The organism is Planomonospora antibiotica, from assembly GCF_014647955.1.
GTDB lineage: Bacteria > Actinomycetota > Actinomycetes > Streptosporangiales > Streptosporangiaceae > Planomonospora > Planomonospora parontospora.
The window spans coordinates 171,541-225,793 of sequence record NZ_BMQE01000008.1; the positions used below are offsets into that span (position 1 = coordinate 171,541).

A 54,253-nucleotide genomic window follows, 5' to 3' on the forward strand; every position below is an offset into this window, starting at 1 on the left:
ATCTACCCGACGGCCCTCGACGAGCTGGGGCTCCAGGCCGCGCTCGCGGGGGTCGCCGAACGGTCGGCCGTGCCGGTGACCGTGCACTACGGACTGGGCGGCAGGCCCGCCTCCGAGGTGGAGACGGCCCTGTACTTCGTGGCCAGGGAGGCGATCACCAACGCGGTCAAGCACGCGGGGGCGCATGACATCCTGGTCGTCCTGACCGAGGACGAGCGGACGGTGAGCGTGGTGATCTCGGACGACGGCTGCGGTGGCGCCGACCCTTCGGGGGGAGGGCTCTCCGGGCTGGCCCGGCGCGTCCGGGCCCTCGACGGCGACCTCGTCGTCGACAGCCCGGCGGGAGGCCCCACCGAGGTCACCGCGAGGCTGCCCAAGGCGGTGCCGTGCGACTGATCCTGGCGGACGACTCGGTGCTGCTCCGCGAGGGCCTGAGCCGGCTGCTCGGCGACGCCGGTCACGAGGTCGTCGCCGCGGTCGGCGACGCGCGGGCGCTGCTCGACGCCGTCGAGCGGCACCGGCCCGACGTGGCCGTCGTCGACGTGCGGATGCCGCCGACCCATACCGACGAGGGGCTGCGGGCGGCGCTGGAGATCCGCGAGCGGCGGCCGGAGGTCGGCCTGCTCGTGCTGTCGCAGTACGTGGAGAGGACCTACGCGGCCGCGCTCCTGGCCGGGTCCGCCACGGGTCTGGGCTACCTGCTCAAGGACCGGGTCTCGGAGGTGGCCGACTTCCTCGACGCGCTCGAGCGCGTGCACGCGGGCGGCGCCGTCTTCGACCCCGAGGTGGTCCGCCGGCTCCTCGCCCGGACCGCCCGCGCCGACCCCCTGAGCAGGTTGAGCGGGCGCGAGGCGGAGGTCCTGGAGCACCTGGCGCAGGGCTTCGTCAACGCGGCGATCGCCGCCCGCCTGCACGTCTCGCTGAGCACCGTCGAGAAGCACGTCAACGCCATCGTGGACAAACTCGACCTGCCGCGGGACCCCGACTACAACCGGAGGGTGCTGGCGGTCCTGCGCTATCTCGGCGGCTGACCGGCGGCCCGTCGCGCGGCCGCCCGACCGGTCAGAGACCGGTCAGAGGCGGGGACGGGCGCCGAGGTGGGCGATGGCCTTGGCGGCCAGGCGGTTGCCCGCGGCGAGGGCCTCGGCCGGGGGCTTGCCCTCGAGCCAGGCCGGCAGGAAGCCCGCGGTGAACGCGTCACCGGCGCCGGTGCCGTCGACCACGCGCTCCACGGACTCGGCGGAGGCCCGGACGGGTTCGCTGCGGCTGTTGGAGTACCACAGCGAGCCCTCGTCGTTGAGCTTGATCACGACCTGGGGGAACCAGGCGGTGAGCACCTTGGCGGCGGCGGCCGGATCGTCGCGGCCGGTCAGGACCTTGGCCTGGTCGGCGTTGGCGAACAGCAGCTTGGCGTTCTGGGTCCACTCCAGGAACGGCTCGGCGCCGGTGCGCTCCAGCGGGGCCGAGGAGGCGCAGTCGACCGAGACGGTCATCCCGGCGCGGCCGGCCATCTCCAGGGCCGCCAGCCCGGCCTCGCGGGAGCCCTCGTTGATCAGGGTGTAGCCCGACAGGTGGAGGTGGCCGCCCTGGGCGAACAGGTCGCGGGGGAGGTCCTCGGGGGACAGGGCCGCGTTGGCGCCCGGGTCGGAGAGCATGGTGCGCTCGCCCTTGTGGGTGACGAGCACCACGCAGGTGCCGGTGGGGCGCTCGGGGTCCATGACGAGGCGGGCGTCGACGCCGTACCCCATGAGCTCCATGTCGCGGTTGCGGCCGGTGATGTCGGCGCCGCGGCGGCCGATGAAGGCCACCTCCGCGCCCTCCACCGCCAGCCAGGAGGCGATGTTGGCCCCCGACCCGCCGCCGTGCATCGTGACCACGGCCGGTGTGTCGCTGGCCCGGGCCAGCGGATAGCGAGCCCGCGCGACCGCGTCGGTCATGAGATCGCCCACCACGACCACCCGCGTCATGATGTCCACCGCCTTGTGACTTCGATGCCGAACGTGCTTAGGGGACCGCGAAAAACCTAACAGTTCCCGGCCTGGATGGGAGGGCCGGATCGGACACGGGACCGCAGTCGATGCACAAGCGTTGCGCTAACCCACCCGGCTGGTCCGACATGTGGGATTCGCGTCTACCCTCGGGACTGTGGAGGCTCAATATCCCGCCCACTGGGAGGCGGACGTCGTCCTGTCCGACGGGGGCACCGCGCACGTGCGCCCGATCCGGCCCGCCGACGCCGACCGGCTCAGGACCTTCTACTCCCGGCTGTCCGAGGAGTCGATCTACTTCCGCTTCTTCGGCCCCCGCCCCCGCCTGTCGGACCGGGAGGTGACCCGCTTCACCAACGTCGACTACGTGGACCGGGTCGCGCTGATCGCGACGATCGGCACCGAGATGGTGGCCGTGATCCGCTACGACCGGATCGACGCGGAGGAGGCGGAGGTGGCCTTCCTCGTCGAGGACGCCCACCAGGGCCGCGGCGTCGCCTCGGTCCTGCTGGAGCACCTGGCCGAGACCGCGCGCGAGAACGGCATCGCCCGGTTCGTCGCCGACGTGCTGCCCGCCAACCAGAAGATGATGGGCGTGCTCAAGCAGGCCGGCTACACCGCGCAGAGCCGCTTCGCCGACGGCGTGGTGCGGATGACCCTCGACCTCACCCCGACCGAGACCTCCCAGGCGGTGACCGCCTCCCGCGAGCACCGGGCCGAGGCCCGCTCCATCGAGCGGCTGCTGACCCCGGGCTCGGTGGCGGTGGTCGGCGCGGGCCGGGAACCCGGCGGCGTCGGCCAGACCGTGCTGCGCAACCTGCTCGGCGCGGACTTCACCGGTCCGGTCTACCCGGTCCACCGCGAGGCGCGGGCCGTCGCGGGGGTCCGGGCCTACCCGAGCGTGACGGCCATCGACGGCGAGGTGGACCTCGCGGTGCTGGCCGTACCGGCCGACGGGGTGATCGACGTCGTCAAGGAGTGCGCGGAGAAGGGCGTGCGCGGGCTGATCGTGGTCTCCTCCGGCTTCGGCGAGACCGGCCCGGAGGGGCGGGCCCGGCAGGACGAGCTGGTCCGCATCGCCCGCGCGTACGGCCTGCGCGTCGTCGGCCCCAACTGCCTCGGCATCGCCAACACCGACCCCGCCGTCCGGCTGAACGCGACCCTCGCCGCGACCGTCCCCGGCCGGGGCCGGGTCGGCTTCTTCAGCCAGTCGGGCGCGCTGGGCACGGCGCTGCTGCAGCGGGTCGCCCAGCGCGGCATGGGCATCTCCTCGTTCGTCTCCGCGGGCAACCGCGCCGACGTGTCCGGCAACGACCTGCTGCAGTACTGGGAGGAGGACGCCGCCACCGACGTGATCCTGCTCTACCTGGAGTCGCTGGGGAACCCGCGCAAGTTCGCCCGGCTGGCCCGGCGCATCTCCCGGCGCAAGCCGATCGTGGTGGTCAAGAGCGGCGGCACCACCCAGGGCGTGCCCACCGGCCACGCCGCCCAGGTGCTCGGCCTGCCCGACACCGCGCTCAGCGCGCTGTTCGAGCAGGCGGGCGTGATCCGGGTGGACGACCTGATCCAGCAGTTCGACGTGGCCCAGCTCCTGGCCCACCAGCCGCTGCCCGCCGGGCCGCGGGTCGGCCTGGTCGGCAACTCCGACGCGCTGGCGCTGCTGGCCGTGGACGCGTGCGCGCGCGCGGGACTGGAGCCCCGGCCGCCGGTGAACCTCGGCGCGCGTGCCGGGGCCGCCGAGTTCGGCGCGGCCCTGGCCGCCCTGCTCCCGGAGGTGGACGCCGCGGTCGCGATCTACATGCCGCCGATCCCGGGCCGGGCCGCGGAGGTCGCCGCGGAGCTGCTGCGCGTCGCGCGCGAGGGCGGCAAGCCGGTGCTGGCCACCTTCGAGGGGCAGCTCGGCATGCCCGCGGAGCTGCGGGTCGGCGCGGAGGTGCCCGAGCGGGGCTCCATCCCGTCCTACGCGGCGCCCGAGGAGGCGGTCCGGGCCCTGGCCCACGTCGTGCGGTACGCGCGCTGGCGGGAGCGTCCCGCCGGCGTGCCGGTGGAGGAGCCCGGCGTCGACGCCGCCGCCGCGCGGGGGCTCGTCGAGCGGCTGCTGGCGGCCCCCGCGGACGCCCCGCCCGCGGGGGCCGCGGAGAGCCGGGCGGTCCCGGCGGCGGCCGCCGGGGAGGGCGCCGAGCGGGTCCTCTCCGAGGCGGAGGTCGCGGAGCTGCTGGCTCACTACGGGCTGACGGTCTGGCGCGCCGAGGTGGTCGCCTCGCCGGAGGCGGCCGTGGACGCGGCCGAGCGGCTGGGCTGGCCGGTGGTGCTCAAGGCCGCCGACCCGGAGGCGGCCAAGCGGGCGGGGACGGTCCGGCTCGGCCTGGCCGGCCCGGACGGGGTGCGCGACGCCTTCGCCGACCTGCTCCGCCAGCTCGGTCCCGACGCGGTGCTCGCCGTGCAGCGCATGGTCCCGCAGCCCGCGGTGCCGACCGTGGTGAACGTCGTGGAGGACCCCGGGTTCGGCGCCGTCGTCTCCTTCGGGCTGGGCGAGGTGACGGCCCGGCTGCTGCGGGACGAGGCCTACCGGCTGGCCCCGCTGACGCGCGAGGACGCGGCCGAGCTGGTCGAGTCGCCGCGCGCGGCGCCGCTGCTCTTCGGCGAGTACGGTTACCCGCCGGTGGCGGTCGAGGCGCTGGAGGAGCTGCTGGTCCGGGTCGGCAGGCTGGCCGACGACCTCCCCGAGGTGGCCGGGCTCGACCTCGACCCGGTGCTGGTGGGGGAGTCGGAGGTCGTCGTGCTGGGGGCCCGCGCCGTACTGCGCCATCCCGGCGGGCCCCGTCCCGACGGGGGGCCGCGGCGGCTCAGCTGAGGGTCACCCGAGGGGTGCCGCGGCGCTCGGGGTGAAACAGACGCCCGGGACAGGGCAGGATGGACCCATGAGGGAAACCCGACTCTCGACCGCGGGCCTGCGCGAGGCCATCGACCGCAGTGGCTACTACCCCGACCTGGTGGCCGACGCCGTCGAATCCGCCCTGGGCAAGGAGCAGGTGGACGCCTACGTGGTGCACCACGAAGCCACCTTCGACCCCGCCATGGAGGTGCGCCGGCACGTCACCGTCCTGGTGCTCTCCCCCACCCGCCTGCTGGTCTGCCACACCGACGAGCACCCGGCGGTGGAAGGAGTCTCGGCGTCCCACGCCTCCACGACCACCGAGGCCGTGCTCCTGCGCCGGATCCAGTCCGTGGCCGTCACCCGCGTGGTCCCCGATCCCGCCTCCTACGTCCCGGGCGTGCCTCCCACCGAGGTCACGCTCACCATCGGCTGGGGGGCGATCTCCCACATCGACCTGGAGCCGGCCGCCTGCGGCGACGAGAACTGCGAGGCCGACCACGGCTACACCGGCGCGGTCACGGCCGACGACCTCTCCCTGCGGGTGAGCGAGGCCGCCGACGGCCCCGAGGCCGTCTCCCACGTGCTCGCCTTCGCCAAGGCGCTGTCGGAGGCCACCGCCCGCGCCGCCGCCTCGTGAGCCCCCTCGTCCCGGCGTACGGCGAGGCGTCGCTGGCCGACCTGTCCTCCTCGCTCCTGGCCGTGCTGGGGATGGACGGCGCCAACCCGCTGGGGCTCGCCCCCGCCGACCGGGTGCTGCTCTTCCTCGTCGACGGCCTGGGCGCGGAGCTGCTGCGGGCCCATCCCGAGGCGGCGCCCTTCCTGTCGTCGCGGGCGGGCCGGACGCTGACCGCGGGCTTCCCCGCCACCACGGCGACCAGCCTGGGCACGCTCGGCACCGGCCTGCCGCCGGGCGAGCACGGCATGCTGGGCTACCAGCTGGCCGTCCCCGGAGCGGGCTACCTGTTCAACTGCCTGCGCTGGACCGCGTTCGGGCCGCTGATCGCGCCCGAGGAGTGGCAGCCCACCACGACCGTCTTCGAGCGCGCCGCCGCGGCCGGGATCAGCGTCAGCTACGTCGCCCCGGCCCAGTTCGAGGGCACCGGCTTCAACCAGGCCGTCTACCGGGGCGTCCGCTTCGTGGGCGCCGACGCGGTCGACGACCGGGTCGAGGGGGTCCGCCGGGCCCTGGCCGAGCCCCGCGCGCACGTCACCGTCTACTACGGCGACCTCGACGCCGCCGGCCACATGCGCGGCTGGGGCTCCCCCGAGTGGCTCGACCAGCTGGCCCGGGTCGACCGGATGGCCGAGCGCCTGGCCGAGACCCTCCCGCCCGGGTCGGCGATGTACGTCACCGCCGACCACGGCATGGTCAACGCCACCGACCGGATCGACGCCGACGCCGTCCCCGCCCTGCGCGAGGGCGTCGCCCTGCTGGGCGGCGAGGCCAGGGCCCGCCACGTCTACGCCGCGCCGGGGGCCGCCGGAGCCGTGCTGGAGTCCTGGCGGGGCGTCCTGGGGGAGGCGGCCTGGGTGGCCTCCCGGGAGGAGGCGGTCGAGTCCGGCTGGTTCGGTCCCCGCGTCCGCCCGGAGTGGCTGCCCAGGATCGGCGACGTGGTCGCCGTGCCGCGGGCCGGGACCGTCGTCGTCGCCTCGGTCGCCGAGCCCCTGGAGTCGTCGTTCACCGGCTACCACGGCTCCCTGACCCCCGCCGAACAGTACGTCCCGCTCCTGGAGGTGAGCACCCGGTGAGCCCGCTGATCACTCCCGGAGACCTGGCCGCGCTGCCTGCGGCGTCCGTCCTCGACGTGCGCTGGGCGCTCGGCGGCCCGCCCGGGATCGAGTCCTACCGGCAGGGGCACGTCCCCGGCGCGGTCTTCTGCGACCTGGAGGCCGACCTGGCCGCGCCCCCGGGCCCGGAGGGACGCCACCCCCTGCCGGAGGCCGGCCGCTTCCAGGACGCGATGCGCCGCCTCGGCGTCTCCGGCTCCCGGCCCGTCGTGGTCTACGACGACGCCGGCTCCACGGCCGCCGCCCGGGCCTGGTGGACGCTGCGCTACTTCGGCCATCCCGACGTCCGGGTCCTCGACGGGGGCCTGCGCGCCTGGACCTCCGAGGGGCGTCCCGTCTCGGCCGAGGCGCCGGAGCCGCCGCCCGGTGACTTCACCGCCCGTCCGGGGGGCATGCCCGTGCTCGACGCCGACGCGGCCGCGGAGCTGGCCGCCGACGGGATCCTGCTGGACGCCCGCGCCGCCGAGCGCTACCGGGGGGAGGTCGAGCCGGTCGACCCGGTCGCCGGACACGTGCCCGGGGCGGTCAGCGCCCCCACGACGGAGAACCTCGACCCGTCCGGGCGTTTCCACCTGCCGCACTTCCTGCGGGAGAGGTTCAACACCCTCGGCGCGGTGCCCGGCCTGGCGGTGGGGACCTACTGCGGTTCCGGCGTGACGGCCGCCCACCAGGTCCTGGCGCTGGAGGTCGCGGGCATCCCGGCCTCCCTCTACGTCGGGTCCTGGTCCAACTGGGTGGCCGACCCCTCCCGGCCGGTCGCCACCGGCTGATCCCCGTACCCGAAGCAGGCGAACCCGGCCGTCCCCGTCCGCCCGGCCGCCGCGGCCAGCGCCGCCGCGGGCGGGCGCCCGGCGGCCAGCAGGCCGTGGAAGACCGTCATCAGCGCCAGGGTCTCGTCGTCGCGCACCGGGACCAGACCCGCCACCACGCACCGCGTGCCCGACGACAGGAACGCCCCCGCCAGGCCCAGCGGCGTCCCGTCGGCGGGGGCGTGCGCCATCCCCGCGTCGCACGCCGACAGCACCACCAGCTCCGGCGGCGTGCGGATCCGGAGCAGGTCGTAGGCCATGAGCCGGCCGTCGTCGAGATCGATGCCGGACAGCAGCGGGCTGCGCGCGCTGAACGTCCCATGGGCCGCCAGGTGCGCCACGCCTGCCCGTTCCAGCGCCGCCAGGACCGCGTGCCGGGCCGCGGGGACCAGCTCGGTCCCCGGACGGCGGGCGGCCACCATGCGGACCTCCGCCTCGGCGCAGCGCAGCCCGGGGCCGGCCACCGCCGCGGTCCCTCCGCCCGTGCCTCCCTCCGGGGGTACGGCGCGCCACGCGGCCAGCCAGGCGGAGACGCTCGGCGCGACGGTCACCGGCCGGTCCGCGTTCGACGGGAGCACCGGCCAGGGCAGGATGTGCAGCGGCCCGGCGGGCACGATCACCAGCGGCCGGTCGCCCAGGCGGGGGAGCAGCGGGCCGAGGAGCAGCCGCTCCACCGCCGCAGCCTCCGCGGTCAGGCCTGGCGCGTCCCCGTCGAGCAGGTGCCTGCGGCGCAGGCCGTACCGGAGCCGGACGGTGGCCTCGGCGGCGGCCGCGAGGGAGCCCAGGCGGCGCAGCAGGACCCTGTCGGGGGTGACCGCGACGACGGCCAGCTCGTCGCCGTGGCGGACGAACTCGACCAGCGCGGCCCCGCCCAGCGCCGCGCGCAGCTCCTCCGGACCGGGTACGGCGCCGCGACCCGCTTCCACGGCCCTCCGAACGCCCCGGGGCATATCCGCGGGTGACGGATCCCCGCACTCCACGCTCTCCGCGCCCGCCGGGTCCCGGCAGTCTGCGATCCCCGTGCGCACCGGGCCCCGGCCCTCGGAGGCGCCTGCGGTGCCTGCGAAGCCCTCGAGGCCCACGGCGCCGCCGGTGGCCGCCCGCCACCGCTCCGCCCAGGCCAGCACGGTCCGGGCCCGGCCGGTCCGGAGGGCGAGGGCCAGGCCCAGCGCCGCCAGCGGCTCACTCCGGCGGGCGGCGCGGACGCGCTCCAGGGGGTCCGGCGACCGGACCGCGTCCGCGCCGGCGGCCGCCAGCCCCGCCCGGGCCGCGGCGAGCGCTCCCCGCCGGTCGCCCGCCGCGGCTCGGCGCAGCGCGGTCGCGTGGTGGGCGGCGGGGCCGGGACCGGCAGAGGCCAGGAGGGCGAGCAGCCCCTCGGCGGTGCGTTCGTCGCCCAGCCGGAGCGCGAGTTCGGCGGTGACGAGCCGCAACGGCGCCGACGGGTGGCCCGCGCCGTCGAGCCCGGCCGCGCACGCCAGCATCTCGGCGACCAGCCGGTCTCCCGCGACGGGGTCGGCGGCCTCACCGAGTCCCAGCCGCGCGCGGAGCGCGATCTCGGTGGCGAGCGGGACCAGGAGCGCGCGCTCCTGGCGGATCAGCCCGGCCCGGGCCGCCTCGGCGCTCCGCAGGGCGCGCCGCGGATCACCGGTGGCCAGCTCGACCCGGGCGAGCATCAGGCGCGCCTCCGCGAGGGCCGTCTCCGCGCCCGCCGCCTCCAGTTCCGGCACCGCCTGGTCCAGCAGCACCCGCGCCTCACCGGGCAGCTGGGCCGAGACCAGGGCCTCGGCCAGGTCGCAGCGGACGGTGGCCAGCCGTTCCGGATAGTCGGACAGGATCCGCTCCGCCCGCCGGTAGGCGGTGAACGCCGCGGGCAGGTCACCGCGCCGGGCGGCGAGGAACGGCAGGTTGCCCTCCGCCAGCGCGAGCACGTGGTGCAGCCCGGCGGCCCCGGCCAGCCCGGCGCTCCGCGTCAGATCGGCTTCGGCCGCCGCGAACTCCCCGAGGTACACGCGGGCGAGCCCCCGGTTCAGCGTCGCCCCGGCCAGGAAGGCGGGGTCCTCGCCGAGCACGCCCTCGGCGCGGTCGCAGTGGCGGACCGCCTCGTCGTAGCGGCCCAGCCGGACCAGGGCCGAGGCCCGGTTCACGCCGAGCCTGCCCGCCTCGACCGGGGTGAGGTACGGCTCGGCGTCCGCCGCGATCGTCAGGGCCTCGGCCGGGTGGCCGAGTTCGGTCCTGACGTGGACGAGGGAGAGCCGGGCCTGCGCGGCGCGGTGGGGCAGACCGGCGGAGAGCGCGATCCGTTCGGCGCGGCGCAGGTGCTCCTCGGCCAGGTGCAGGTCGCCCAGCTCGCGCGCGGCCAGCGCCAGCGCGCGGTGTGCGACCGCGGCGGCCTCCTCGCGGGCCCCGGCGTCCAGGACGGTGCGGGCCAGCGCGCGGGCCCGGCCGGGATCGCTGCCGGAGAGGCGGACCGCCTGCTCGGCCGCGGCCACGGCATCGGTGACGGTGTCCGTGACGATGACCGCCGCGGCATCGGTGGCGGTGTCCGTGGCGGGGTCGGCATCGGTGGCGGGGACGGTTTCGGCGGCGGCGTCCGAGGTGACGGCCTGGTCCGGGACCGGGCTCTCCCGGACGGCGGTTTCCGACATGGCGGGCAGGCCGATGGGAGCGGCGGTCATTCAGGCCGGATCCGGGTCCAGCTGGTGGCGACGGGCGGATGACCCGGGCGGTGGCACACCACGCTGAACCAGCCGGGAGGCAGGCCGACGACGGCGAACTGCCCCGTGGGGGAGAGCTCGCGCGACTCGGTCAGGCAGGGGGTGCGGACCTCCGCCCGCGCGCCCGCCCCCGGGGGAGGGCAGACCCGCCCGGCCAGGTCGACCAGGCCCCCCGAGGAGTCGACGTCCAGATCGACGGTGAGCCCGTCCGCGCCGAAGCGGAGCAGGCGGGCCCGTCCGGCGGAGCGGATGCCGGAGGGCGCCGGCACGGCCAGCGGCCGGGCCGTGGCGGCGCCGGGGAGCCGCAGGCGGAAGGCCGCCCGGGCGGTGGCCGTGACCTCGTCGGGCACGGGGTCGTGCCCCGAGGCCAGGCGGAGGGCGGCGATCAGGGACTCGTCGTCGGAGGAGGAGCCGGAGGAGGAGGGAGAGCGCGTCATGACGCCGCCTCCTGCGGGACGAGCAGGGAGCGGAGCCGGTCGAGGCAGCGGCGCCGGGTCGGGCCGTAGCTGCCGGTGGGCATGCCCAGGCGTCCGGCCAGCTGGTGGACGCCCGCGTCGGGGGCCGCGGCCATGAGGCGGAACAGCGACCGGCAGGGCTCGTCCATGCTCTCGACGGCCCGCCACAGCCGGCGGCCCTCGTCGGCGGTCAGCACGGCCAGCACCGGATCCGCGGAGTGCCCGGCGCCGACCGGATCGATGGGCTCGACCGGTTCCGCGGTCAGCTGCTCGCCCCGGGTCCGCCTCAGCAGGAGGGCGGCCTCGCGCCTGGCCGTGGTGCACAGCCACGAGGAGATCCGCTCCGGATCGCGGATGCCGGGCAGGCTCTCGACCAGCCGCAGCCACGTCCCCTGCACGACGTCGGACGCGTCCGCCGCACTCAGGCCGTGGGCGCGGACCACGGACCAGACCAGGGGGCCGAAGTGCTTGACCACCACGTCCCAGGCGTCCTGGTCACCCGCCAGCACGGCCTCGATCGTGTGCTGGTCGACCACCGGCGCCTCCGTCCCCGCCGGGCACCCGGAGTGCCCGCCTGATCACTTCGGGTGGAGACTTTACCTCGGGAGGGGGACGGCGGTCCCCAGATCGGAGATCTTCCGGGTGCTCCGCGGGTCGAGGACGCGCGCCACGGCCTCCTTCGGCGCCACGTCCCGGGCGGCCGCGGCGACGGCCCCGGCCACCACGGCGGCGGCGAAGGAGGTGCCGCTCCAGCGCGCGTAGCCGCGGAAGGCCCCGTACTCCAGGAAGGCGCTGGTCAGCCACTCGCCCCGGGCGCAGGCGTCCACCCACGGGCCGTAGGCCGAGAAGGGCGCCCGGTCCTCCTCCGCGGCGTCCAGGGCGCCCACGGCGACCACCTCCGGCAGCGCGGCGGGCCAGAACGGGCGGTCCGAGGCGGTGTTGCCGGCGCAGGCGACCACCGCCGTGCCGGCCAGCCCGCCCAGGGCCGCCTCCACCAGAGGGGAGGGCCGGTCGTCGAAGGTGTGGCAGCCGAAGGAGAGGTTGAGCACCTGCGGCGGGTCGTCGCGGAGCCGGGCCAGCGCCCGCAGCAGCCCCGCCTCGTCGCCGACGCCGCGCCCGTCCAGCACCTGGAGGGGGCGGAGCCGGGCTCCGGGGGCCGATCGCAGGACCAGTCCGGCGACGAAGGTGCCGTGCCCCGCCTGGGCGTCCAGCACGCCGTCGCCGTCCGCGTCGGGAGCCTCGCCGAGTTCGCGCCGCCGCTCCAGGAACCAGGGGCTCTTCTCCCACCACGGGTGCGCGGTCAGGCAGGTGTCGAGCACCGCCACGGTCACGGGGGCCTCGTCCGGGGGTGAGGGAGGGAGGGGCGCGGACGCCGGGGCGGCCGGGAAGGGGCGGGACGCCGGTCCGCCGAAGAAGAGGGGCTGGCCCATCAGGATGTGGTTGGGGGAGGCCCGGTGGCCCCGGTCCCGGACCGCGGCCGTCAGGTCGCAGACGTCCACGCCGGGCGAGAGCCGTATCCGGAAGACCCCGTCGGCCTCCGCCGCCGCGGCGGTCCACCGGGAGACGGCCTCCATCCCGGCCGCGTCGGTGAGCAGCTGACCCGCCCTGATCAGGGCGGGCGAGCCCGGGACGGGTTCGACCCGCACGATGTCGGCGTCCATCTGGTCCTCCGGTGTCGGCCACCGCGTCGGTGGAAATCCTCTTCTCCGACCATGCCCTACGCGGATCGCGGGGGAGTGGAAGCGGGGATTTCTTTCCGCCGGCCCCGTCTTCCGAGGCGCTCCCGGACGGGAACACCAGATCGACTTCGGCGGTGGTCACGGTAATGCATTCGCAAAGCCGGGTAAAGAAACGGGACGGACTCCTCGGATCGAAACGGTACGGCCCGCCCGCCGCGGTACGAGAGACACTCGCGTCGCACCATCTCGGCATGACCCCCCTCTGGTGCGACGTCGCGACCGACGGTAGTCTCTCCTACAGTCACTTGTGATCATCCGCGCACGAGGCCGTTGGGGAAGGCGCACCTCGTACGAAACGGGAGGTCCGGTGTCTGCTCGTGGCGTGCTTTACGTCCACTCGGCTCAGCCCGCGCTGTGCCCTCATATCGAATGGGCGGTCGCGGGTGTCCTTGGCGTGCCCGTAGACCTGACGTGGACGCCGCAGCCCGCCGCGCCGGGCCATGTGCGCGCACAGGCCGAGTGGGAGGGGCGGGTGGGGACGGCCGCGGCCATCACCTCCTCGCTGATGGGCTGGCAGAGGATCCGCTTCGAGGTCACCGAGGACGCCTCCCCGGGCTCCGACGGGTCCCGCCACGCCTACACTCCGACGCTCGGCGCCTTCACGGCGGTGATCGGGGCCACGGGCGACATCCTCGTGCCCGAGGACCGGCTGCGCTCCGCCATGCTGCTGGCCCGCCAGGGCCGGGTGGTCCTGGAGGAGGAGCTGGACCGGCTGCTCGGCAAGCAGTGGGACGAGGAGCTCGAATCGTTCCGCTACGCCGGAGAGGGCGCCCCGGTCCGCTGGCTGCACGCCGCCGTCTGAGGCCGGAGCCGCCGGACGTCCTCCTGCTCCCGCGCCTCACCCGCACCTCATCGGTCCCTGGAGCGCTCCGGAGGCGTTCCGCCGTGCCGGGGTGACCGTCCGCCGGGCCGGTGCCGCCCGGTGGGGAACGCCGACGGCCCCGCACGGATCGCTCCGTGCGGGGCCGTCGGCCGTCAGCGGTGTTACAGGGGGATGTTGCCGTGGGCGCCGCGGGCGGGAGTGGCCTGGGCGATGATCCTGGCGATGGCGCCGCGGGTCTCCTCGGGCTTGATCACCTCGTCCACCACGCCGAGCTCGATGGCCCGGTCCAGGCCGCCCGCGAGGACCTCGTGCTCCTCGGCGAGCCGCGCCTCCAGGGCCGAGCGCTCCTCCTCCGGAGCCGCCGCGATCTCGCGGCGCTTGAGGATGCGCACCGCGGCCAGCGCGCCCATCACCGCCACCTGGGTGGTCGGCCAGGCGAACACCTTGGTCGCGCCCAGGGAACGGGAGTTCATCGCGATGTAGGCGCCGCCGTAGGCCTTGCGGGTCACCAGGGTGACCCTCGGCACGGAGGCCTCGGCGAAGGCGTGCAGCAGCTTGGCGCCGCGGCGCACCACGCCGTCGTGCTCCTGGCCGACCCCGGGGAGGTAGCCGGGGACGTCGACCAGCACGATCAGCGGCACTCCGAAGGCGTCGCACATGCGCACGAAGCGGGCGGCCTTCTCGGCGGAGGCGGAGTCCAGGCAGCCGCCCAGCCGCATGGGATTGTTGGCGATCACCCCGACGGTCCGGCCCCCGAGGCGGCCCAGCGTGGTGACGATGTTCGGCGCCCACTTGGGGTGCAGCTCCACCCCGGGCTCGTCCAGCAGCCCCTTGACGAGGGGCTTGACGTCGTAGGCGCGGCGGGCGTTCTCGGGCAGCAGGCCGGAGAAGTCGACCTCCTCGACCTCGGTGCGGACCCGGCCCTGGTGCCCCAGGAGCACGGCCAGCCGGCGGGCCTGCAGGTAGGCGTCGGTCTCGCTCTTGGCGACCACGTGCACGACGCCGCTGCGCTTGCTGTGCGGCTCCGGGCCGCCGAGCGCGGCCATGTCGATCTGCTCACCGGTGACGCTGCGCACCACGTCGGGCCCGGTGACGAAGATGCGGCCCTCCTGGGCCAGGATCACGATGTCGGTCAACGCCGGGCCGTACGCCGCGCCGCCGGCGGCGGGGCCGACGACCACGGAGAGCTGCGGGACCACGCCGGAGGCGCGGGTCATCGCGGCGAACACGCGGCCGACGGCGTGCAGGGACTCGACGCCCTCGGCCAGGCGGGCGCCACCGGAGTGCCACACGCCGACGACCGGGACCCGCTCGCGGACCGCGACGTCGTAGGCGTGCACGATGTGCTCGCAGCCCTCGCTGCCCATGGCGCCGCCCTGGACGCGGGCGTCGCTGCAGAACACGACGACGGGCACGCCCTCCATGCGGCCCATCGCGGCGAGCACGCCGCTGCGGTCCACCGGCGTGATCAGCCGGATCGACCCCTCGTCGAGGAGGGCGGCCAGGCGCACCTGGGGATCGCGGGGATCGGCGGCCTCCTCGGCGGCCTTGGCGCTCTCGGGGACCCCGGTGCCTTCGGCGGATCTGTTCTCGAGCACAGTCATGGCGGGCTCCTGTCAGAGGCTGGTGAAGGCGACGGCGACGTCGTGTCCGCCGAACCCGAAGGAGTTGTTGATCGCGGCGATCTGACCGTCCGGCAGCTTGCGCGGGGCGCCGAGCACGAGGTCCACCTCGATGCCGTCGTCGAGGTCGTCCACGTTGATGGTGCCGGGGGCGATCCGCTCGTGCAGCGCGAGGACGGTGAAGACCGACTCGATGCCGCCGGCACCGCCGAGCAGGTGGCCGGTCATCGACTTGGTGCCGGTCACCAGCGGGTGGCCGCCGATGACCTCCTTGATCGCGACGGTCTCCACCACGTCCCCCGCGGGGGTGGAGGTGGCGTGCGCGTTGACGTGCTTGATGTCCTGGCCGGTGAGGCCGGAGTTCTCCAGGGCCCGGCGCATGGCCAGCATGACCCCTGCTCCGGTCGGCTCCGGCTGCGCGATGTGGTGGGCGTCGGCCGAGTAACCGACGCCCGCGGCGACGGCGTAGACCTTGGCGCCGCGGGCCCGGGCGTGCTCCTCGGACTCCAGCACGACGATGCCCGCGCCCTCGCCGAGCACGAACCCGTCCCGGCTCCTGTCCCAGGGGCGGGAGGCGCCCTGCGGGTCGTCGTTCCGGGTGGACATGGCGCGCATCGCGGCGAACGATCCGATGTTCAGCGGGTGGATGGCCGCCTCGGTGCCACCGGCCACGACCACGTCGGCCCGGCCCGAGCGGATCATCTCGATGGCGTAGCCGATCGACTCGGCGCCGGTGGCGCAGGCGCTGACGGTGGCGTGCACGCCGGCCCGGGCCCCGACCTCGATGCCGATCCAGCCCGCGGGGCCGTTCGGCATCAGCATCGGGACGGTGAACGGCGAGAGCCGCTGCCAGCCCTTCTCCTTGAAGGTGTCGTAGGCGGCGAGGATCGTGGTGATGCCGCCGATCCCGCTGCCCACGACGACGCCGAGCCGCTCGGCGTCGACCTTCTCGATCGCGGCGTCGGCCCAGGCCTCGCGGGCCGCGACGAGCGCGAGCTGCTCGGCCCGGTCCAGCCGCCGTGCCTCCGGCCGGGGCAGCACCTCGGTCGGGTCCACGGCGGCGAAGGCGGCGAACTTCACCGGGACGGAGTCGGCCCAGTCCTCGGTGATGGTGCGTACCCCGGACCGACCGGCGAGGAGCGCCGACCAGGTCGAGGCGACATCTCCACCGAGGGGCGTCGTCGCGCCGAGCCCGGTGACGACGACACGTACCTGGTCTTTACTCACGTTCTGCGCTCCTTGTTCGTGCGGTCCGAAGCTCCGGTCGGGGACGGCCCGCCGTCAGCCCTGGATGAAGTTGATGACGTCCTTGACGGTCTTGAGGTGCTTGAGCTGGTCGTCGGGGATCTCGACGCCGAACTCGTCCTGGGCGGCGACGGCGATCTCGACCATGGACAGCGAGTCGATGTCGAGGTCGTCCACGAAGTTCTTCTCCGGGGTGACCTCGGCGGCCGGGATGCCGGTGATCTCGTTGATGATCTTGCCGATACCAGCGAGGATCTCCTGCTCGGTCATGGCCATGTCGCGTGTTCTCCTTGGGGTCGGTGTTCTTCTCGGTCCGCGCGGCGGGGCCGCGCAGGTCTCAGGGGATCTTCTCAGGGGATCTCGACGACCTGACCGGCGTAGGTCAGGCCGGCGCCGAAGCCGAGCAGCAGGGCGAGTCCGCCCGAGGGCACCTCGCCGCGCTCGATCATCCGGGACAGGGCCATCGGGATCGAGGCGGCGGAGGTGTTGCCCGCCAGCACGATGTCCTTGGCGACGACGGCGTTGTCGGCGCCGATCCTGCGGGCGATGGCCTCGATGATGCGCACGTTCGCCTGGTGGGGCACGAAGGCCGCGAGCTCGGCGGGGTCCACCCCGGCACGCTCGCACGCCTGCCTGGCCACCGGGTGGAGCGCGGTGGTGGCCCAGCGGAACACGGTCTGGCCTTCCTGCTGCAGGAAGGAGTGGCGGTCCTTGACCATGATCGCTTCGGCCTTGTCGCCGGCGCTGCCCCAGACCACCGGGCCGATGCCGGGGGTGTCGGACGGGCCGACGACCGCGGCGCCCGCGCCGTCAGCGAAGATCACCGCGGTGCTCCGGTCGGTCCAGTCGATCCAGGGGGAGAACCTCTCGGTGCCGATGACCAGCACGTTGGTGGCCGAACCCGCGCGGATCGCGTCGTTGGCGACCGCCAGGGCGTAGCAGAAACCCGAGCAGGCGGTGTTCACGTCGAGCGCGCCGGGGGCGTCGATGCCGAGCCGGGTGGCGACCCGGCCCGCGGCGTTGGGGATCTGCGTCTCCATGGTGCACGTGGCGACGATCACCAGGTCGACGTCGGAGGCGGGCAGCCCGCTCGCGGCGAGGGCCTTGCCTCCGGCCTGCACGGCCAGGTCGATCTCGGACTCGGTCTCGGCGATCCGGCGCTCCTGGATGCCGACCCTGCTCCGGATCCACTCGTCGCTGGTCTCCATCGTCTTCGACAGGTCGTCGTTGGTGACCACCTTGGACGGCTGGTAGTGGCCGAAGGCCAGGATCTTCGCGCCGGGGGCGCCCTGCGAGACCTTCATCCGTCGATCAGCTCCTCGTTCGCCGTACGGGCCGTTCGCGCCACCGCACCGGTTCCATCGGGTACGCACCGGTTCACTGCAGGACCGCCCGGGCGGCGTCCAGGTCGTCGGGGCTCTTCAGCGCCACGGCCGTCACACCCCGGAGAGCGCGCTTGGCCAGGCCCGTGAGCGTGCCGCCGGGGAGCAGCTCGATCATCGCGGTGACGCCCCGGTCGGCCATCGTGGCCATGCAGGCGTCCCAGCGCACGGGGTTGGCGACCTGGTTGATCAGCCGCTCCAGGAACTCGCCGCCGCCGGCGACCACGGCGCCGTCGGCGTTGGACAGCAGGGCGACGGACGGGTCGCGGGGCGTGATCGAGGCGACGACCTCGCGCAGGTGGTCGACGGCCGGGGCCATGTGGGAGGTGTGGAACGCCCCCGCGACCGAGAGCGGGATCAGCCGGGCCCGCGCGGGCGGTTCGGCCTTGAACTCCTCCAGCCGCTCCAGGGCGCCGCCGGCCACGATCTGGCCGGCGCCGTTGATGTTGGCCGGGGTGAGCCCGTGCTTGTCGATCGCGGCGAGCACGTCGTCCTCGACGCCGCCGAGCACCGCGACCATGCCGGTCTCGGTCACCCCGGCGGCCTTGGCCATGGCCTGGCCGCGCTCGCGCACCAGGGTCAGAGCCTGCTCGGGGGTGAGGACCCCGGCCAGGACGGCGGCGGTCAGCTCGCCGACGCTGTGGCCCGCGACGAGGCCGGGCCTGAGCGCGCCCTCCGCCCCCGCGGACGGGTCGAGCGGGACGCCGAGGGCCTCGGCGGCGGCCAGGCCGGCGGCCACGAGCAGCGGCTGGGCCACGGCGGTGTCACGGATCGCGTCCGCGTCGGCGGTGGTCCCGCAGGCGATCAGATCGAGGCCGACGACCTCGGACCAGGCGGACAGCCGGTCTGCCAGGCCGGGTATCTCAAGCCATGGGGTCAGGAAGCCTGGGGTCTGGGCGCCTTGGCCCGGAGCGACGATGACGAGCACGAAATCCAGCCTGCCCTGTAGAAGTTAGCCACATGGATAGAGATCCGAACGAACTTGGTCCACAGTTTTTTGTAGGAAACCTACGGCAGAGGTTTCGCCCGGGTTAAGTAAGGGGCGATTAGATCGCAGACGTTTCGGACAGCCGCCCGAGGATGAGGCCCACCTGCAGGGTGAACGCCGAGCGGCCCTCCGTCGGTTGGTATCCGGTCAACTCCGTGATCTTGCGCAGCCGGTAGCGGACCGTGTTCGGATGTACGAAGAGTAACCGAGCCGTCGCTTCGAGCGATGTACCTTGCTCCAGATACGTGGCGAGCGTGTCGAGCAGCGGGGTGCCGACCAGCGGCAGGTAGACGTTCTGGATCAGCTGGCCCCTGGCGGCCTCGTCGCCGTCGATGGCCCGTTCGGCGAGCAGGTCCTCGGAGTGGACCGGCCGGGGGGCGTCCGGCCATCCGGCGGCGGCGCGCAGGCCCGCGATCGCCGCCCGCGCCGAGCTGGCCGCGGTGTGCAGGTCGTTCACCTCGGGCCCGATCACGATCGGGCCGGGGCCGAAGCGCGGCACCACGTGCCTGGCCGCCGCGTTGACGCTGTCGGCGCCGCCCACGATCACGATCAGCTGGTCGCCCTGGACCCCGGCCAGCATGTCCATGCCGGCCCGGCGGCCCCGGTCGCGCAGGCCGTCGATCACCGCCTGGGGGTCGTCGTCGGGCGCCCGCCCGGCGAGCACGACCACCGGGGAGGAGGTCCAGCCCAGCGCGGCGGCCCACGAGTGCAGGCCGTCGTCCACCTCGCCGCGGACCAGCGCGTCCACGATCAGCGCCTCCAGGCGGGCGTCCCACGCTCCGCGGGCCTCCGCCTCGCGGGCGTAGACGTGGGCGGCGGCGAAGGCGACGTCGCGCGTGTAGCGGAGCATCGCCTGCTCCAGCTGGTCCTCCCCGCCCGGCGCGGCCAGCTCCCCGGTCCGGGCCTCGACCACCTCGACCACGATCCGGACGATGTCCACGGTCTGCTGCAGCGAGATCGACCGCTTCAGCTCCCGGGGCGCGGTGCCGAAGAACTCGATGCTGGGCGTCGGGCGCCCTTCGCCGGCGTGCTGGAACCACTCCACGAAGGCGGCGATCCCGGCCTGCGCGACCAGCCCGACCCAGGACCTGTCCTCGGCGGACAGGACGCGGAACCACGGCAGCCGGTCTTCCATCCTGGCCATGGCAGCCGTGCCCAGGGTGCCCATGGCCCGTTCCAGCCTGCGCGTGGTGTCCTCGCGGATCTGATCGTTCACGCAATAAGAGTGCCAGGCCGACCGGGATGCGGGAGCCGCGCGGCCGTCGTCGCGGGGCGGAGCGGCCCGCCGTACGGCCCCCGTACGGCGCATGCGGTGCGGTGCGGCGGGAGCCTAGATGACGGCCACGGCGGTGATCAGGCCGATGGCGACGTGCGTGACGGCCAGCAGGCGGGTGCCGGGCTGGAGGTCGGGCTCGGCGACCAGTTCGCGGACGGAGATGCCGGCGACCTTGTCGAAGGCGATCATCCCCACGGTCTGCACGGCGATGCCCACCAGCCCGAAGACGGCGGTGGCCAGCAGGCCCTCCTGCAGGGCGCCCCCGGAGGACCAGATCGAGGCCGCGACGATCAGGCCCACGGCGGCCAGCCCGGAGGTGGTGAGCAGGGTCGCGTTGGGGTTGCGGTCGGTCTTGATCAACTGGCTCAGCTTGCCGGGGATGGCCAGGTCGATCACGTAGAAGCCGATGATCAGCAGGATCACGCCGAGCACCGCGTAGCAGGCGATGGCGAGCGAGCCCCGGCCGAGGAGCTCGGCGAGGGAGACGGTCTCGGCGTCGATCGGCGTGGGGAGCGGGACCGGCTGCGGGCTGGGGCTCATGTGGTTCTCTCCGTGCTGTGGGGTTCGGTGTGCTTGGAAGATCGGAGGGCGCGGCCTGCGCGGCCTACGGTCCGATGCGGTGCGGGACGAAGGACGAGGTGTTGTCGGTGATCAGCCCGGAGGTCTCCCGGATCCCCAGGCCCGCGGCCTCGTCGTGGATCACCCAGGCGCCGAGGACCGGCCGCTGGCCGCCGAAGACCGGCAGGGGTTCGAACGCCTGGTGGACGTAGCCCTCGGCGCCGTAGCCGCCGCCGGTCCGCACGGTCCCGCCCGGGCCGGTGACGGTCATGCTCGCGCCCTCCCGGCCCAGCAGCGGCTTGGCGATGTGCGCGGGCAGGTCGCGGGGGCCGTCGAGGTAGGCGGGCAGCAGGTTCGGGTGGCCGGGGTACAGCTCCCAGAGGACCGCGAGCAGCGCCTTGTTCGACAGCAGCATCTTCCACAGCGGTTCGATCCAGGTCATCGAGACCTGCTGGCGTACGGCGTCGGCCCCGAACGGGTCGGCGACCGCCCACTCCCACGGGTAGAGCTTGCAGAGGGTCCGGATCACCCGGCCCTCCACGTCGACGAAGCGGAGGTTGAGCGGGTCCCAGCCGATGTCCTCCATGGCCACCGAGACGGTCGCGAGCCCCGCCTGGGCGGCGGTCTCCTGGAGGTAGGCGAGGGTCATCGCCTCCTCGCCGGTCTCGTCCATGGCGGTCCAGGCGAAGTGCGCGGGCCCGGTGGGCAGCTCGGCCGCGAGCTGCCGCCACCGGTCGATCAGCCGCTCGTGGATGGAGTTCCACTGGTCGCCGCCGAGCTGGACGTCCTGCAGCCAGAACCACTGCACGACGGAGCTCTCCAGCAGGCTGGTCGGCGTGTCGGCGTTGTACTCCAGCAGCTTCGCCGGGCCCGTGCCGTCGTAGCGCAGGTCGAAGCGGCCGTACAGGTGCGGGTCGCGCCGCTCCCAGGAGCGGGCGATCTCCGGCGCGACCCACTCGGGGATCGCGAAGTCGCGGTAGCGGCCGGTGGTGACGACGTGCTCCACCGCGTGCAGGCACATCCGGTGCAGCTCGTCGACCTGCTCCTCCAGGGCCAGGACCTCGTCCATGGAGAAGACGTAGTGCACGCTCTCGTCCCAGTAGGGGCGGCCGAGGCCGCCGGGGTGGGCCGAGCGGTGGTAGGCCAGGCCGTGGCCCTCGATGGTCTTCTCCCAGCCGTCGCGGGGAGGCGAGCTCTCGCGTCTCATGGCCGGGGGATCAGCCGCCGCCGGAGCTGCGGCCGCCGAAGCCGCCGCGCTGGATCACGGTGCCCTTGCCACGGCTGACGATGCTGACGTCGGAGGGTTTGACGGTGGTGCCCCTGGCCACCCGGGCGCCGGTCCGGACGCCGCCGTAGTACCAGCCGTAGGCGCCGTGGGAGCCGTGGTAGCGGACGGTGCCGTCGTCGTCGCAGTAGTCCTCGTCCACGACCTCGTAGGAGCCGTCGGGCAGCCGGTTGTCGAGGTTGACGCAGTCGGCCCCGACCTCCTCGTAGTCGTCCTGGGCCGCGCACGCGCCGACGATGAGCAGTGAGACGACCGTGATTCCGGAGATCACGACGGCCTTGGACGCCTTGCCGCCCGGCTCCAGCCGAACGGGTTTGCGCGGGGGTTTCCGGGCCATCGGGTGTTTCTGCGCCATCGAGCTCCAATGCGAAGTGTCGAGACAGGGTATCCGCGGTCTTTTGACTGTTCAACCGGTTGAACGGGCCCAAAGGTTCCCTTTTCGCGGGGAGTGTCGGTGGCGGCGCGTACCGTCGGAGTGTGAACCGTACCGATCGGCTCTACGCCCTGGTCGAGGAACTGCGCGCGGCCTCGCCCCGGCCCCGCTCCGCGCGGGAGCTCGCGGCCGGGTTCGAGGTGAGCGTGCGCACGGTCGAGCGCGACATCTCCGCGCTCCAGCAGTCCGGGGTGCCGATCTACGCGGAGCCCGGCAGGCGCGGCGGTTACGTGCTGGACAAGAGCATGTCGCTGCCGCCGCTCAACTTCACCCCCGCCGAGGCGGTCGCGGTGGCCGTGGCGCTCAGCGAGGCCTCCGGCAGCCCCTTCGCCACGCACGCCCGCAGCGCCCTGCGCAAACTGGTGGCCGCGATGCCCGCACCGGAGGGGGAGCGGGCCAGGCGGCTGGCCGCCCGGGTCCACCTGCTCGTCGAGCCGGAGCCGTACCCCCGGGTGTCCCGGGTGATCGAGCAGGCGCTGCTGCACCGGCGCGTGCTGGTGATCGAGTACACCGACTTCAAGGGCGAGGCGACCCGGCGCGAGGTGGAGCCCGCCGTCTTCGTGGGCGGGCGCGGCGGCCACTGGTATCTCGTGGGGTGGTGCCGGCTCCGCCGCGACGCGCGGATCTTCCGGCTCGACCGGATCAACCGGGCGGAGGAGACCGACGAGCCCTCGCCCGAGCACCCGCCGGAGCGGTTCGCGCCGCAGGTGCCCGGACTGGTCTTCGGAAATCTGGAACTCGATTGAAAACACCGACATAGGGTTGTCGCCGAGCCGGTTCATCGTAGAGGTGTTCGAGAAGACAACTCCGAGGAGAACACCTGATGATCAACACCGTTGCCTGGTTCGAGATCGCCACCGACGACCCGCAGGGCGCGGAGAAGTTCTACGGCGAGCTGTTCGGCTGGTCCTTCACCGCCGGAGAGGATCTGGCGAAGGGCGGCATGGACTACCGGCGCATCGGCTACCCCGGTGGCGACGGGCCCAAGGGCGGCCTGTACGCCAACGGCGGGGCGTTCCCGAACCACGCGGTCTTCTCCGTGCTCGTCGCCGACACCGAGGCGACCTGCGCGCGGGTGGAGGGCCTGGGCGGGGAGGTCGTCTTCAAGGCGGTCGGCAACGAGCACGGCCCCGACTTCGCCTACGTCCGCGACGTCTCGGGCAACCTGTTCGGCGTCTTCACCCCGCCGGGCGCGGCGGCCGGGGCGTGACCGCCGGGGCGGCCGGTGCTCCGGGCCGCCCCGGATCCGTTCCGCGGGCGTACGCCGGACCGCCCGTCGACCATGGAGTCGCAGGCCGTCTTCCGGGTCCGTTCCGCGGGTGGCGGCGGGCCCTCACCGGTCGGCGCGGGAGGGGCCGGGCCGGTCTCCGAGGGCGAGGAGCACCTCGCGCAGGAGGCCGGACAGTGTCCGTGCGGCGGGTCCGGGCACGTCCGCGAAGAGGTCCCGGTGGGCCCTGCCGGTCGCCGCGACGAGCTCCTCGGTCAGCCGGACGCCCTCGGGGGTCAGGCGGACCCAGGAGCTGCGCCCGTCGGCGGGGTCGGGCTCGCGCTCGGCGAGCCCGGCGGCGGTGAGCCGCTGCAGGATGTTGCTGGTGCCGCCGGTGGTGAGCGAGGACAGGGAGGCGAGCCGGCCGGGCTTGAGGCGGTACGGGGCGCCGGCCCGCCGCAGCGTCGCCAGGACGTCGAAGTCGGCGTAGGTCAGGCCGTATCCGCCGAGCACGGCCTGGGTGGCCTCCTCGATGCGCTGCTTCAGCCGGGCGACCCGCTTGACGATCTCCAGCTCGACGGTCGCGGCCCCCGGCAGCTCGGCCTGCCAGGCCGCGACCAGCTCGTCGACCCGGTCCATCTCTCCCCTTGCCATGGGGTTGAGGGTATCCCTCCCACCTGATAGCTTTCAGAAAAGCTTTTGTGATTGCTATCGAAAAAGGAGTATGCCGTGCGCCTGCTCATCACCGGCGGAATCGTGATCGACACCGAACCGGAGCCGCGAACCCTGCCCGGGGCCGACGTGCTCGTCGAGGACGGGGTGATCGCCGCCGTCGGCCCGGGGCTCGGCGCCTCCGCCGCGCCGCCCGCCGACCGGACGATCGACGCCACCGGGATGCTCGTACTCCCCGGATTCGTCGACACCCACCGCCACCTCTGGCAGAGCGCCCTGCGCTCCGCCGCGGCCGACGCGACGCTCGGCGACTACCTCGCGCTCGTACTCGGCCGCCTCGCCCCCGCCTACCGGCCCGAGGACGTCCACGCCGCCGGCCTGTGGGGCGCGCTGGAGGCGCTCGACGCCGGGGTCACCACCGTCTTCGACTGGTCGCACATCCAGTCCACCCCGGAGCACACCGACGCCGCGATCCAGGCCCTGCGGGACTCCGGCATCCGGGCGGTCTTCGGATACGCCCACCCCGCCCCCGGCGTGCGCCGGGAGGACGAGGTACGGCGCGCCGCCGCGCTGCTCGGGACGTCCGGCCAGGTCACCCCGGCCCTCGCGGCCATGGGGCCGGTCTACGGGCCGCCGGACGAGGCACGGGCCGACTGGCGGCTCGCCCGCGAACTCGGGCTCCGGGTCAGCCTGCACGCGACCGGGGCCGGCGCGGCCGAACGGCTGCACGACGCCGGGCTGCTCGGCCCGGACACCGTGTTCGTGCACGGCAACGGGTTCACCGACGAAGCAGTGAAGCTGGTCGCCGACAGCGGGGCCGCCGCCTCCGTGACACCGGCGGTGGAGATGCAGATGGGGCACGGCCATCCGGAGACCGGCAGATTCCGGCGGGCCGGGATCCCCACAGGGCTCGGCGTCGACACGGTGGTGGACGCTCCGGGGGACATGTTCGCCGTCATGCGCGCCGCGTTCGCGGCCGAGCGGGTGCGCGGGGGCGCCTTGACCGCCGCGGAGGTGCTCCGGATGGCCACGATCGAGGGGGCGGCCGTGCTGGGCCTGGAGGACCGGGTCGGCTCGCTGCGCCCCGGCAAGCAGGCCGACCTGGTGCTGCTGCGCACCGGCACGCCCCGCCTGGCCCCGGTCCACGACCCGGTCGGCGCGGTGGTCACCGCCGCCGGGCCGGGCGACGTGGACACCGTGCTGGTCGCCGGACGGGTCGTGAAGCGGGCGGGCCGGCTGCTCCACGCGGATCTGCCCGCCGTGCTCGACCGGGTGTCCCGCTCGGCGGCCCGGCTCGCGGCGGCGGCCGGGACCGGCGCCTGACGTCCTGCCGGGCGCGGTCCGGCGTCCGGCAGGACGTCACGACGGCCGGATCCGGTCCGCGGCGACGACCACGACGACGCCCAGGACCGCCAGGATCAGGTTCGCGTAGATCTCGTATCCGGCGAAGAAGTCCACCCGCTCGACGACCACGCGGTTGAAGAAGTTGAGGAACGGGCTCATGAACGGCTGGACGGCCACCTGGTCGATGGTTCCGCTGACGCCCTGGAGGACCAGGAGGACCCCCAGCGTCTGGATGGGACTGCGCATGAGCCGACGGTAGGCGGGCGCGGAGGCCGCAGGGATCGGCCGACGGGATCGACCTCCCCGACCGAGGTAGCGTCTTCGGCGCGCACCCCACCGACGAAAGTCGGGCCCGGCGGTACCGCTGTGATCTCGATCCGGCCGCCGCCCCGGCCCCGGCCGCCGCCCGGCGGGTGGAGGCGTTCTGCACGGCCCGGGTGCTCGCCGCCGACCTCGACGGGGAGACCCCGTACATCGCGAGCGAGCTGATCGACGGCCCGTCGCTCCGCCGGATCGTCGAACGCGAGGGGCCGCTGGCGGGGGAGGCGCTGGAGAGGCTGGCGATCGGCACGGCCACCGCGCTGGCCGCCATCCACCGCTCCGGGATCGCCCACCGCGACTTCAAGCCCGACAACGTGCTGCTCGCCCCGGACGGCCCCCGGGTCGTCGACTTCGGCATCGCGAAGATCATCGACGAGAGCGGGACGATCACCACCCGGGCGGTCGGCACCCCCGCCTACATGGCGCCCGAGCAGATCGCCGGGGAGCGGGTCGGCTGCCCCGCCGACGTGTTCGCCTGGGGATCGACGATGCTCTTCACCGCCACCGGCAGGGCGCCCTTCGGCGGCGAGACGATCGTGGCGACGCTCAACCGCGTCATCAACCACGAGCCCGACCTGAGCGGGCTCCCCGAGGGCCTGAGGGCGGTCGTCGCGTCCTGCCTGCGCAAGGACCAGGACCGCAGGCCCACCGCGGACGAGGTGCTCAGGCACCTGCTGGGCCATCCGGCCGAGGACGGTGCGGGGATCTCCGACGAGGTGCTCGCCGAGGGCGTCCAGGCCGCCACGGCCGACCTGACCCGTGACGGGACCGGGGACCCGGCCCGGCGGTTCCTCCGGCGCCGGGCCGTCGTCCTGGGCGGGGCGGTCGCGGTCGTGGGCCTGGCCGCCGCGTTCGCCCTCGTCCGGCCCGATCCCCCGTCCGGAGCCGCGGCCACGCCCGCGCCCGTCTCGCCGGCCGCCACCTCCCCGGCGCCCGCGCCCTCCACCGGCTCGCCGCTGCTCGACCGGATCGCGGCGGAACGGAGGATCACCATCGGCTACCGCACGGGCCTGCCCGGAGTGGCTCTGGGCAGCCCTCCCGCCGGCTTCGAGATCGAGGTGGCCCGGCGCATCGCGGCCGAGCTGAAGGTGCCCGCCGGCCGGGTCGTGTTCAAGGACGTGGGAGTGCGCCGCGAGGCCGCGGTCGAGAGCGGCGAGGTGGACCTGGTCGTCGCCAACCTGTCGATCGACGCCAGGACCCGGCGCAGGGTGGCCTTCGCCGGGCCGTACTACCTGGCCCGGCGGGACGTGCTGGTGCGCGCGGGCTCGGGGATCTCCTCCCTGGAGGACCTGCGCGGCCGGCGGGTCTGCGTCCCGCACGGCTCGACCACCGCCGCGCTGATCCTCGACCGGGGCGTCGATTTCGAACCCGTCGAGGCGGCGGACATGGCGGACTGCGCCGCCAAGGTGGCCGACGGCACCGCCGACGCGCTGCCCGGCGACGACCTGGTGGTCGCCGGGTTCGGCGCCCGGCTGAACGGGCGGTTCAAGATCGCCGGTCTGAGGCTCACCCGCGAGCCGTACGGCGTGGCGCTCCGGCAGGGGGATCGCAGGGCCTGCGAGGCGATCAACAGGGCCGTCGCGGCGATGTACGCCGACGGGACCGTGGCGGAGCTCCTGGACCGCCACTTCGGCGCGGTGGACTTCCGGTTCGCGACCGAGCGGCCCCGCCCCGAGCGCTGCCGGTAGCCGCCGAGGACGTCCGGGGCAGCCGCCCGGGGCCGGGGAGCCAGGGGCCGGGCGCTCCAGGGCCGGGTCGTCCGGGCGGCCCGGCCCCGGACGCCCCGGCGGGCGCCGGCCGGAGGCGGGGCGGGACGCGGCGGCCCCGGCGGGACGCGGCAGCCCTGGCGGGGCTACACGGGGCAGGTGGTGCCCTCCGCGGGGACCTTCCCCTCCAGCAGGTAGGCGTCGGTGACCTTCTTCACGCAGGCGTCGCCCGACAGGTAGGCGCCGTGGCCCTCGCCCTTGTAGGTGACCAGCACGCCCGTCTTCAGCTGCGCGGTCAGCTTCGGCCCCCATTCGTACGGCGTGGCGGGGTCACCGGTGCCGGCGATCACCACGATGGGGGCGGAACCGGAGGCGTCGACCTTCGAGGCGGCGTCGTCGCCGGGGACCGGCCAGGACGAGCAGATGGTCCCCATGCCGGCGCTGCCGAACAGCGGGGAGATCTTCAGCGCCTGCTTCTCGGTCTCCAGCAGCTCCGCCTCGTCGGGCCGCTCGGCGGTGTCCACGCAGCTGATGGCGGGGAAGCTGCTCATGACCGTGCTGTAGGAGCCGTCGGAGCCGCGGCCGGTGTAGCTGTCGGCCAGGAAGAGCAGCCCCCGGCCGTCGCCCTTGACCGCCAGGGCCAGGACCTGGTCGAGGAGCGGCCAGGTCTGCTCGGAGTAGAGGGCGGCGGCGATGCCGGTGCCCGCCAGCCCCTGGGTGAGCTCCCGGTCGCCGACCTTGAGCGGCTCGTCGTTCAGCCGGTCCATCAGCGCCTCGATGTTCCGGTCCGCGGTGTCGGCGTCCGGGCCGATCTTGCACTGGCGGTCCTTGACGCAGTCCTTCAGGAAGGCCTCGTAGGCCTTCTGGAAACCGGCCGTCTGGACCAGGGTGCGCTCCTTCATCGAGACGCTGGGGTCCAGCGGGGCGTCCAGCACGAAGCGGCCCACCTTCTCGGGGTAGCGGGTCGCGTAGACCGCGCCGAGCTGCGTGCCGTAGGACATGCCGAGGTAGTTGAGCCGCTGGTCGCCCAGCGCCGCGCGGATGCGGTCCATGTCCTGGGCGGCGCTGACGGTGCCGACGTGCGCCAGGACCTCTCCTGAGGACTTGCCGCAGGCGGCGGTGAACTCCTCGACGATCCGCTCGATCTCCGCGCGCTCGGCCGCGTCCTCGGGCACGCTGTCGACGGAGGTGAACTCGTCCATTTCCGCGGTGCCGCCGCACCGGACGCCGGAACTGCGCTCCACCCCGCGCGGATCGAAACTGACCAGGTCGTAGCGGGCACCGAGGGAGCCGAGGGCCTTGGCGGCCTGGGCCAGGGTGTCGACGCCCGAGGCGCCGGGACCGCCGAAGTTGAACAGCAGGGAGCCGATGCGCTCCCCGGGACCGGTGGCCTTGACGCGGATGAGGGCCAGGTCGATCGTCCCGGCGGCGGGGTCGGCGTAGTCGAGCGGCACGGCCAGCTTCCCGCACTGCTGGTCCGGGGCCGGGGTGGCGACGCCCTGGCCGTCGGCGCGCTTGATGTCGGTGCAGGGCCCCCAGGAGACCGGGCCCGACGGCGCCGCGGAGCCGCTCGGGGCGGCCGTCCCGCCTTCGCCGCCGCCCTCTCCGCCGCTGCAGGCGGCCAGTGCCGCGGCCAGCGCCGCGGTCGCGGCCACCGCCCGGATTGCTCGCATGACGTGCTCCCCCTCCGCGTCACCCCGGACAGGGCACCCGTCCCCGTTCCGGGTGGGGCCTCCACCTGGGAGGTCCCACCCGGAAGGATCTCACAGACCCATCGACTGGGTGTCGTTGCTCTCGGCGCCCCCGGCCTCGGTGACGCCGTTCTTCAGGTGGTAGCGGGAGATGGCCTCGCGCAGCACCTCCGCGTCGAGCTCGCCCCGCCGGGCGAGCTGGGTGAGCACGGCCAGGGTGATCGAGGCCGCGTCCACGTGGAAGTGGCGGCGCAGCGCCGAGCGGGTGTCCGACAGGCCGAAGCCGTCGGTCCCGAGCGAGCTCCAGTCTCCCGGCACCCACTGGGCGATCTGGTCCTGCACCGCCCGCATGTAGTCGCTGACGCCCACGAACGGCCCCTGGGCCTTCGACAGCGCCCGGGTGACGTACGGCACGCGCTGCTCGGCGTCCGGGTTGAGCAGGTTGTGCTCCTCGGCGGCCAGCGCCTCACGGCGCAGCTCCGACCAGGAGGTGGCCGACCAGACCTCGGCCGCCACGCCCCACTCCTCGGCCAGCATCCGCTGGGCCTCCATCGCCCACGGCCCGGCCACGCCGGAGACCAGGATGTTGGCCTTCGGGCCCTGGACCGCCGGCGCCGGAGCGAACCGGTAGAGGCCCTTGAGCAGGCCGTCGACGTCCAGGTCGGCGGGCTCGGCCGGCTGCAGGTAGGGCTCGTTGTAGACGGTCAGGTAGTAGAAGACGTTCTCCGGCGTCTCGCCGTACATCCTCCGCAGGCCGTCCCTGACGATGTGCCCGATCTCGAACGCCCACGCCGGGTCGTAGGCGACCGCCGCGGGGTTCGTCGAGGCGATCAGGGGCGTGTGGCCGTCCTCGTGCTGCAGGCCCTCGCCGTTCAGCGTGGTGCGGCCGGCGGTGGCGCCGAGCAGGAAGCCCCGGCCCATCTGGTCGGCCAGCTGCCACATCTGGTCGCCGGTGCGCTGCCAGCCGAACATCGAGTAGAAGATGTAGATCGGGATCATGTGCTCGCCGTGCGTGGCGTACGACGTGCCGGCCGCGATCGTCGAGGCCATCGAACCGGCCTCGCTGATGCCCTCGTGCAGGATCTGACCCTCGGTCGACTCCTTGTAGGACAGCAGCAGCTCCCGGTCCACGGCCTCGTAGGTCTGGCCGTGCGGCGAGTAGATCTTCGCGGTCGGGAAGATCGCGTCGAGGCCGAAGGTGCGGGCCTCGTCCGGGATGACCGGCACGAAGCGGTGGCCGATCTCCTTGTCGCGCATGAGGTCCTTGAGCAGGCGGACGAACGCCATGGTGGTGGCGACGTTCTGCTTGCCGGAGCCCTTCTTGAGCTGCGCGTAGGCCGCCTCGCCGGGGAGCTTGATCGGCTTGGCGCGGAGCGTGCGCCGGGGCAGGAAGCCGCCCAGCGCCGCGCGGCGCTCCTTCATGTAGGCGATCTCGGGGTCGTTCTCGCCCGGGTGGAAGTAGGGCGGCAGGTCGGCGTCGAGCGCCGAGTCCGGGATCGGCAGGTAGAGCCGGTCGCGGAACTCCTTCAGCTCGGCCTTGGACATCTTCTTCATCTGGTGCGTCGCGTTGCGCGCCTCGAAGTCCTTGCCGAGGGTCCAGCCCTTGATGGTCTGGGCGAGGATGACCGTCGGCTGGCCGACGTGCTCGCGGGCCGCCTTGAAGGCCGCGTAGACCTTGCGGTAGTCGTGGCCGCCGCGCGAGAGCTTGCGGATCTCGTCGTCGGACAGGTGCTCGACCATCTTGCGCAGGCGCGGGTCGCCGCCGAAGAAGTTCTCGCGGATGTACTCGCCCGACTCGACGGAGTAGGTCTGGAACTGGCCGTCGGGCGTGGTGTTCATCTGGTTGACGAGCACGCCGTCGACGTCGGCCGCCAGCAGCGGGTCCCAGTCGCGGCCCCACACGACCTTGATGACGTTCCAGCCGGCGCCGCGGAAGTAGGTCTCCAGCTCCTGGATGATCTTTCCGTTGCCGCGGACCGGGCCGTCGAGGCGCTGCAGGTTGCAGTTGATGACGAAGGTGAGGTTGTCGAGCTCCTCGCGGGCGGCCACGCCGATCGCGCCGAGCGACTCGGGCTCGTCCATCTCGCCGTCGCCGAGGAAGCACCACACGTGGCTGCGGCTGGTGTCCTTGACCTTGCGGTTGAGCAGGTAGCGGTTGAACCGCGCCTGGTAGATCGCGCCGATCGGGCCCAGGCCCATGGAGACCGTGGGGAACTCCCAGAAGTCCGGCATGAGGCGCGGGTGCGGGTAGGAGGGCAGGCCCTTGAAGCCGTGCGACAGCTCCTGCCGGAAGGCGTCGAGCTGCGCCTCGTTGAGGCGGCCCTCCAGGAACGCCCGGGCGTAGATGCCCGGGGCCGCGTGGCCCTGGAAGAAGACCTGGTCGCCCGACTCGCCGTGGTCCTTGCCGCGGAAGAAGTGGTTGAAGCCCACCTCGTAGAGCGACGCGGCCGAGGCGTAGGTGGCGATGTGGCCGCCGACGTTGGTGCGGGCGTTGGCCCGGGTCACCATGACCGCGGCGTTCCACCGGATGTAGGCGCGGATCCGCCGCTCGACGTGCTCGTCGCCGGGGAACCAGGGCTCGCGCTCCGGCGGGATCGTGTTGATGTAGTCGGTGCTGCGCAGGCCGGGGACGCCGACCTGGTGCTCTCGCGCCCGCTCCAACAGGCGGAGCATCAAGTAGCGGGCGCGCGTGCGGCCCTCCGTCTTGACGACGTTGTCGAGCGACTCGAGCCACTCCTGGGTCTCGCTGGGATCGACATCAGGGAGCTGACTGGGTAGGCCGTCGCTGATGATCGAGAAACGCTGGCGTCCGGAAGCCACTGGGTCTCGCCTTCCGAGGATGGACTTTTGTCTGGTGTCGGTCACCATCCATCCTGGTCTCTTGCTCCGGAAAGTGCATCTCTACTGACCGGTAACCAGGATGTCCCCGCTGGCAGGGGCAAGGATGTGGCCTAGACCACCGATCGTAGGACGAATGGATGTGAAAGGTAACACCGGGGTCGCTCTTTTCCGGAGGACCGCAGGGTACGACCCTGAAGAGGTGGCATTCCACCGGCTTCGGAAGGATCGGAAGGAGGAGCGCGATGCGCGCGACAGTGGGTGATCAGATCCTGGTCCACGGCGACACGGTCGGCCACCACGACCGGCGGGGCGAGGTCCTCGAGGTGCGCGGGAGCGAGGGGGAACCCCCCTACCTGGTGCGGTTCGAGGACGGTCACACGGGCCTGGTGGTCCCCGGCCCGGACGCGATTGTCGTCCCCGCCCAGAGCGGATCATAGGATTCCGCGTGTGAGATCCCAGATGATCGAGGTGGTGACCGGCTCGCGCGAGCGGGTGCACGACATCACCGCCGAGTGCGAGGACTTCGTCCGGTCGTGCGGGGACGGCGGCCTGGACGGCCTGCTGCACGTCTTCGTGCCCCACGCGACCGCGGGGGTCGCCCTGATCGAGCTGGGGTCGGGCAGCGACGACGATCTGCTCGCCGCGCTCGCGGACCTGCTCCCGGCCGACGACCGGTGGCGGCATGCGCACGGATCCGCGGGGCATGGGAGGTCGCATGTCATGCCGGCCCTCATCCCCCCGTACGCCACCGTCCCGGTCCTGGCCGGGAGACTCGCGCTGGGCACGTGGCAGTCCGTCGCCGTGGTGGACCTCAACGTGGACAACCGCGAGCGGCAGGTCCGGTTGTCATTTCTGTCGGACTGATTCATCGGACTAATTCACGTGTAGCCCAGTCGTTGCCGTGGCGACCGTTGACGACTGAGGGTCACAGCGTGTGGACTGTGCCGAAGCACTGTGAGCACCGCCGCGCAAGAGGCGGGGCCATCGAAGCAGGAGGGACGAACGTGAGCGCGACCGCGGGTCAGGCGCAGGGCGAACGCAGCCTGGCCGAACGGCTCGGCCTCAAGCCGGGTCAAGTGGTGCAGGAAGTCGGATGGGACGAGGACGTCGACGACGATCTGCGCGACTCCGTCGAGGAGCTGACCGGCAACGAACTGGTCGATGAGGACTACGAGGACGTTGTCGACGTCGTGCTGCTGTGGTGGCGGGACGGGGACGGTGACCTGTTCGACGCCCTGAGCGGGGTGGTGACCAACCTGACCGACGGCGGCCAGATCTGGCTGCTCACTCCCAAGGCCGGTCGGGAGGGCCACGTGGAGCCCAGCGACATCGGGGAGGACGCCACGACCGCCGGTCTCTCGCAGACCAGCAGCATCAGCGCCGCCCCCGACTGGTCGGGGACGCGACTGGCCACACCCAAGGCGCGCCGGTAAGGGGTCCGGTAAGGGTCCCCCTGCCGTACGGCTCGCGTGAGCCGTACGGCAGGATGATGGTGTGCCCATCCGCCGTCGGGGTGAAGGGATCCAGCGGACATGCCAGTGCACACGGCGGTCGAGGTGGGTTCGCCGGCTCCGGACTTCGAGCTGAGGGACCAGCACGGCGCCCCGGTCAGGCTCTCGGACCACCGCGGCCGCAGGGTCCTGTTGATCTTCTACCCCTTCGCGTTCAGCGGTGTCTGCCGCGGTGAGCTCTCCGCGGTCCGGGACGAGTTCGTCCCCGCCGTTCCCGAGGACGTCCGGGTCCTCGCCGTCTCGGCCGACTCGGTGTTCACCCTCCGCTCCTGGGCCGACCAGGAGGGCTACGGGTTTCCACTGCTCTCCGACTTCTGGCCGCACGGGCAGGTCGCCCGGGCGTACGGTGTGTTCGACGAGGAGAAGGGCGCGGCGCTGCGGGGGACCTTCGCCATCGACGGCGAGGGCGTGGTCCGCTGGCGCGTGGTGAACCCGCTCCCGGAGGCACGTGACATCGCCGAGTACCTCAAGGTGCTCGCCGAACTTTCCTAAGCGGTTATCCGGCGGAGTCCTTCGCGGCTCCACCGACCTCGACCACTCGGAGGCGATCATGCCCTGCTTCTCGTGCGGGGCCCGGCAGACCGACCCGGTCCGCGGCGCCAGCCCCTGGAAGCGCGGGGTGCGCCGGCAGGTCCAAGTGCTCATCTGCCCGGACTGCCAGCGCGTGCACGACCTGGACCTCGACACCTGCTCCTCGTGCGGGTCCATAGCGCTCATCTGCCGCCTCGGGGAGGTGGAGTGCCGCTCCTGTGGCGCCGTACGGCTCGCCGAGCGGCCCCAGGCGGACCCCGAGCGGCCCGACGGCCTGGCCGACGAGGTCGCGGCGGCGCTGGACCGCGTGCTCGGACGGTTCTCCCCGGCCTGACCCGCCTGCCCCGGGTCAGGGTGACCTGCCCTGGGTTAGGGTGAGTCGCCGCAAAAAGGACAGGCGACGTGTCCTGCCCCGCAGGGGGGAGGGGGCGCGTCCGCTCCGGTGATCGGGAAAGGCCGGGATGAGCGAGTACGTGGTGGCCGTCGACGTCGGCGGCACCTCGATGAAGGGCGGGCTCGTCACCCGCACCGGCACGGTCGCCGCGACCGACCGCCGTCCCACCGGGGCCGAGCTGGGCCCGGGCAACGTGATCGCCGTCGTCCGCTCCTTCACCGGCGACCTCGCGGCCCGCGGAGCGGAACTGTTCGGGACGGCGCCCGCGGCGGTCGGCATCGCCGTACCCGGGCTCGTCGACGACGCGACGGCCACCGCGCTCTACGCCGCCAACCTCGGCTGGCGCGACGTTCCCGCCGCCGACCTCGTCCCCCTGGACGTCCCGGTCCGGCTCGGCCACGACGTGCGCACCGGCGGCCTGGCCGAGAGCGTGCTCGGCGCCGGCCGGGAGCTCTCCGACTTCCTGTTCCTGCCCATCGGCACCGGCATCGCGGGCGCGATGGTCATCGGCGGCGGGCCGTACGGCGGGACCTCCGGCTGGGCCGGCGAGATCGGCCACGTCCCGGTCTTCCCGGAGGGAGAGCGGTGCGCCTGCGGCCAGATCGGCTGCCTGGAGACCTACGCCTCGGCCTCGGCCGTCTCCCGCCGCTACTCGGCCCGCGCGGCGTCCCCCGCCACGGCCGAGGAGGTCGCCGCGCTGACCGCCGCCGGAGACCCGCTGGCGGCGAAGGTCTGGGACGACGCGGTCGAGGCGCTCTCACTCGCGCTGGCCACCTACACGCTCCTGCTGGACCCCTCCGCGATCGTCCTGGGCGGCGGCCTGGCCGAGGCGGGCCCCCTCCTGTCCGACCCGCTGGCCGTACGGCTCGGCAAACGGCTCACCTTCCGCACGGCCCCGCCGCTGCGGAAGGCCGCCCTGGGCGTCGCGGCGGGCATGCTCGGCGCGGCCCTGCTCGGCTGGCGCGCGGCCGGGGTACCGGAGGCGGGGGCGTCGTGGTCGTCCGATGTGCCGAGAACCCTCGCCGTGCCGTAAGGTTGTATCCCGTCTGTGCGACGGGATCCCCCGGGCGCTTAGCTCAGCGGTAGAGCGCTCGCCTTACAAGCGAGATGTCACTGGTTCGAACCCAGTAGTGCCCACCAGCGAAAACGCCCCGTTCCTGATCTTCGGAACGGGGCGTGAGTGACCAACTGAGTGACTAACTCCTGAAGATGTCGTCCATGGCCTCCGCGCCTTGCATGAGCACCGGCCGGATCTGCTTGCGGTAGACGGTCTCGGTGACCACCGTGTTGCGGTGGCCGACCAGGCGCGAGATGTCCTCGATCGGGACGCCGGAGGCCGACAGCAGTGAGACGAAGCTGTGCCGCATCTCGCGGGGAGTCCAGTCGGTGCCACGGAGCCCCGCCCTCTCGATGATCTTCCGCATGTCGCGGCGCACGTTGCCCGCGCTCATCGCGGTCCCGGTGGAGGTGCAGAAGACCAGGCCCGCCTCCGCCTGCCTGCCGCCCGCCTTCTCCTGCTCCTCCCGGAGCGCCCGCAGCGCGTCGACGCACCGCCGGGGGAGTTTGAGGGAACGGCGTGACTTGACGGTCTTGGTGTCTCCTTTCTTCCGTACGGACCGCCAGACGTAGATGGCGAACTGCTCGTGCTCCCAGCCCGCTTCGGTGACCGGCAGCCACGTCTCGCGTTCCTCGTCGAAGGCGACGACGTGGGACCACAGGAGGGCGCGCAACTCCTCCGTGCGGGCCCCGATGAGCAGGGAGAGCACGACGTAGGCCCGCATGCGCGCGCCGGCCCGCTCCGCCTCGGTGACGATCGCGGTCGCCTGGGCGAGGGTGAGCGCCTTGGAGGTGCGGCCCTCGCGGCCCTCCGGTATCTCGCAGAGGTCCACGACGTTCCGCTTCACCTTGTCGCGGCGCATCGCGCTCTTGACCGACCGGTTGAGGATGCCGTGGATCAGCTTGAGCGAGCGCGTGCTGAGATCCGTGGTCTTCCCCGCCAGCCACCGGTCGACGTCCTCCACCGACAGGTCACGCAGCTTGCGCGCGCCCAGAGCCGGGATCACATGGGTATCGGCGAACGTGGTGTACATCTTCACCGTGGTCTCGGACCGGCCGCCCAGACCGTGCTGGAGCCAGTACGTCACCGCGTCGGCGACGGTGTAGTTGGCCGGGGCGATGGCGAGGCCGTCGTCGTAGTCGCGGATGATCTCCTTGAGCTTGTCCTTGGCTTCGGTCTTGGTCCGGCCGCTGGCCTTCTTGACGATGCGCTTTCCGGCCGGGGAGTAGCCGACCGTCACCGTGGCGATCCAGCGTTGCCGCTGCTCGTCCCAGTGCAGGCCGCCGTCTCCCCGGCTGCGTCGTGCGGTCATGATGCCTTCGCCTCCTGTTCGAGTAGGTCGATGTAGTCGGAGATGGCCGAAGCCGGGATCAGCCGGGTGCGGCCCTGGGTGACCGAGCGCAGGCGGCCCGATCGGATCTGCTCGTAGATCACGCTGCGGCTCATGCTGAGCAGGTACATGGCCTCGCAGACGCGATAGAGCCTTCGTTCGCCGGGCGGTCCGGCTGGGGTCATCCGTCCTCCCGTTCCGCCGCGATGGCGCGGGCCAGGAAGACGCGTTGCCGGATGTGCTCGGCCAGGACCGCCTCGCCGGGGGTGTAGCCGGTGCCGGCGAACCGCCAGTGGCCGAGGGTGAGCGTGGTCGCGTCATCCAGGGCGGGAAGGCCGTGCCGCTCGCGTGCTTCGGCGGCCCGGTAGCGGGCGCGGAGGTCGCGCAGGTCACCGAAGGTGGTGGAGTAGCGCTGGCTCTTGCTGGAGAAGTGACCCCGGAACCCGAGCATGTGCGCCCACGGCCGCAGCCGCAGCGCCGTGAACTCCGGACGGGCGCCCAGCTCCCAGCAGGTGCGGATCATCCGGCGGGCGTGCTCGGTGACCGGCAGCGCGTCCAGGTGCAGGCCCGGCTTCAGCCCGGTGCCGCGGCAGCGTCCGCATGAGGCCGCCAGGCCCAGCCGCCCGCGCCCCTTGCAGGCCGGGCACGACAGCCGGTGGTAGACGGTGCCGGAGGCTTCGGCGCCCTTGGTGGCGTACTTGGCGATGTAGGACGCCACCGCCCGTTCGCTCAGCCCGGCCGCGTCCGGGTCGAGCAGGATCGGCCGGATGTCGAGCTGATCACCCCAGACCAGGTCCCACCGACCCAGCCCGCTGTGCGGGGAGGTCACCCGGACGCGCCGCACCGCCGGGGCGATCGCACGGGTGAGCAGGTCGTGATCGGCCCAGTCCGGAGGCGGCTCGGCTCCACCGCCGGGGCCGTCGAGACGGACCACGGCGTGGAAGTGCACCAGGCCCCGCCGGTGGTACTCGGCGACCTCGGCGAACGAGACCCGTACCCGCCGGCCGAACTCCCGGCGGCTCAGCCCCGCCTCGGCGGCCAGGGTGCGCCGGACCTCCAGGGTGAAGCGGTGCCACAGCGCCCCGGCATGGGCCTGCCACAGCACTGCACCCGTGTAGTCGTAGCACTCGGCGCACAGCGGTTGGCCGAGCCGGTCGTCTCCTTCCTCGTGACGGGCATGGCAGCCGACCGGGTCGCCGTGCGGGCAGAGCTTGTCCCGTGCACGGGGACGGCAGGCCCGTACGGTGCCACCACGCTCCCGGCGGGTGTGCACCGGCCCGAACGACGGCGCGGTCAGCGTGACGAACGCCCGCGGATGGGTGCTGACGGTGTCGGGGACGCCCTTGCCGCCGGACAGGCCCGCCCGGATCAGCTGGAAGGCGTCGGCCTGGTAGACCCGTGAGCAGGCCGGACAGACCGAGGCCCGCCGGTTGCCGCAGGCCACCAGCAGGTGCCCGGACGGCTCGTCGGCGGTGGTGTAGCTGTGCAGGACCTCCCCGGTCGTCGTGTCCACCACGGTCGATTCGCCGGCCAGGTGGATCGGGTGGGCGCAGCCGCCGGTCGAGGCGACCATGGAGCGCCAGCGGTCGTAGGCGGGATCGTTGATCACCCGGACGAGGTCGATCATCCATTCCGGCTGGTCGGTGGGGTGGCGGGGTGGCGGGGTGGGTGGTCTGGGGTGTTCATGACGGCCTCCTTCGTCTCGCTCCCGACAGGTACCTCAACACGTGCTACCTCTTGTAAAGAGCAAACGTGCAAGGAGGGGGTGTCGGTATGGCCGACGGGGACAAGGGCGCCGCCCGCTGGCGGATCATCGCCGATCTGCTGCGTTCCGACGTGCTGCAAGACCACCATCAGCCGGGACAAGCCCTGCCAGGAGAGGCGTTCCTGGCCACCGAGTACGCCACCTCCCGGCCCACCATTCGAAAGGCCATCGCCCAGCTCGTCGGCGAAGGGCTGCTCACCGTCGCCCACGGCCGGGGCACCTTCGTCCGCCCCGCCCCGGACCGCCGTACGATCCTCACCGGATGGGCTGAGCATGACGACCTGCTCAGCCCGGCATACGACCCCACTAGGCAGGGATGGGAGCACGTCACCGTCCCCAGCGAAGCCGAGCGCGCAGACAACGGGGTCGTTCCGAACTCGGCCCTGTTCATGACCGTCGAAGGCAGCAAAGCCGACGTCCTGGCCGTCCGTCGGGGCCGCATGATCGTCTACCGCTACGCCTACTGGCAGCACGCCAAGACCCGCGCCCGCATCCACCTGTGCTCGTACCTGCTGGCCGACCAGGTCGCCACCATCACCGGTGAAGGCGCAGACCGCGACATCGAACCGCACGTCGAGCCCGATGACTACTACGCCTACCTGGAGCGCGAACACGGACCCCTGCGCTGGAGCACATCCATGCACGCTCAGATGCCCTACGGCGAGACCTGGGAAGACCTCGGCATGGAACCGATCGGCACCCCGTTGCTCGTCGTCCGCCGGGTCATGCTCAGCAGCAACGGCCGTCCGCTGGAGTTCACCGAGATCGAAGCTCCCGCCGACCGCTTCGAAGTCGCCTCCGCCGCCGACGACCGAGGTGAGCCGGGAGGGACAGCCGCGCTTCGCGTGTAGTGGGCTCAGAGTTTCTTTACTGGTTCAAGGCGGCAGCGCTCCGCGCCGCCGCGGGCGGCCCTGCGCTTGCCCGCCAGCCGGGCATGCGGCCCTGGCGGCCGGTCCCGGCTGGCGGCAGCTCCGGCCGCCCCACCGAACCGAACGCATCCATCACCCGCGGTCCGCCTGTCATTTGGCACTTCATCGCCGGCCTTGCTCACACCATGGATCTTGATAGTTTTCTGCACCGTATCTTCACACGTTCCGCGTCTGATTGTGGTTGGTTCGGCGGTAATGGTGCTTTATGGTGTTGCCATCGAAGATATTCCGAGTGTCTGCTTTTCTGTGCGGCGGCCTTTCTGGCCCCCTCTGCAATAAATTCTACCGATTCAATGGTGAATTTTAGATTGAAGAATGGGATTTTTGGAATGTATTCGCATGGCAGGGGGAGCAGCTTTGTTTTGGCTGCACTCCTCACCTTTGTGGGGATCCTTTCTCTCGGCGGGTGTGCAATATCGTTATTATGTGATTCTGAGGCAAAAAAGTATTTTGCTGCGACAAGCAAGGCAATTGAAATGTCGTTAGAGAAAAAATGGATAAAGGGATATAATGAGCTTTCCGGATGTGACTCGTATGACGATCCTTCGGTTTCGATATGGCTAGTCGATGATCTTAGGTCATTGGATGATGTGTCTAGAAAGATGCAGCAAGATGGATGGGAGGTGATTTCTGGCGGCCTTGAACTAGAGAAAACGGAAGACGGAATAGTGTTGATTGCCAGAATCGTAGACTCCCCACTGGAGGGGAAAGTCATAGAACTTCTTCCAGGGGAATAAAAGAGTCGAATTTGGTCGTCGCGATCGAGATCAAAACGGCTTGCTGGAGAATCTGCCGCCCCGCTTCCGGTGCTCGGGCCTGGCGGCCCTGCGCTCCGGGTCGGGTTGCCATCGGATGACCTGGCTGGCCGAGGAGGCACCCGGAGCGGAGGAGGGCGATGCGGGTAGAGGCGTGGCGGCGCCGTCCCTCCAGATCCACGCCGCCACGCCCGCCTACGAGGCGCGGTCCCGGTTCGTCGGGATGCGCTGCCAGGGCCGCTGTTCCAGCCGGGTCTCCTCCTCCAAGCGACGCGCCAGTTCGGCCGGACTCGTCCCGCAGCGGATCTCGGACAGGCCATGCTCCTGTGCGTACACCGACAGGACGGTCCGCCGCACGGCGTACCAGCCGTCGGCCACAGCGGGGGAGATGATCCACGTCTGTCCGTAGCGCCGCCTCAGTTCCTCCGGCGTCACCGCTGCTCCGGCCACAGGGCCGCGATCAGGCTCACCACCAGGTACGGATCGTCGTTGCGGAAGGGCTGAGGACCGGACGCGGTACGCAGCCACACCAGGTAACCGGAGCAGGAATCCACGGTCACGGTGGCGTCGCACCCGCCCTGGGGACCGAGTACGGCCAGCTCCGGCGGGAAGCGGTCCACCCAGTAGCGCCGCATCGGCCGGTCGGGCCAGGAGTGGCCGGCCGCGCGGTCGGCGAACAGGCCGAGGCTGATCGTGTGCTGGCAGCGGGCGCGGATGCCCCGCTCTGTCAACAGCCGCTGGACCACGGCCAGTGCCCTGTCCTGGCGCTCCGCCGTGGTCTCGTCCACGGCGGGCGGGGCGGCTCTACAGTTGTCCATGGGTCGCACCTCCGATGTGCGATCAAGGGACCCGTACGGCGTGTCCGCGCCTGCGGGTCCCGCTGTTGTGCGGCCCTCCGATCACATCGCCAATACACGTGTCCATACAGATGGCGATGGGGGAGACTGGGGGAGACGGCAGATCTTCCATGTCTCCCCCAAGGCGCGGTGATGGACGAGATTCCGGGTTGGGCGCTACGTCTGCGCGCCGAGCGACGCGAGCGGCTGTGGTCGCAGCGGCAGATGGCACGGGCACTGGTCGAGGCGGCCGACGAACGCACCCGCGCGCACCTGGCGACCCGTGAGTCTCTGACCCGCATGATCAAGGACTGGGAGAAGGGCCGGCACCAGCCCAAGGACCCGTACCGTCTGCTGTACTGCCGGGTGTTCGACCTCAGCGAGGCTGAACTGTTCGACCTGGCGGGTACGGCCCCGCGCAAGTCTCCGGCGCAGGTGCTCGCCGCGATCATGCCCGAAGGCGACCTGCTGTCCCGGCTTCCCGCGCAGACGGGGCGACGGGTCGGCATGGGCACCGTGCACGACCTGTCGGCGCGCGTCCACGGTCTGCGGCTCGCCGATGACGTCATCGCCGGAAGCGACCTGATCCGCCCCGCCTTCCGCGAGCTGGACGCGGCGGTCCGGCTCTACCGGTGCGGTACCCACACCGAGGAGGCAGGCCGGGCACTGCTGGCCAACATCGGCGAACTAGCCCAGATCGTCGGGTGGATCGCCAGTGACGCCGGGCAGCACGAGCAGGCCGCCCAGACCTACCGGTTGGGCATCAGCGCCGCACGCGAAGCCGGGGACGGTCCGCTGGAGGCCAACCTCATCGGCTCGCTGGCATACCAGACCGTCAACGTCGGTGATGTCCAAGAAGGCGTGGCGCTGGCACGCGCGGCTCTGGAAGCGGCCGGGCCGGATGCCTCACCGCGGCTGCGCGCGCTGACCTGGGACCGCATCGCCTGGGCACACGCCCGCGCCGGAGAGGCCCAGCCAGCCATGAGAGCGCTGGGTGAGGCGAGCGCGGCCCTGGACAGCACCGCCGGAGTCGATGAACCGTCCTACCTGTACTGGGTCAGCGCCGACGAACTCCAGATCATGGAGGCCCGCGCCTACACCGAGCTGCGCCGCCCGCTGCGGGCCGTACCGCTGCTCAGTGAGGTGCTGACGCGCTACGACGCCACGCATGCCCGGGAACTGGCGCTGTACCTGTCCTGGCTGGCGGTGGCCCTGGCCGACGCCAACGAGCCGGAGGAGGCGGCGCACACGGCCTCCCGGATGCTGGACCTGTCCGTTGATCTGACCAGCGACCGCACCACCCAGCGCGCCCGCGTGGTCCTGGCCCGGCTCAAGTCGTACGCAGACGTTCCCCAAGTGCGCGAGCTGCTGACCCGCTACCCCATGAGCGCCTAACCTCCAAGGTTGGAATGTCTTAGGTGAACCGACGTTGGTTGGAGTTTCATGGGTGTGAAGGAACGGACTGTAAGGAGGTGGACCAGTGCGCCGGGTCTTCTGCTGATCGGTTCCCAGGTCACCATCAGCTTGCTGCTCCTGTACGCAGGATCCTTCCCTGGGCTCAGCCCGCTTTGGGTACTGCCCGCTTTCCTGGCGTTCTTCATGATCGGCGCGATCTGGTTCGTTCGCTTCGTCGTCGTGCTTTCCCGCCAGGAGAGTCGGCCGGACCTCAGACGGAATCTGCTGCGCTGGGCGGCACCGCCGATCGTTGGCGTCCTGATGTTCGCATCGACTGGGGTAGTGAAGCAGTCCAGGTTCGCACTGTCCGAGGAGAGCTTCGAGAAGGTCGCGCACTCGGCGATGAAGGGGAGTCCTGATTGGAAGACGGGGGCAATGACGCTGGGATTGTTCGATGTCTCCTGGGCTACGCGCCACGAGAACGCCGTGCGTTTCGCTCTGGCCGGTGGAGGAGACGGCATCCACCAGCACGGGCTCATCTGGAGTCCGCAAGGTGAGCCGCCGCTACCGGAGGAAGCGGAGTACGCGCCCGATGTCGAGCACTTCCATGGCCCTTGGTATCTGTGGAGGGAGAACTTCTGAGCCCGTGAGTGACCAACTGGGTGACAACGGCCGTGGACGGAGCCGGACACCGATGGACGAGAATGGATCGTCCCCGCAGGTCAGGACCAGTGTCTACCCTGGTTGAGAGTCAGTCCGGATTGCCTTACAAGCGAGATGTCACTGGTTCGAACCCAGTAGTGCCCACAAAAGAGCCCTGGACCTGTAGAAACAGGTCCAGGGCCTTGCTGTTTGATCAGCGGATGTTGGTCCGCTCACAAACAGGTCGCCTCAGGCGACCTTGACGGAGTGTGGACCGACGCTGATCGTCACATCGACGTGTCCGCCCAGCGCGGCTGCGTAAGCACGGAGAGTCTCCAGCTCCATGGCGTCGGGATCACCGTTTTCGATCTGGGACACCCGAGACTGCGAGATGCCGAGCGCGGCGGCGACGTCGGCCTGGGTTTTGCCGAGAGACTTGCGCAGTTCCTTCAAGTGGTAACCGGCCACGTAGGCGTCCAGCTTGGCTTCGGCGGCGGCCTGTCGCTCCGGGGCAGCCAACTCGGGATGGAGCCGGTGGGCCTCGGCCTTGACCTCCTGCCAGCGACGCGCAGGGCTCATCGCCTGTCCTCCTTGGTCTTCTGGGCCTTCTTCTCCGCGCGGTACTCCGCGTAGCGGGACTTGGCCAGCGGGACCGCCTCGTCATACCAGCGTGACCACTTGCCGGCCTTGTCCCCGGCCACGAGGAAGATCGCCTCTCTGCCGGGATCGAGGATGAAGACAATTCTAATCTCTGACCGCCCCCGGGAGCCCGGACGGAGCTCCTTCAGGTTGTTCAGGTCATCATCCTCCAGCGTGTCCACCAGGGGGCGGCCGAGGGCAGGACCGGCCTCGGCGAGTCGATCGATGGCTCTCTCGATGAGGGTCGCGGAGTCAGGATCACTCTCGCAGAGTTTGAGGAACCAAGACTCCACGGGTTCCAGTAGAACGATCTCCCACGCCATCTTCGAAATATAACCCTTGACTCATGTCTCTGTCTGAAGGATCGACCAGGTCGAAGGGGCTTGGTTCGACCGGTGGCGAGAGCATGGAAGTGATCAGGTGTGTTCTCGTCCACGCCGAACCGGCGGAGGACCTCCTTCGCGGCCACGGCCGCACCGGCCGGGCGGACGCCGGTCAGGACGACCGGCCACCGCACACCGGCTGGAGAGCGAACTTACTGTTATTACAGTCATCACTGCAATAACAGTAAGGTCGTACCGTGATCGATCCGTCGGACGCCGAGCTGGACTTCGTGGACGAAGTCGCAGCCTTCTTCGCCCGCGAGGGCATGCCCCTGATCGCCGGCCGTGTCATCGGCTGGCTGCTCATCAGCGATCCGCCGGAGCAGAGCGCCGCGCAACTCGCGGACGTGCTGCGGGTCAGCCGGAGTTCCATCAGCAGCGCGACCCGGCTGCTCACTCCCAGCGGCCTGGTGGGGGGAGTACGCCGCCGGGGCGAGCGGCAGGAGTACTTCCGCATCGCGGTCGACGGGTGGAGCCGGATGCTGGCCAACCGCTACGCCAAGACGGCCGCGTTCCGCGAGCTCACCGAGACAGGGCTGAGAGCCCTCGCGGACAGCCCGCCCCAGCGGCGCGAACGGCTGCACAATGTCAACGAGCTCTACCGCTTCCTCGAGGCGGAGCTGCCGGCGCTGTGGCAGCGGTGGGAAACGCGCGCGGGCGCGCCGGAGGGGGAAGACGACCGTGCCGGATGATCTGCGCAGCACCTACCTCACCTGCGCGGAGGGCAGGCTGCACGTCTACACCGCGGGCGGGCGGGGATCCGCCGTTCTGCTGCTGAGCGGCGCCGGCGTCGACAACGCCCTGCTCAGCTGGCGCCACCTCATCCCGGCGCTGGCCGCGCACCACCGCGTCTTCGCGCTCGACTGGCCGAAGCAGGGCAGAAGCCTCCCCTGGACCGGGCGGGTCACGCATGACCGCATGCTCCGCTGCGTCACCGAGGTGCTCGACCACTTCGCGCTCGACTCGGCAGCCCTGGTCGGTCTCTCCCAGGGCGGGGCCCTGGCGCTGGCCTACGCCATCGACCACCCCGTTCGTGTCGAGCGTCTGGTGGCGCTCGCACCGGCCGGGATCCTCTCCTTCCCGCCCGTCGTGCACCAGCTTCTCTGGCTCACCGCCAAGCTGCCGCTGCTCAACAGGACCTTGCCGGGCCTGATGCTCAGGAGCCGCGCGGGGATCGCCCGCTTCGCGGAGCAGGCGCTCTTCGCCGGCCCCGTCCACGACTTCGACGACATCGTCGACGAGATCCACGCAGAGGTCCGGGCCGCGGGAGCCGGCTCGTCCGACTGGCAGAACGCCTCCATCGGGCCGTTCCGCATGCGAGTCGACCTGCGGCCCCGTCTCCATCTGATCACCTGTCCGGCCCTCTTCATCCAGGGCGACAAGGACATCGGTGTCAAGCTCCGGCACACCAGGGCCGCCGCCGCCCTGGTCCCGGGCGCCCGGCTCGAAATCCTCGAGGGCAACGGGCACTGGTCCAACCGCCAGTCCCCCGACCGGGTCAACGCCCTCGTCGCGGAGTTCCTCGGCCCGCCTCGCTGAACCGGCCTCCTGCGCGGGGGCGTCCCGGCCTCCCGGCCGGTCCCCGTACGGCGATCGATGTCAATCGAAGGATGAATGTGGATCAGGCCCGGGGCCCGTAGCATGCGCTGGTGCGTGGTCGTGGCGCTGGGGCGCTCGGACGGCTGTCGGCCGTCGATCCGCTCGTGCTCGACGGTGCGCTGGCGCTGGTGATGTCCGTCGGGAGCGTGCTGTGGGCGGCCTACGAGCCCGGACGCGCCATGAGGCCGGCGGACGGGCTGTCGGTCGCGCTGACGGTCGTGGTGAACCTGCCCCTGGCGCTGCGCAGGCGGATGCCCTTCACCGTGCTGGTGGTGTCCGTGGCGGGGGCCGTGAGCTACCACGCGCTCGGCTACCACTACGGGCTCAACAGCATGGCGCCGCTGCTGGCCCTCTACACCGTGGCCGCGCGCCGCCCCGTGGCCGTCACCGCCGCCGGCACCGTGCTGGTCGTCGCGGAGTGGATCCATGCCGTCGGACTGCATCCCGGGATCCAGTGGTGGTCGGCCGTCGGGCAGTCCGTCCTGGTGGCCGCTGTCACGGTGTGCATCGGCGCCAGCGTGCGGCTGCTGGGCGAGCGCACCGGTCAGCTGACCGAACTGGCCGCGCGGCTCCGCGAGGAGCAGGCCGCCGCCGCGTTGCGGGCCGTCACCCAGGAGCGGGTGCGCATCGCGCGGGAGCTGCACGACGTGGTGGCGCACCACATGTCGGTGATCTCGGTGCAGGCGGGCATGGGCAGGTACGTCGCCCTGGGCGACCCGGTGGCCGCGCACGAGACGCTGGGGGTCATCGCCGACGCCAGCCACGAGGCGCTGGGAGAGATGCGGCGGCTGCTGTCGATCCTGCGGGTGGAGGCGCACGACGAGGACGAGGACCTCTACGCGATCACTCCGGGGCTGGGAGGGCTCGCGCCGCTGCTCGAGCGGGTGCGCGTGGCCGGACCCGCGGTCGAGGTCCGTGTCGCGGGGGAGGAGCGGCCGCTGCCGTCCGGGCTGGACCTGTGCGCCTACCGGATCGTGCAGGAGTCGCTGACCAACGTGCTCAAGCACGCCGGGGCGGCGCGGGTGGAGGTGCTGCTGGAGTACGGCGCGGCCGAGCTGACCGTCAGCGTCACCGACGACGGGACCGCGTCCCCCGGTGGACCCGGCTCCGGGGGCGCCGGGCACGGGTTGATCGGCATGACCGAACGTGTCAGGCTCTATCAGGGAAAGATCACCGCAGGGCCCCGGCCGGAGGGCGGGTTCGCAGTGGTGGCCGTACTCCCGTTGCCCACGCCCGCCCCGGGCGGGTGACCTCCGGACGACACACTTACCTGCGAGGCGCGCGAATGGTCACCGTACTGGTGGTCGACGACCAGGTGCTGATCCGCGCGGGGCTGGCCGCGCTCATCCGCGCCGCCCCGGGCCTGGAGGTCGTCGGGGAGGCCGCCACCGGTGAGGAGGCCGTGGACCTCGCGGCGGAGCTCCGGCCCGACGTCGTGCTGATGGACATCCGGATGCCCGGGATCAGCGGCATCACCGCGACCGAGCGCATCCTCGCGGCGGGCGGTCCCCAGGCGCCGAAGGTGCTGATCCTGACCACCTTCGACATCGACGAGTACGTCTACAACGCGCTGCGCCTGGGGGCGAGCGGCTTCCTCCTCAAGGACACCCCGCCCGAACGCCTGATCGCCGCCGTCCAGACGGTCGCCGGCGGAGACGTCCTGCTCGCCCCGAACGCCGTCAGGCGGCTGGTGGAGGCGTTCAGTGACACGCCGGCCGCGCGTCCGCGCGCGGAGCCCGGTGCGCGTCCGGAGGCGCTCGCCCCGCTCACGGCGCGCGAGGTCGAGGTGCTCCGGCTCGTCGGGCAGGCCATGTCCAACCGGCAGATCGCCGAGGTGCTGTCGCTGAGCGAGGCCACGGTCAAGACGCATCTGAACCGGCTGATGAGCAAGCTCCACCTGACCAGCCGCGCGCAGGTGGTCGTCCTGGCCTACGACTGCGGCCTGATCGAGCCCGCCGGCCGGGAGTCTCCGCGGCCGTGACGGGATCCGCCGAACGCCGTGCCGGACGCGCGTACGGCGGGCGGTCTTCGCCCGGAGGTCCGCCCCCGCGATCTTCCCTGAGTGTCCGGACCCTGCGGGCGCCTCCCGCGGCGGGGAGAGGACGCCGCTCCTATCGGGAACGGAGACCGCCTGCCGCCAGGGAGAGCAGTTCGTCGACCGGCCACTGGTCGTAGGCGTGCTCGCCGTACTTGCACGCGACCACCCGGCCGTCGGGGGCGATCAGGAAGTCGGCGGGCAGCCCGAGCCGTCCTCCGTGCGGCCGGGCGGCCGGTGCGCGGTCCCGCCCGCGGGCGATCCGCCCCAGGCCGCGCAGGACGGCCAGGACGACCGTCCCCCACACCCGGGGGTCGAGCAGCGCGCGGGGCGCCGACTCCACGCCGAACTCGGCGTACAGCTTCTTGTCCGGGTCGGCGACGACGGCGAACGGCAGGCCGGCGGCGTGCTCGGCCAGTTCCCCGGCGGGGGAGTGGAAGACCGCCACCTCGCGGACGCCGGCCGCTTCGATCTCGGCGTGGCGGGTGACGAAGGAGCGCAGGTGCAGATTGCAGAGCGGGCAGCCGGCGAAGCGCCGGAACTGCAGGTGGACCAGGCGCTCCGGGTCCGGGACGGCGGCCGCGTGGCCGTTGACGGCGGGCAGTTCGCGGATGGGGACGGTGGAGCCTGGCTGGAGGCGCATGGGAGCTCCCTCTTAGGTGTACGGCATACGCCTACGATTGTAAGCGTATGCCGTACACTTTCGTTCGCCATGCCACGCCCTCGCTCCCTCAACCGGGACCAGATCGCAGCCGCCGCCCTCGCCGTCATCGACCGCGACGGGCTCGCGGCGCTGTCGATGCGCGCGGTCGCGGCGGAGCTCGGCATGAGCACGATGGCGCTCTACCGCTATGTCGACGACCGCGGGGAGCTGGAGGGACTCGTGGTCGAGCTGGTGCTCGACGGCGTCGACGTCTCCCCGCCCGCCGAAGGGGCGTGGCGTGAGCGGGTCGCCGCCCTGGTCGGCAGGATGCGTGACCGCGTGGGCGCGCACCCGCAGGCCGTGCCGCTGACGATGACCCACCGCCACCGTTCGGCGGGGATATTGCGCTGGTCGGAGGCGGTGCTCGCGGTCCTCGCCGAGGCGGGTCTCGAGGGGCCCGAACGGGTCATCGCCCTGCGGGGCCTGCTGAGCTACGTCATCGGCGCGATCCAGCTGGAGCATCTGGGCCCGCTGTCGGGCGAGGGCACGGCCGCCATGGCCGGGCTGCCCCCGGCTGCGTTCCCCCATCTGGCCGAGACCGCGGGCTGCGCGCGGCTCGTCGGTGCCGAGGAGGAGTTCCACGGCGGCCTGGCCATGATGCTGCGCGGCATGGGCGGGGACCGGCCGGGCCGGGCTTGCGGGTGTGAGGGGACGGCGCCGGGAAGGCACCCCGGGCCGGGCCGGGCGGAGGGGCCTGCCGGCTGCGCGGAGGGGCCTGCCGGCGGCTGACCGGAGGCGCCGCCCCGAGGGGTCCGTCCGGTGCCCGGCCGCAGGGGGCCGGTCCGCTCAGGAGCCGGGGAGGGCGCGGTTGACCGCGGCGGTGTAGGCGTGGAACGCCCCGGTGCGGTTGTCCGGATCGCCGATCCAGGCGCGGTCCAGCCGTCCCCCGGTGAAGAACCGCTTCCGCTGACCGAGGCTGATCTCCAGCTGCACCCCCTTGCCCCGCCGGTTCCGGTTGGTGATGTTGTCCGGGCTCCTGCCCCGCAGGCCCGCGGGAACCGACCTGGCGACGGTGAAGCCCGCGGCGCGCAGTTCTGCGGCGATCCTCCTGATCAGCTCCGTGTCACGGCCGCCGATGTAGGTCGTCGCCCTGGCTCCGGCCGCGCCGTGCCAGGCGACGGTGTAGTCGACCCGGGCCACCAGCCTGCGCGCCTTCGGCTCGTCGAACCTGTCGGCGGTGATGTGCAGGTCGCGGTTGCCGGAGGGCTTGACGGCCGTGAACGAGTAGTAGGCGTGCCGGCCGGCGCGGGCGGAGTGGTTCGCCAGCTGGGTCGTCGGCGGCTCGATGGCGCCTCCGTGGACGGCGATGTGGGCCACCCGCGCTCCGCGGGGGAAACGCTGCTCGCGCCGATAGTCCCTGCCCTCGGTCTCGTGGGCGGCGAGCTGGGCGTAGCCGGTGTACTTGTCCGCGGGGCGGGTCTGCGCGGGTCCGGCGGGAGCGCTGTGCGCGTACGCGAGAGCACCGTGCGCGTACACGGGAGCGGCGGTCGGAGCCGGTGCCAGACTGCTCACGAGCAGGACGGCGCCGATCCGGGTACCCGTTCGCGGCATCGGTGCCTCCTGCGGTCGCCTCCGGTGGAACGGCGTGCGGACAGGTCGTCGCGCGCCTTCCCGTGCAGGTTAAGCGGTGGCCGCCGACGAGAGCGGATTGCGGCCCGGCGTGTCGGTCCGGCCGGTCCGACACGCCGGGCCCAGCCCTTCCGCCCTTCCGTTCCTCCGGCCCGGGCGGCCGCGCGGGCCGAGGGGAGGGGTCCGGCGGAACGGGAAATGTCGGAGCGCTCTGGTAGGTCTGGGCCATGGGTGTGAGCGTTGACGAGTTCCTGGAGATGCTGGACCGGCTGCCGGAGGTGAAGCAGACCCCCGGCGGTGACTGGATCGCGCTGAAGGTGCGGGGCAAGGGGTTCGGCTACCTGTGGGAGCGGACCGAGACCGTCGGTCTGAAGGCGACGATCGAGGAGCAGATCGCGCTGGTGGCGGAGCGGCCGGAGGTCTTCGAGCCCCAGTTCACCGCGGGCCGGTTCGGCTGGGTGGTGGTGCGCCTGGCGGGGATCGACGCGGACGAGCTGTTCGAGCTGGTCACCGAGGCGTGGTGCCTGACGGCGCCCAGGCAGCTGGTCGCCGCCCACGAGGCGGGACACTAGCCGGGCGCCGTCAGGGACGCGGCGAGGTCAGCCGACCCGGCAGGAGACCGACGGCAGGGCCTGGTTGCCGTTGTGCATGACGGTGAAGCCGAAGGTGTTGCCGCTGCCGTTGGGCCGCATCGTCATGACGTTGCCGCTGGAGTCCCAGCTGGGGCTGCCGTTCCAGGTGGCGATGATCTTCTGCGGGCTCCGCACGGTCACCGTGGCGGTCCAGGAGGCGCTGCCGGAGACGGTGACGGAGGCGTTGAAGCGGTCGCCCCACTGCTGGCCGCGCGAGATCGTGGCGGTGCAGCCGCCGGGGTTGCCGGTCGGCGTGACCGTCGGGGTCGCCGTCGGGGTGCTGCCGGTCGGTGCGACGGCCCGGCCGGTCGACGGTGAGACCATGCCGGCGCACAGGTTGCGGCTGCGCAGGTTCGCGGCGATCTGGGGGATCGCCGCGATCGTGGTCGCGTAGTTGTCGTGCATGAGGATGACCTGGCCGTTCTGCAGCCGGCCGGCAGCCTGCACGATCTGCGAGGTGCTCGCGTTGTTCCAGTCCTGGGAGTCGACGTCCCAGAGGACCTCCGTGAGGCCGAGCTGCTGCTCGACGGCTCTGACCGTGGAGTTGGTCTCGCCGTAGGGCGGCCGGAACAGCCTCGGCGCGGTTCCCGTGGCCTGCTGGACGGCCTGCTGGGTCCGCTGGAGCTCCGACTGGATCTGGGAGCCGCCCAGCTGGGTCAGGTGGGGATGCGACCAGCTGTGGTTGGCGACCCACATGCCGGCGTCCTGCTGGGCCCTGGTCAGTGAGGGATTGTTCTGCACGTTCTGCCCGGTGTTGAACATCGTGGCGCGCAGGCCGTTGGCCTTCAGCGTGTTCAGCAGGTTGGTGGTGGTGCCCGGGTTGGGGCCGTCGTCGAAGGTCAGGCCCACGTACCCGGCGCTGCAGTCGGCGGCCGCGGCGGTGCCGGCGGAGGAGGGCAGCGCCACGACGAGCCCGGCGGCCAGGGCGGTGAGGGCGCCCGTGACGAGCGCTTTCCGGACACGGGAGAGGCGGGTGCCGCGGGGGGAGATGGTGTCGATCACGGTTGTTCCTCCACTGGAACACTGATCGGGGACATGGGGGGACACGGGACCGGACGGGCACGGCAGGGGGCGATCGTGCTGAACCGCGCCCGCTTCGCCGGCCACCGGTGCGGAGGCGGGAGATCTCTGCCCGGGCACTCATTCTGGGGACGGCTTCTGAAACATGTCAACGTTGATCTGAAACATTTCAGATCAATCAATCGCTTAATGCCGTGTTGAGCTGAGATGACTTCGGCAAACGGGACTCGAAAGTTTCATTCATCCGACGGCCGCTCGGCGACATCCGGTCCCCGTGCCGGTGGGCGCGGTGCGCTCCCGGTCCGCAGCCGGGCCCACCCCCGCGTCCGGGACCGTCCGGCCCGACCGGGGAGAAATCGCTAGGATCCCGGTCATGGCGGGGAAGAGGGCGATCGCGGACGGGTTCGCGGAGCGCGCCGAGGCGCACCGGCGCGAGCTGCACGTGCACTGCTACCGGATGCTCGGCTCCTTCGACGAGGCCGAGGACCTGGTGCAGGAGACGCTCCTGCGGGCCTGGCGCCGCCGGGACACCCTGCGGGACGAGACCGGCCTGCGGGCCTGGCTGTACCGGATCGCCACCAACGCCTGCCTGGACCACCTCCGGGCGCACCCCCGCCGCCCGGAGCCGCGCCCGGCGCCGGCCGGGGCCGATCCCGGACTCGACCCGCCCGTCCCGGGGCTGGTCCCCTGGCTCCAGCCGTACCCCGACGAGCTGCTGGACGCGGCGGACCTGGTGATCGAGCGCGAGACGATCGAGCTGGCCTTCCTGGTCGCGATCCAGCACCTGCCGCCCCGGCAGCGGGCGGTGCTCATCCTGCGCGACGTGCTCGGCTGGTCGGCGCAGGAGACCGCCGAGTCGCTGGAGCTGACCGTCGCCGCGGTGAAGAGCGCCCTGCAGCGGGCCAGGCCGGTCCTCAGGAGGCACCTGCCCGCGCGGCGGCTGGAATGGGCCGCTTCCGCCGGCCCCACCCCGGAGGACCGAGCCGTCCTGCGGCGTTACATCGACGCCGTCGAGCAGGCCGACCCGTCCATCCTCACCGAGGTGCTCCGGGCCGACGTCTGGCAGGCGATGCCGCCGGCGCCGATCTGGCTGCAGGGGCTGGAGACGTTCGTGGCCGCCTGGACCCCGGCGATGGTCGGGCCCGAGGCGTGGGGAGACTGGCGGGTGCTCGCCGTACGGGCCAACCGCCAGCCCGCGGCCGCCGCCTATCTGCGCCGGGCCGGCGAGACCTGCTTCTCGCCCTCCTGGCTGGGAGTCCTGCGGGTCGAGGACGGGCTGGTCACCCAGATCACCACGTTCGGGGACGAGATGTTCGCCCCGTTCGGCCTGCCGGCCTCACTCTGACCGGTCCGAGAAGATCCGCGGAGGACCGATTCCTTTTCCGGGCCGCCCTCGTCTCATGGGGGACAGGTCATGAGAGAAGGGAAGCATCGTGTCCGATCTCCAGAAGAACGTGCAGGCCGCCATCGAAGAGCTGGTGGAGTCGGGGGCCGAACGCGGCGTGCAGGTCGCCGTCTACCGGCGCGGCGAACTCCTGGCCGACGCGGTGGCGGGAGTGGCCGACCCGGAGACGGGCCGCCCGTTCACGTCCGGGACCTCGGTCTACGCCACCTCGACCGGCAAGGGCGTGACCGCGACCGTCGTCCACGTGCTGGCCGAGCGCGGGGCCCTCGATTACGAGACCCGGATCGCGGACGTGTGGCCGGAGTTCGCCGCCCGCGGCAAGGAGAAGGCGACCGTACGGCACGCGCTGACGCACGCGACCGGCGTGCCCGGGGTGCCGGTGGACACCACGCCCGAGGACCTGTGCGACTGGGACCGGATGTGCGCCGCGATCGCCGCCGCCGAGCCGTGGTGGGAGCCGGGCACCCGGTTCGGCTACCACCCGCAGACCTACGGCTACATCCTGGGGGAGGTCGTCCGCCGGGTGACCGGGAAGCCCATCTCGCAGGTGCTCCGTGAGGAGGTGGCCGGGCCGCTCGGCGTGGCGGGTGAGCTGTTCTTCGGCGTGCCCGAGTCCGAGCTCGGCCGGCTGGCCAGGATCGAGGACGCCGGGCCGCCGATGGAGCTGCCCGCCGAGGTGATGGCGCAGATCCCGTTCTTCAGGGTGGTCGGCGGCTACACGGCCGCTCCTCTGGCGGCGATGCCGGACGCCGCGTTCAGCAACCGCGCCGACGTGCTGACCTCCGACATCCCGGCGGGCGCCACGATGACCGCCCGCGCGGTGGCCCGCATGTACGACGCGCTGCTGAACGGGGAGCTCGTCTCCGCCGGCCGGTTGCGCGAACTGTCCTCCCCTGCGGTGAGCGGCGTGGACGAGGTCGCGGGCAACCCCGCCACCCTGGCGCTGGGCTACTCGGTCGGCCTGACCGGGGGGTTCGACCCCACCGTGTTCGGCATGGTCGGCAGCGGGGGCACTGCGGCCTTCGCGGACACCGCCACGGGGATCAGCGTCGGCGTGATGAAGAACCGGGCCTCGGCCGGTGACTTCGGCACCGTCGAGCGGATCGCCCGGCTCGTCCTCCAGGAGGGCTGACCGCCTGGGCGGGGCGGAGGACCCGATCCGGCGCGTGTTCCGGGTGCGCTCCGACGCAGGACCCGGTACGGCCGGCGCGGCCGGCTCCGGGGACCCGCGGGGCGGCGACGCCCCCGCAGGTCCCCGGGCGGGCCCGCGGTCAGAGGTCGCCGATCCTCGGGATCAGCTCGCTCAGCACCCACAGGGCCAGGCCGAGCGCGAGGAGGTTGATCCGGGCGCCGCCGAT

The 54,253-nt window shown here is 72.6% G+C and carries 58 protein-coding genes and 1 tRNA gene (2 of these 59 running past the window's edge); 30 read left to right on the forward strand and 29 right to left on the reverse strand.

Annotation, left to right across the window (positions count from 1 at the left end; genetic code table 11):
• Both IEZ06_RS10435 and IEZ06_RS10440 read left to right on the forward strand, forming a co-directional pair.
• Window positions 1-396: the final stretch of a sensor histidine kinase gene (locus IEZ06_RS10435; RefSeq protein WP_189236468.1), read on the forward strand. The gene continues 861 nt to the left of window position 1, outside the view; the window shows 396 of its 1,257 coding nt (coding positions 862-1,257); the start codon falls outside the window, past its left edge; it ends in the stop codon at window positions 394-396.
• Window positions 387-1,031: a response regulator transcription factor gene (locus IEZ06_RS10440; protein WP_189236469.1), complete on the forward strand. Its 645-nt coding sequence runs from the start codon at window positions 387-389 to the stop codon at window positions 1,029-1,031. Before IEZ06_RS10435 ends, IEZ06_RS10440 begins: the two co-directional genes overlap by 10 nt.
• 42 nt (window positions 1,032-1,073) lie before the next feature.
• Here the strand turns inward: IEZ06_RS10440 and IEZ06_RS10445 are convergent, their stop codons facing one another.
• A complete protein-coding gene (locus IEZ06_RS10445; RefSeq protein ID WP_189236470.1) occupies window positions 1,074-1,967 on the reverse strand; it encodes a carbohydrate kinase family protein in 894 nt (297 codons plus the stop codon).
• A 178-nt stretch (window positions 1,968-2,145) separates the two neighbouring features.
• Here IEZ06_RS10445 and IEZ06_RS10450 point away from each other — a divergent pair, with 178 nt between their 5' ends.
• From IEZ06_RS10450 to IEZ06_RS10465, 4 genes are all read left to right on the forward strand, one after another.
• A complete protein-coding gene (locus tag IEZ06_RS10450; protein WP_229797924.1) occupies window positions 2,146-4,842 on the forward strand; it encodes a bifunctional acetate--CoA ligase family protein/GNAT family N-acetyltransferase in 2,697 nt (898 codons plus the stop codon).
• A gap of 67 nt (window positions 4,843-4,909) precedes the next feature.
• Window positions 4,910-5,503, forward strand: a complete 594-nt coding sequence (locus IEZ06_RS10455) for a DUF5998 family protein (protein WP_068898669.1) — start codon at window positions 4,910-4,912, stop codon at window positions 5,501-5,503.
• The gene (locus tag IEZ06_RS10460; protein WP_189236472.1) at window positions 5,500-6,615 is read left to right on the forward strand and encodes an alkaline phosphatase family protein; all 1,116 of its coding nucleotides are present in this window, start codon (window positions 5,500-5,502) and stop codon (window positions 6,613-6,615) included. The genes IEZ06_RS10455 and IEZ06_RS10460 overlap by 4 nt, the downstream gene beginning before the upstream one ends.
• Window positions 6,612-7,424: a sulfurtransferase gene (locus IEZ06_RS10465; RefSeq protein WP_189236473.1), complete on the forward strand. Its 813-nt coding sequence runs from the start codon at window positions 6,612-6,614 to the stop codon at window positions 7,422-7,424. The genes IEZ06_RS10460 and IEZ06_RS10465 overlap by 4 nt, the downstream gene beginning before the upstream one ends.
• On the opposite strand, the gene IEZ06_RS10470 is transcribed toward IEZ06_RS10465, so the two are convergent.
• Genes IEZ06_RS10470 through IEZ06_RS10485 form a run of 4 tightly spaced genes read right to left on the reverse strand, consistent with a single transcriptional unit; the run spans window position 7,364 to window position 12,293 of the window.
• Window positions 7,364-10,138, reverse strand: a complete 2,775-nt coding sequence (locus tag IEZ06_RS10470) for a CHAT domain-containing protein (protein ID WP_189236474.1) — start codon at window positions 10,136-10,138, stop codon at window positions 7,364-7,366. The two genes, IEZ06_RS10465 and IEZ06_RS10470, sit on opposite strands and share 61 nt — an antisense overlap.
• Window positions 10,135-10,614: a hypothetical protein gene (locus IEZ06_RS10475; RefSeq protein WP_189236475.1), complete on the reverse strand. Its 480-nt coding sequence runs from the start codon at window positions 10,612-10,614 to the stop codon at window positions 10,135-10,137. The genes IEZ06_RS10470 and IEZ06_RS10475 overlap by 4 nt, the downstream gene beginning before the upstream one ends.
• Window positions 10,611-11,168, reverse strand: coding sequence for an RNA polymerase sigma factor (locus IEZ06_RS10480; protein WP_189236476.1), 558 nt, complete (start codon window positions 11,166-11,168; stop codon window positions 10,611-10,613). The genes IEZ06_RS10475 and IEZ06_RS10480 overlap by 4 nt, the downstream gene beginning before the upstream one ends.
• Before the next feature lie 60 nt (window positions 11,169-11,228).
• Window positions 11,229-12,293 (reverse strand): S8 family peptidase, encoded by a 1,065-nt coding sequence (locus IEZ06_RS10485; protein ID WP_189236477.1) that lies wholly within the window; start codon window positions 12,291-12,293, stop codon window positions 11,229-11,231.
• 385 nt (window positions 12,294-12,678) lie between these two features.
• Between IEZ06_RS10485 and IEZ06_RS10490 the strand changes: the two genes are divergently transcribed.
• Entirely contained in the window at window positions 12,679-13,173 is a 495-nt protein-coding gene (locus tag IEZ06_RS10490; protein WP_068898656.1) for a DUF3145 domain-containing protein, read from the forward strand.
• Window positions 13,174-13,355: 182 nt separating this feature from the next.
• On the opposite strand, the gene IEZ06_RS10495 is transcribed toward IEZ06_RS10490, so the two are convergent.
• The 9 genes from IEZ06_RS10495 to IEZ06_RS10535 form a co-directional block, all read right to left on the reverse strand.
• The gene (locus tag IEZ06_RS10495) at window positions 13,356-14,798 is read right to left on the reverse strand and encodes an acyl-CoA carboxylase subunit beta (RefSeq protein WP_189236478.1); all 1,443 of its coding nucleotides are present in this window, start codon (window positions 14,796-14,798) and stop codon (window positions 13,356-13,358) included.
• A gap of 12 nt (window positions 14,799-14,810) precedes the next feature.
• A complete protein-coding gene (fabF, locus tag IEZ06_RS10500; RefSeq protein ID WP_189236479.1) occupies window positions 14,811-16,043 on the reverse strand; it encodes a beta-ketoacyl-ACP synthase II in 1,233 nt (410 codons plus the stop codon).
• A 54-nt stretch (window positions 16,044-16,097) separates the two neighbouring features.
• Window positions 16,098-16,337, reverse strand: a complete 240-nt coding sequence (locus tag IEZ06_RS10505) for an acyl carrier protein (RefSeq protein WP_068898652.1) — start codon at window positions 16,335-16,337, stop codon at window positions 16,098-16,100.
• Window positions 16,338-16,411: 74 nt separating this feature from the next.
• Window positions 16,412-17,365 (reverse strand): beta-ketoacyl-ACP synthase III, encoded by a 954-nt coding sequence (locus tag IEZ06_RS10510; protein ID WP_189236480.1) that lies wholly within the window; start codon window positions 17,363-17,365, stop codon window positions 16,412-16,414.
• Window positions 17,366-17,438: 73 nt separating this feature from the next.
• Complete coding sequence (locus IEZ06_RS10515; protein WP_189236481.1) at window positions 17,439-18,371, reverse strand: ACP S-malonyltransferase; 933 nt, start codon at window positions 18,369-18,371, stop codon at window positions 17,439-17,441.
• 118 nt (window positions 18,372-18,489) lie between these two features.
• On the reverse strand, window positions 18,490-19,740 hold the full coding sequence (locus tag IEZ06_RS10520) for a PucR family transcriptional regulator (protein ID WP_373293833.1): 1,251 nt from the start codon (window positions 19,738-19,740) through the stop codon (window positions 18,490-18,492).
• Window positions 19,741-19,761: 21 nt separating this feature from the next.
• Complete coding sequence (locus tag IEZ06_RS10525) at window positions 19,762-20,247, reverse strand: DUF350 domain-containing protein (RefSeq protein WP_189236482.1); 486 nt, start codon at window positions 20,245-20,247, stop codon at window positions 19,762-19,764.
• A 64-nt stretch (window positions 20,248-20,311) separates the two neighbouring features.
• On the reverse strand, window positions 20,312-21,472 hold the full coding sequence (locus IEZ06_RS10530) for a glutathionylspermidine synthase family protein (RefSeq protein ID WP_189236483.1): 1,161 nt from the start codon (window positions 21,470-21,472) through the stop codon (window positions 20,312-20,314).
• 10 nt (window positions 21,473-21,482) lie between these two features.
• Entirely contained in the window at window positions 21,483-21,905 is a 423-nt protein-coding gene (locus IEZ06_RS10535) for a hypothetical protein (protein WP_229797925.1), read from the reverse strand.
• A gap of 122 nt (window positions 21,906-22,027) precedes the next feature.
• Between IEZ06_RS10535 and IEZ06_RS10540 the strand changes: the two genes are divergently transcribed.
• Both IEZ06_RS10540 and IEZ06_RS10545 read left to right on the forward strand, forming a co-directional pair.
• A complete protein-coding gene (locus IEZ06_RS10540) occupies window positions 22,028-22,729 on the forward strand; it encodes a helix-turn-helix transcriptional regulator (protein WP_189236484.1) in 702 nt (233 codons plus the stop codon).
• Window positions 22,730-22,806: 77 nt separating this feature from the next.
• Window positions 22,807-23,193, forward strand: coding sequence for a VOC family protein (locus IEZ06_RS10545; RefSeq protein ID WP_189236485.1), 387 nt, complete (start codon window positions 22,807-22,809; stop codon window positions 23,191-23,193).
• A 123-nt stretch (window positions 23,194-23,316) separates the two neighbouring features.
• Here IEZ06_RS10545 and IEZ06_RS10550 read toward each other — a convergent pair whose 3' ends face one another.
• The gene (locus IEZ06_RS10550; RefSeq protein ID WP_189236486.1) at window positions 23,317-23,844 is read right to left on the reverse strand and encodes a MarR family winged helix-turn-helix transcriptional regulator; all 528 of its coding nucleotides are present in this window, start codon (window positions 23,842-23,844) and stop codon (window positions 23,317-23,319) included.
• Window positions 23,845-23,919: 75 nt separating this feature from the next.
• Here IEZ06_RS10550 and IEZ06_RS10555 point away from each other — a divergent pair, with 75 nt between their 5' ends.
• Window positions 23,920-25,185 (forward strand): amidohydrolase family protein, encoded by a 1,266-nt coding sequence (locus IEZ06_RS10555; protein ID WP_189236487.1) that lies wholly within the window; start codon window positions 23,920-23,922, stop codon window positions 25,183-25,185.
• 36 nt (window positions 25,186-25,221) lie between these two features.
• On the opposite strand, the gene IEZ06_RS10560 is transcribed toward IEZ06_RS10555, so the two are convergent.
• Window positions 25,222-25,452 carry a hypothetical protein gene (locus IEZ06_RS10560; RefSeq protein WP_189236488.1) on the reverse strand — a complete coding sequence of 77 codons (231 nt, stop codon included), beginning with the start codon at window positions 25,450-25,452 and terminating at the stop codon, window positions 25,222-25,224.
• 167 nt (window positions 25,453-25,619) lie between these two features.
• On the opposite strand from IEZ06_RS10560, the gene IEZ06_RS10565 reads away from it, so the two are divergent.
• Window positions 25,620-27,215 carry a serine/threonine-protein kinase gene (locus IEZ06_RS10565; RefSeq protein ID WP_189236489.1) on the forward strand — a complete coding sequence of 532 codons (1,596 nt, stop codon included), beginning with the start codon at window positions 25,620-25,622 and terminating at the stop codon, window positions 27,213-27,215.
• Between the two features lie 164 nt (window positions 27,216-27,379).
• Here IEZ06_RS10565 and IEZ06_RS10570 read toward each other — a convergent pair whose 3' ends face one another.
• Window positions 27,380-28,906: an alpha/beta hydrolase gene (locus tag IEZ06_RS10570; protein WP_189236490.1), complete on the reverse strand. Its 1,527-nt coding sequence runs from the start codon at window positions 28,904-28,906 to the stop codon at window positions 27,380-27,382.
• Window positions 28,907-28,996: 90 nt separating this feature from the next.
• Window positions 28,997-31,744 (reverse strand): pyruvate dehydrogenase (acetyl-transferring), homodimeric type, encoded by a 2,748-nt coding sequence (gene aceE, locus IEZ06_RS10575; protein WP_189236491.1) that lies wholly within the window; start codon window positions 31,742-31,744, stop codon window positions 28,997-28,999.
• Between the two features lie 263 nt (window positions 31,745-32,007).
• On the opposite strand from aceE, the gene IEZ06_RS10580 reads away from it, so the two are divergent.
• The 7 genes from IEZ06_RS10580 (at window position 32,008) to IEZ06_RS10610 (ending at window position 35,341) form a co-directional block, all read left to right on the forward strand.
• Entirely contained in the window at window positions 32,008-32,202 is a 195-nt protein-coding gene (locus tag IEZ06_RS10580; protein ID WP_189236492.1) for a DUF1918 domain-containing protein, read from the forward strand.
• 10 nt (window positions 32,203-32,212) lie between these two features.
• Window positions 32,213-32,629, forward strand: a complete 417-nt coding sequence (locus tag IEZ06_RS10585; RefSeq protein WP_189236493.1) for a secondary thiamine-phosphate synthase enzyme YjbQ — start codon at window positions 32,213-32,215, stop codon at window positions 32,627-32,629.
• Window positions 32,630-32,769: 140 nt separating this feature from the next.
• Window positions 32,770-33,198 (forward strand): DUF3052 domain-containing protein, encoded by a 429-nt coding sequence (locus tag IEZ06_RS10590; RefSeq protein WP_189236494.1) that lies wholly within the window; start codon window positions 32,770-32,772, stop codon window positions 33,196-33,198.
• 99 nt (window positions 33,199-33,297) lie between these two features.
• On the forward strand, window positions 33,298-33,768 hold the full coding sequence (locus IEZ06_RS10595) for a peroxiredoxin (protein WP_189236495.1): 471 nt from the start codon (window positions 33,298-33,300) through the stop codon (window positions 33,766-33,768).
• Window positions 33,769-33,826: 58 nt separating this feature from the next.
• On the forward strand, window positions 33,827-34,141 hold the full coding sequence (locus tag IEZ06_RS10600; protein WP_189236496.1) for a hypothetical protein: 315 nt from the start codon (window positions 33,827-33,829) through the stop codon (window positions 34,139-34,141).
• Between the two features lie 127 nt (window positions 34,142-34,268).
• A complete protein-coding gene (locus IEZ06_RS10605) occupies window positions 34,269-35,234 on the forward strand; it encodes an ROK family protein (protein WP_189236497.1) in 966 nt (321 codons plus the stop codon).
• Between the two features lie 32 nt (window positions 35,235-35,266).
• A tRNA-Val gene (locus tag IEZ06_RS10610) sits at window positions 35,267-35,341 on the forward strand.
• Between the two features lie 56 nt (window positions 35,342-35,397).
• Here the strand turns inward: IEZ06_RS10610 and IEZ06_RS10615 are convergent.
• The 3 genes from IEZ06_RS10615 to IEZ06_RS10625 are packed head-to-tail and all read right to left on the reverse strand — an operon-like array spanning window position 35,398 to window position 38,215.
• Entirely contained in the window at window positions 35,398-36,570 is a 1,173-nt protein-coding gene (locus IEZ06_RS10615; RefSeq protein ID WP_189236498.1) for a site-specific integrase, read from the reverse strand.
• Window positions 36,567-36,773, reverse strand: coding sequence for a helix-turn-helix domain-containing protein (locus IEZ06_RS10620; protein ID WP_189236499.1), 207 nt, complete (start codon window positions 36,771-36,773; stop codon window positions 36,567-36,569). The genes IEZ06_RS10615 and IEZ06_RS10620 overlap by 4 nt, the downstream gene beginning before the upstream one ends.
• Window positions 36,770-38,215 (reverse strand): replication initiator, encoded by a 1,446-nt coding sequence (locus IEZ06_RS10625; protein WP_189236500.1) that lies wholly within the window; start codon window positions 38,213-38,215, stop codon window positions 36,770-36,772. The genes IEZ06_RS10620 and IEZ06_RS10625 overlap by 4 nt, the downstream gene beginning before the upstream one ends.
• A gap of 146 nt (window positions 38,216-38,361) precedes the next feature.
• Here IEZ06_RS10625 and IEZ06_RS10630 point away from each other — a divergent pair, with 146 nt between their 5' ends.
• Window positions 38,362-39,204, forward strand: coding sequence for a GntR family transcriptional regulator (locus IEZ06_RS10630; protein ID WP_189236501.1), 843 nt, complete (start codon window positions 38,362-38,364; stop codon window positions 39,202-39,204).
• A gap of 203 nt (window positions 39,205-39,407) precedes the next feature.
• Window positions 39,408-40,019: a hypothetical protein gene (locus IEZ06_RS10635; RefSeq protein WP_189236502.1), complete on the forward strand. Its 612-nt coding sequence runs from the start codon at window positions 39,408-39,410 to the stop codon at window positions 40,017-40,019.
• Window positions 40,020-40,232: 213 nt separating this feature from the next.
• Here IEZ06_RS10635 and IEZ06_RS10640 read toward each other — a convergent pair whose 3' ends face one another.
• Window positions 40,233-40,472 (reverse strand): hypothetical protein, encoded by a 240-nt coding sequence (locus IEZ06_RS10640; protein WP_189236503.1) that lies wholly within the window; start codon window positions 40,470-40,472, stop codon window positions 40,233-40,235.
• Window positions 40,469-40,855, reverse strand: coding sequence for a hypothetical protein (locus tag IEZ06_RS10645; protein WP_189236504.1), 387 nt, complete (start codon window positions 40,853-40,855; stop codon window positions 40,469-40,471). Before IEZ06_RS10645 ends, IEZ06_RS10640 begins: the two co-directional genes overlap by 4 nt.
• Window positions 40,856-41,026: 171 nt before the next feature.
• On the opposite strand from IEZ06_RS10645, the gene IEZ06_RS10650 reads away from it, so the two are divergent.
• On the forward strand, window positions 41,027-42,268 hold the full coding sequence (locus tag IEZ06_RS10650; protein WP_189236505.1) for an NsdA family TPR-like regulatory protein: 1,242 nt from the start codon (window positions 41,027-41,029) through the stop codon (window positions 42,266-42,268).
• A gap of 48 nt (window positions 42,269-42,316) precedes the next feature.
• Entirely contained in the window at window positions 42,317-42,910 is a 594-nt protein-coding gene (locus tag IEZ06_RS10655; protein WP_189236506.1) for a hypothetical protein, read from the forward strand.
• 249 nt (window positions 42,911-43,159) lie between these two features.
• Here IEZ06_RS10655 and IEZ06_RS10660 read toward each other — a convergent pair whose 3' ends face one another.
• Entirely contained in the window at window positions 43,160-43,489 is a 330-nt protein-coding gene (locus IEZ06_RS10660) for a helix-turn-helix domain-containing protein (protein WP_184944406.1), read from the reverse strand.
• Window positions 43,486-43,872, reverse strand: coding sequence for a type II toxin-antitoxin system RelE/ParE family toxin (locus IEZ06_RS10665; protein WP_189236507.1), 387 nt, complete (start codon window positions 43,870-43,872; stop codon window positions 43,486-43,488). The genes IEZ06_RS10660 and IEZ06_RS10665 overlap by 4 nt, the downstream gene beginning before the upstream one ends.
• A 257-nt stretch (window positions 43,873-44,129) precedes the next feature.
• Here IEZ06_RS10665 and IEZ06_RS10670 point away from each other — a divergent pair, with 257 nt between their 5' ends.
• The 4 genes from IEZ06_RS10670 to IEZ06_RS10685 all read left to right on the forward strand — a co-directional run bounded on the left by IEZ06_RS10670 (window position 44,130) and on the right by IEZ06_RS10685 (window position 47,512).
• Window positions 44,130-44,624 (forward strand): GbsR/MarR family transcriptional regulator, encoded by a 495-nt coding sequence (locus IEZ06_RS10670; protein ID WP_189236508.1) that lies wholly within the window; start codon window positions 44,130-44,132, stop codon window positions 44,622-44,624.
• Window positions 44,614-45,471 (forward strand): alpha/beta fold hydrolase, encoded by an 858-nt coding sequence (locus IEZ06_RS10675; protein WP_229797926.1) that lies wholly within the window; start codon window positions 44,614-44,616, stop codon window positions 45,469-45,471. Before IEZ06_RS10670 ends, IEZ06_RS10675 begins: the two co-directional genes overlap by 11 nt.
• A 110-nt stretch (window positions 45,472-45,581) precedes the next feature.
• Complete coding sequence (locus tag IEZ06_RS10680) at window positions 45,582-46,781, forward strand: sensor histidine kinase (protein ID WP_189236510.1); 1,200 nt, start codon at window positions 45,582-45,584, stop codon at window positions 46,779-46,781.
• Window positions 46,782-46,816: 35 nt separating this feature from the next.
• On the forward strand, window positions 46,817-47,512 hold the full coding sequence (locus tag IEZ06_RS10685) for a response regulator (RefSeq protein WP_189236511.1): 696 nt from the start codon (window positions 46,817-46,819) through the stop codon (window positions 47,510-47,512).
• A gap of 130 nt (window positions 47,513-47,642) precedes the next feature.
• Here IEZ06_RS10685 and IEZ06_RS10690 read toward each other — a convergent pair whose 3' ends face one another.
• Window positions 47,643-48,209, reverse strand: a complete 567-nt coding sequence (locus IEZ06_RS10690; protein ID WP_189236512.1) for a peroxiredoxin-like family protein — start codon at window positions 48,207-48,209, stop codon at window positions 47,643-47,645.
• Between the two features lie 69 nt (window positions 48,210-48,278).
• Between IEZ06_RS10690 and IEZ06_RS10695 the strand changes: the two genes are divergently transcribed.
• The gene (locus IEZ06_RS10695; protein WP_189236513.1) at window positions 48,279-48,998 is read left to right on the forward strand and encodes a TetR/AcrR family transcriptional regulator; all 720 of its coding nucleotides are present in this window, start codon (window positions 48,279-48,281) and stop codon (window positions 48,996-48,998) included.
• 57 nt (window positions 48,999-49,055) lie between these two features.
• On the opposite strand, the gene IEZ06_RS10700 is transcribed toward IEZ06_RS10695, so the two are convergent.
• A complete protein-coding gene (locus IEZ06_RS10700; protein WP_189236514.1) occupies window positions 49,056-49,820 on the reverse strand; it encodes a poly-gamma-glutamate hydrolase family protein in 765 nt (254 codons plus the stop codon).
• Between the two features lie 275 nt (window positions 49,821-50,095).
• Here IEZ06_RS10700 and IEZ06_RS10705 point away from each other — a divergent pair, with 275 nt between their 5' ends.
• Window positions 50,096-50,410, forward strand: coding sequence for an MmcQ/YjbR family DNA-binding protein (locus IEZ06_RS10705; RefSeq protein WP_373293836.1), 315 nt, complete (start codon window positions 50,096-50,098; stop codon window positions 50,408-50,410).
• A gap of 27 nt (window positions 50,411-50,437) precedes the next feature.
• Here IEZ06_RS10705 and IEZ06_RS10710 read toward each other — a convergent pair whose 3' ends face one another.
• Window positions 50,438-51,472, reverse strand: coding sequence for a polysaccharide deacetylase family protein (locus tag IEZ06_RS10710; protein WP_229797927.1), 1,035 nt, complete (start codon window positions 51,470-51,472; stop codon window positions 50,438-50,440).
• Between the two features lie 391 nt (window positions 51,473-51,863).
• Between IEZ06_RS10710 and IEZ06_RS10715 the strand changes: the two genes are divergently transcribed.
• Window positions 51,864-52,835, forward strand: coding sequence for an RNA polymerase subunit sigma-70 (locus tag IEZ06_RS10715; protein WP_189236515.1), 972 nt, complete (start codon window positions 51,864-51,866; stop codon window positions 52,833-52,835).
• Window positions 52,836-52,923: 88 nt separating this feature from the next.
• Window positions 52,924-54,027, forward strand: a complete 1,104-nt coding sequence (locus tag IEZ06_RS10720; RefSeq protein ID WP_189236516.1) for a serine hydrolase domain-containing protein — start codon at window positions 52,924-52,926, stop codon at window positions 54,025-54,027.
• A gap of 139 nt (window positions 54,028-54,166) precedes the next feature.
• On the opposite strand, the gene IEZ06_RS10725 is transcribed toward IEZ06_RS10720, so the two are convergent.
• Window positions 54,167-54,253, reverse strand: the 3' portion of a protein-coding gene (locus tag IEZ06_RS10725) for a hypothetical protein (protein WP_189236517.1). 60 nt of this gene lie beyond the right edge of the window; 87 of the gene's 147 nt are visible here — the last part of the coding sequence; the start codon falls outside the window, past its right edge; it ends in the stop codon at window positions 54,167-54,169.

Coding starts and splice junctions, on each gene's coding strand:
- IEZ06_RS10445 (WP_189236470.1), bottom strand. CDS start 1,967: ATGACGCGGGTGGTCGTGGTGGGCGATCTCATGACCGACGCGGTCGCG.
- IEZ06_RS10455 (WP_068898669.1), top strand. CDS start 4,910: ATGAGGGAAACCCGACTCTCGACCGCGGGCCTGCGCGAGGCCATCGAC.
- IEZ06_RS10470 (WP_189236474.1), bottom strand. CDS start 10,138: ATGACCGCCGCTCCCATCGGCCTGCCCGCCATGTCGGAAACCGCCGTC.
- IEZ06_RS10475 (WP_189236475.1), bottom strand. CDS start 10,614: ATGACGCGCTCTCCCTCCTCCTCCGGCTCCTCCTCCGACGACGAGTCC.
- IEZ06_RS10485 (WP_189236477.1), bottom strand. CDS start 12,293: ATGGACGCCGACATCGTGCGGGTCGAACCCGTCCCGGGCTCGCCCGCC.
- IEZ06_RS10495 (WP_189236478.1), bottom strand. CDS start 14,798: ATGACTGTGCTCGAGAACAGATCCGCCGAAGGCACCGGGGTCCCCGAG.
- IEZ06_RS10505 (WP_068898652.1), bottom strand. CDS start 16,337: ATGGCCATGACCGAGCAGGAGATCCTCGCTGGTATCGGCAAGATCATC.
- IEZ06_RS10510 (WP_189236480.1), bottom strand. CDS start 17,365: ATGAAGGTCTCGCAGGGCGCCCCCGGCGCGAAGATCCTGGCCTTCGGC.
- IEZ06_RS10520 (WP_373293833.1), bottom strand. CDS start 19,740: ATGCGCCGTACGGGGGCCGTACGGCGGGCCGCTCCGCCCCGCGACGAC.
- IEZ06_RS10525 (WP_189236482.1), bottom strand. CDS start 20,247: ATGAGCCCCAGCCCGCAGCCGGTCCCGCTCCCCACGCCGATCGACGCC.
- IEZ06_RS10530 (WP_189236483.1), bottom strand. CDS start 21,472: ATGAGACGCGAGAGCTCGCCTCCCCGCGACGGCTGGGAGAAGACCATC.
- IEZ06_RS10535 (WP_229797925.1), bottom strand. CDS start 21,905: ATGGCGCAGAAACACCCGATGGCCCGGAAACCCCCGCGCAAACCCGTT.
- IEZ06_RS10545 (WP_189236485.1), top strand. CDS start 22,807: ATGATCAACACCGTTGCCTGGTTCGAGATCGCCACCGACGACCCGCAG.
- IEZ06_RS10550 (WP_189236486.1), bottom strand. CDS start 23,844: ATGGCAAGGGGAGAGATGGACCGGGTCGACGAGCTGGTCGCGGCCTGG.
- IEZ06_RS10560 (WP_189236488.1), bottom strand. CDS start 25,452: ATGCGCAGTCCCATCCAGACGCTGGGGGTCCTCCTGGTCCTCCAGGGC.
- IEZ06_RS10570 (WP_189236490.1), bottom strand. CDS start 28,906: ATGCGAGCAATCCGGGCGGTGGCCGCGACCGCGGCGCTGGCCGCGGCA.
- IEZ06_RS10580 (WP_189236492.1), top strand. CDS start 32,008: ATGCGCGCGACAGTGGGTGATCAGATCCTGGTCCACGGCGACACGGTC.
- IEZ06_RS10595 (WP_189236495.1), top strand. CDS start 33,298: ATGCCAGTGCACACGGCGGTCGAGGTGGGTTCGCCGGCTCCGGACTTC.
- IEZ06_RS10600 (WP_189236496.1), top strand. CDS start 33,827: ATGCCCTGCTTCTCGTGCGGGGCCCGGCAGACCGACCCGGTCCGCGGC.
- IEZ06_RS10605 (WP_189236497.1), top strand. CDS start 34,269: ATGAGCGAGTACGTGGTGGCCGTCGACGTCGGCGGCACCTCGATGAAG.
- IEZ06_RS10615 (WP_189236498.1), bottom strand. CDS start 36,570: ATGACCGCACGACGCAGCCGGGGAGACGGCGGCCTGCACTGGGACGAG.
- IEZ06_RS10620 (WP_189236499.1), bottom strand. CDS start 36,773: ATGACCCCAGCCGGACCGCCCGGCGAACGAAGGCTCTATCGCGTCTGC.
- IEZ06_RS10625 (WP_189236500.1), bottom strand. CDS start 38,215: ATGATCGACCTCGTCCGGGTGATCAACGATCCCGCCTACGACCGCTGG.
- IEZ06_RS10630 (WP_189236501.1), top strand. CDS start 38,362: ATGGCCGACGGGGACAAGGGCGCCGCCCGCTGGCGGATCATCGCCGAT.
- IEZ06_RS10635 (WP_189236502.1), top strand. CDS start 39,408: ATGGATCTTGATAGTTTTCTGCACCGTATCTTCACACGTTCCGCGTCT.
- IEZ06_RS10645 (WP_189236504.1), bottom strand. CDS start 40,855: ATGGACAACTGTAGAGCCGCCCCGCCCGCCGTGGACGAGACCACGGCG.
- IEZ06_RS10650 (WP_189236505.1), top strand. CDS start 41,027: ATGGACGAGATTCCGGGTTGGGCGCTACGTCTGCGCGCCGAGCGACGC.
- IEZ06_RS10655 (WP_189236506.1), top strand. CDS start 42,317: ATGGGTGTGAAGGAACGGACTGTAAGGAGGTGGACCAGTGCGCCGGGT.
- IEZ06_RS10660 (WP_184944406.1), bottom strand. CDS start 43,489: ATGAGCCCTGCGCGTCGCTGGCAGGAGGTCAAGGCCGAGGCCCACCGG.
- IEZ06_RS10665 (WP_189236507.1), bottom strand. CDS start 43,872: ATGGCGTGGGAGATCGTTCTACTGGAACCCGTGGAGTCTTGGTTCCTC.
- IEZ06_RS10685 (WP_189236511.1), top strand. CDS start 46,817: ATGGTCACCGTACTGGTGGTCGACGACCAGGTGCTGATCCGCGCGGGG.
- IEZ06_RS10690 (WP_189236512.1), bottom strand. CDS start 48,209: ATGCGCCTCCAGCCAGGCTCCACCGTCCCCATCCGCGAACTGCCCGCC.
- IEZ06_RS10695 (WP_189236513.1), top strand. CDS start 48,279: ATGCCACGCCCTCGCTCCCTCAACCGGGACCAGATCGCAGCCGCCGCC.
- IEZ06_RS10700 (WP_189236514.1), bottom strand. CDS start 49,820: ATGCCGCGAACGGGTACCCGGATCGGCGCCGTCCTGCTCGTGAGCAGT.
- IEZ06_RS10705 (WP_373293836.1), top strand. CDS start 50,096: ATGCTGGACCGGCTGCCGGAGGTGAAGCAGACCCCCGGCGGTGACTGG.
- IEZ06_RS10715 (WP_189236515.1), top strand. CDS start 51,864: ATGGCGGGGAAGAGGGCGATCGCGGACGGGTTCGCGGAGCGCGCCGAG.